Here is a 55,965-nt window from a genome sequence, read left to right on the forward strand (position 1 = left end):
GTTCGGCGTCTCGCAGACCACCATCAAGCGCGCGCTGCGCGGCGCCCGTTCCACGCCGCCACCACCGGTCCACCCGGCCCTGCTCAAGGGGTACGCACGCGCATGAACGAGAGCGACCTGCTGGCCGGTGTGCCGGACTGGGCCAAGTACCTGGGCGGTACCTCCGGCGTGGTGATCGCGGTATCGCTGTGGCTTCGACAATGGCTGTCCTCGGCCAAGGTCGACCGTACCGCCGACGAGGCCACCAGCAACACCCTGCGCACCCTGCAGGAGCAGCTGGCGGCCGAGCGCACGCGTGCCGATGAGCTGATGCACGAACGCGAAGCGATGGCCCAGGAGATCGGCCAGCTGCGCGGTGAAGTCAGCGCCCTGCGTGCCCAGGTCACCCAGCAGAGCGTGCAGATAGCTGCGCTGCTGGACCTGGTGCGCAAGCAGCCGGGAGCCGCCGCATGACCGCCGCTGCAGCCAGCGCCCTCGGCGGCACCAACGTCGCCGCGTTCCTGGACATGCTGGCCGTGTCCGAAGGCACCGATATTCCGCGCCAGCGTTCGCGTGACCGTGGCTACGACGTGATCGTCGGTGGCCAGCTGCTCAGCGACTACCGCGATCATCCGCGCGTGCTGGTATCGCTGCCGCGTTACGGCATCAAGTCCAGTGCGGCCGGCCGCTACCAGTTCCTGCGCAGTACCTGGGACGACCTGCGCGCTCGCCTGGCCCTGCCCGATTTCGGGCCGGTGTCCCAGGACCGTGCTGCGGTGGCCCTGCTCAAGCAATGCGGTGCCTACGAACTGGTCCGCCTCGGCCGCTTCGACGCCGCCGTCAGCGCGGCACGGGGGATCTGGGCCTCGCTGCCGGGCGCCGGATATGGGCAGAAGGAGCATGCGCTGGAGACGCTGCGCGCGGCCTATAGCGCCGCCGGTGGGAGCCTTTCTTGATGCCGATCCTGCTCCGGATGCGCATCGCCCTGCTTGCACTGGTCGCCAGCCATGTGGTCTGCGCCTGGCTGGGCTGGACACTGCGCGACCGCAGTGCCGACCGCGCCGTCGCCATGGCGCAGGCGGCGCAGCAGGCCCTGCGCGCCGGCATCGCCCAGGCCGCCCACCAGCAGGACCAGGCCAACGCACGTGCCGGAGCACAGGCCGAATCACAGCACGTCGCCGCACAGGCCGCGCGCAGCCAGCAGTTCAACGCACTGCAACAGGACATCGAGACCCATGCCAAAACCCCTCGCCGTGATCGCGGCAATGCTGACGCTGAGTTCGTGCGCATCTGGCGCGAAGCCAACGCCGGCGCCTCTCAGCATTGATCTGCACATCGCGCCAGCCCAGCTGCGCGCGCCGCGAGCCCTGCCGGACCTGCAGGCCACGGACGACGATGCGCTGCTGCGCAACCACGTCGCCGTGGCGCGGTACTACCACGAACTGGCTGACCAGCTGCGCGCCCTGCTGTGCAGCCTCGGCAGCCAGCAGGGCTTCACCCTCAATGGCGCGCCACTGGTGAAACCAGCCGGATGTACCGCCGGTGACACCACAGGCGCGCACGGCCCGTACTGAGCCGGCTAAGGCCACGCCTGCAATGCCGCCCCCCCCGGGTGATGGCAACACTACATGCAGACAGCGCGCGTTGCCCCCGATCGCGCGCGTCCTCCCATTCAACGTACGAGCTGACATGGCGAACGACTCCCAACCTTCCACTCTCGACGCGCTGCATGCCGCTATCGAAGCCGCGATCCGCGCGCGCTTTCCGGGCTTCGCAACCGTCGATTTCTATCGCGACGCGAGCGCCGAAGGGCCGGTCACGCCGGCCTGCCTGCTGGCACTGACCCGCTGTGATCGCGGCAAGGACAACGACGACGGCAGCGGTCAGCTGCAGGCCGTGCTGCGTTTCGAAGCGCGCATCGTCGTGGCTTCCGCCAATGCAGGCGCAGCGCTGCAGCTGCGTAACGCCGCTGTTGGCCTGGCGAGCTGGCTGCATCAGCTCGGCCGATTCCCAGGCGCACCCAGTGGGGCGATCGAGGTGATCGCCGCGCTGCCCGAGGATCCCGCAACGGCACAGCCCGGGCTTCGCACCTGGGTGGTCGAGTGGTCGTTGCCGGTCGCCCTGGGCAGCAACAGCTGGGAAGAAACCGGTGGCGTGGTGCCGCAGGCCTTCTACAGCTTCGTGCCGGAGATCGGTAGCGATCACCAGGCCCGCTACCAGTCCATCGAGGGAGCGGCACCATGAGCGCCGAACACGCCAGGCTGATCGCCAACCTGTTGATGATCGGCGTCGTGCGCGAGCTGGATGAGGCCAATGGCCGCGTGCGCATTGATGCCGACGGCATGCTCACCGACTGGATTCCCTGGCTGGAACGGCGTGCCGGGCCCGGCGTGCGCAGCTGGTGTGCACCGGAGCCGGGAGAGCAGGTGGTGCTGGCCTGCCCCTACGGCGATCCAGGCCAGGCGCTGGTGCTGGGCAGCCTGTACCAGGATCGTTTCCCGGCGCCGGCCGATTCGCGCCTGCGGCAGCGCACTGAATTCGCCGACGGCAGCTTTGTCGAGTACGACCAGGAAACCACCACGCTGACCGTCCACGCCGGCAGTGGCAACGTCATTGTCCACTGCAGCAATGCGCAGGTGATGGCCACGCAATCGGTGCTGCTCGATACGCCGTCGATCAAGGCCACCGGCGACCTCGAGGTTGCCGGCACGATCACCGCTGGCAAGGACATCAGCACCCCGGCGGAGATCAGGGCCGGCGCCATCGGCCTCAAGGCCCATACGCACACCGCGCAGGGACCGACTGCACCGACCACGCCCGCGCAGCCCTGAACGGCCACGCGTGCAATGCCCTGAAAACCCGCACTCCACGACGATAGAGGCCATGCGAGGAATCGACGCCAACACCGGCAAACCACTGGATGGGCTGGCCCATCTGCATCAATCCGTGCGTGACGTTCTCACCACGCCCCTGGGCTCCCGCGTACTGCGTCGCGAGTATGGCTCGCGCGTATTCGAACTGATCGATGCGCCGACCAACCGCTCGCTGCGCATGGACCTGATCGCGGCCACCGTCGACGCACTCGCGCGATGGGAACCGCGGCTCCACGTCGAGAACGTCGACGTCTCCCTCCCCGCCCCCGGCGTGATGATCCTGGCAGTGACCGGAATCCATCTGCCCGACGGCGAGGCCATCACCATCGAAGGAATCGAGGTTCGCTAACCGTGGCATCCGGCTCGTTCACCAGTGTCAATCTCTCCCAGCTGCCCGCACCGGCGGTCATCGAAGTGCTCGATTTCGAGACGTTGTTCGATGAATCACTGACCGCGCTGCAGGCGTTGGATCCCACCTTCGATGCGCTGCTGCCGTCGGACCCGGCCTTCAAGATCCTGGAGGTCTGCACCTACCTGCGCCTGCTCGACCGCCAGCGCGTCAACGATGCGGCGCGCGGCGTGATGCTGGCCTACGCGGTCGGCAGTGACCTGGACCAGCTGGCTGCGATCTTCGGCATCGGCCGCCAGATGCTGGACCCTGGCAAGCCGCAGGAGGGCATCCCGCCGCGTTACGAGAACGATGAGGATTTCCGTCGCCGCATCCAGCTGGGTCCGGAAGGCTTCAGTGTGGCCGGACCGGAAGGCGCCTACATCTTCCACGCGTTGAGCGCGGACCCGCGCGTGCTTGATGCCAGCGCGACCAGCTCCTCGCCCGGCGAGGTGGTGGTATCGGTGCTGTCGCGCGAAGCCGATGGCACTGCCACCCAGGGCCTGCTCGACGCGGTCGAAGCCAAGCTGGGCGCAGCCGATGTGCGTCCGCTGACCGACCACGTGCTGGTGCGTACCGCTGCCATCGTCAACTACATGGTCAGTGCCACGCTCTACACCTTCGCAGGTCCGGATTCGCAGGTCGTGCTGGCGGAAGCGCGCACGCGGCTGGACCGCTACATCGCCGAATCGCACCGTCTCGGTCGCGACGTCACCCGCTCGGGCCTGTTCGCCGCATTGCATGCTGAGGGCGTGCAGCGCGTGGAGATTGCCAGCCCGGCAGCCGACGTGGTGGTGGACCGTACCCAGGCCACCTACTGCACCGCCGTGACCCTGACCCATGGCGGCAACGATGAGTGATACCACCACGCGACTGGTCAATGCGCGCCTGCGCGGCGCGGTCGATGGGCACAACCTGCAGTTCCGCCATCCCGGTGGCTCGCTGGCCACCCTGCAATCGGTGTACCGCACCGACTGGCAAGGTCGGATTAAGTTGTCGGATACGCTGCGGCGCAACCTGCAGCGGTTCTCGGGTGCCTTCAGTCACACCTGGTGGAAAGGCTTCCACGTCAAGCCGGCGAACCTGTCGTTCTATCATCCCGCTCCAGATGGCAGCCCCACTGCCTGGTCCTTCCCCGTTTCCGACGCGACCGGGGGTCCGGAACAGAACTTCGCCGGCCTGGTGGACGAGGACAGCAGCGTGTTTCCCAATGGTGCCGTGCGCACCATCAGCGTCTGGCTGCGTGCAACCGAGCCATGCGTCATCGACTTCGGCATGCGCACGACCGGCCCAGGCAGGACACGTCTGCGGGTGGGCACCGAGTGGAAGCGCTACAGCTACACCTATGCCGCAACCGCGGATGACGCACCACGGGGCGTGAGCATCGTGCTGGATCGACGGGCAACCGGGAACACCGACCTGAAGCCGGACAGCCGCATCCATCTGTGGGGCGTGCAAGTGGAGGAAGGTCGTGAGGCAACCAGCTACATCCGCACCATGCCAGTGCCGGTGGGTGTGACTGATTACAGCGTCACCAACAACGTGATCACACTCAGCCAGCTGCCCGTGCCCGGCGCGATCATCGACGGCGATGCACTGGTCAGGGTACCGACCACAGCCAACCTGTTGCCGCCCAACGCCACCCAGGCGGAGCGGGCGCTGGCACGTGCTGCGGTGACTCGTCCCCTGCCGGTGGACATCACCGCACTCTGGGATGCCGATCGCTGCCCCGCCGCGCTGCTGCCGTGGCTGGCCTGGGCGCTGTCCGTCGACGAATGGAAGGCCTACTGGCCGGAGGCAGTGAAGCGTGCACGCGTTCGCGCCGCGATCGCGATCCAGCGCCGCAAAGGCACCTGGGGCAGCGTGCGCGACGTGGTCGCCGCCTTCGGTGGCTCGATCCTGATCCGCGAATGGTGGGAGATGCAGCCGCCCGGCGCGCCACACACCTTCGAAGCGGTGATGACCATCGCCAACCAGGGCGGCGAGACCGCCACCGCCAAGTTCGTAGACGACGTGATCGGCGAGATCACCCGCACCAAGCCGGTGCGTTCGCACTTCACCTTCACCCAGGGCATGCAGGCCAGCACCGGTATCGGTGCGCTTGCCGGCGCCCATGGCACCACCTTCCGCCGCATCCAACTGATCGGAGAGTAAACCCCGCATGCGCTTGAAAATCACCGAAGCCGGCTTCGCCAAGCTGGTCAATCCACCCAATACCGGCACCAGCGCCGTACTGATCACCGAGATCGGCCTGACTTCCACCGCGTTCACGCCGTCGGCCGGGCAGACCACGCTGCCCGGCGAGATCAAGCGCGTCTCGACCTTCGGCGGCAAGGCCGTGGGCGATGACACGTTGCACGTGACCATCCGCGACGACAGCGCAACGGCCTACAGCCTGCGGGGCTTCGGCCTGTACCTGGGCGACGGCACGCTGTTCGCAACCTTCGGCCAGGCCGATCCGATCATGGAGAAGACCGCGGCCTCGATGCTGCTGCTCTCTACCGACATCCGCTTCAGCGAAGTGGATACCGCGCTGATCGAGTTCGGCAATGCCGAATTCATCTACCCGCCCTCCACCACCGAGGTACAGGGCGTGGTCGAGCTGGCCACCTCCACCGAAACCGAGGACGGTGCCGATGCACAACGCGCTGTCACCCCGCGTGGCCTGCGCGCTTTCATCGACAAGCGCTTCGGCGCCAGCGCACCGACCCAGTTCGTGCGCACGCTGTTGTCGATCGCCACCGATGCCGCGTTCCGTTCCGCTCTGGGCCTGAAATCGGCGGCGCTGAAGGACGAGGGAGCCGACAAGGGCCTGGACGCCGACCTGCTTGATGGCCGGCACGGCACCCACTACCTGGACTGGCGCAACATGACCGGCGTGCCATCCAGCGTGCACGTACCCGGCCAGGTGATCCTGTTCGCCGGTGCCACCGCGCCCAGCGGCATGCTGCTGTGCAACGGTACCGCCGTGCTGCGTGCCAGCTATCCGGCACTGTTTGCCGCCATCGGTACCCGCTACGGCGCTGGTGATGGTGCCACCACCTTCAACCTGCCGGCAATGCAGGAAGGTACGGTGGTCACCCACACGCTGAACCCGGACGCGGTCGGCAGCTTCACCCAGGGTGAGGTGATCCGCCACGCCCACAGTGCAAGCACGGCAGCAGCGGGCAACCACAGCCATGCCATTTCGGTAGGTGGAGGTGGTGCGCATTCCCATGGCGCCAGCGCCAGCGCCGTCGGTGACCACGCGCACGGCGCATGGACCGATTCGCAGGGTCACCATGGGCATACCGGTGGCACCTCGTGGGTGGGTGATCACCAGCATCTCACCGCATTCGCCGAATCCGGCACCACCTATCCGTGGGGCGCCGACTACAACAATCACGCCGGTTCGCGCGGCAACCTGGACTACGACAACCCCTGGCCGTACACCAGCCCGGCCGGTGGCCACGCGCACAGTTTCACCACCGACGGTGCAGGCGCGCACGGCCACAACATCGGCATGAACGGCGCCGGCGCCCACTCGCACACCATCTCCATCGCCCAGGTCGGTGACCACGGCCATGCCGCTTCGGCCGCCGACGCCGGTTCACACACCCACACCATCGTGGTGGAGAACGCCGGTGGCGACCGCAACCTGCCGGCCGGCCTGCGGATGATCTATTGCATCGCGTACTGAGGACATGAGCTTGCCTACCGAACCGCGCTTCGCGCACTCCTACGATCCCGACACCCGCGCCTACATGGGCAAGGTCCGCCTGCAGCCATCGCCCGATGGTGCATGGAACCTGCCCGACTTCACCGTGGATGTCGCCCCCCGCCAACCTGCAGGCGAGTACCAGGCATTGCGCCTGGCCGACGACGGCACACGCTGGGAAATGGTGGCCGATTTCCGCAACTGCATGCTGTGGGACACGCGCACGGCGATGGCGGTGCCCAATCGCCTCGTGCTCGGCCAGCCATTGCCCCAGGACGTGACCCTTTCGGAACCGTTCAAGCTGGATGGCACCACTGCGCAGTACAACGCCTGGAACGCCAGCCGCCGCGAATGGGCCCTGCTGCCGGATTACAGCACGCGGCCGCTGTGGAACAAGCGTGATGCGAGTTTCGCCACCGCCGTACCCCGCGGCGTTGCACTGCCTTCCACGGTCACCGACCTTGCACCGCCCCGCGACCGCAGCTACCCGGTCACCTTCGACGAAGCCAGCACGGCGTGGGTGATGGTGGTTGCACCCGAACCCGAAGTGGCCCCGCTGCCGCAACCGTGATGCTGGGCCACGGCTGCAATTAATCCAGCCGCGGCCAGATACGAACATGTACCCATGCGGCGCAGATCGCGACCGCAGCACCCACCCAACCAAGGAAAAAACAACGCATGGCCGAATTTCTGCATGGCGTGCAGGTCGTCAACATCGATGGTGGTTCCCGCTCGATCGCTGTTGCCTCGACCAGCGTCATCGGCATCGTGGGCACCGCGCCCCGCGCCGACAAGAACGCCTTCCCGTACAACGCCCCGGTCCTGGTGACCTCGCGTTCGCAGGCCGCAAAGCTGCTCGCAAACGCGGCTACCGAAGTCGATGAAGGTACCCTTCCGGGCCAGCTCGACGCCATCTTCGACCAGTCCAACGCCGTCGTCGTCGTCATCCGCGTCGAGAAGGGCGCCACCGAGAACGACACCCTGGCCAACGTGCTGGGCGGCGTGAACGCGCAGACCGGTGCCTACACCGGCGTACACGCGCTGCTGGCTGCCAAGTCGGTGGTCGGCATCAAGCCGCGCATCCTGGCGGTACCGGGCTTCACCCATACCCACGAAAAGCGCGACACGGAGCTGCTGGCCAACCCGGTCGTGGCCGAACTGCTGGGCATCGCCGACAAGCTGCGCGCGGTGATCATCAAGGACGGCCCGAACAGCAACGACGACGCGGCCAAGAGCACCACCACCCTGACCGGCTCCAAGCGTGTCTACGTGGTCGACCCGGCACTGCTGGTGCAGTCCGGTGATGCCATCGTCACCCGCTACGCCTCCGGTGCCGTGGCCGGCGCCATCGCCCGCAGCGACAACGAACGTGGCTGGTGGGCATCGCCGTCGAACCTGGAGCTCAACGGTGTGGTCGGTACCGCACGTGCGATCGACTTCGGGCTGTCCGATGCGAGCAGCCGCGCCAACCTGCTGAACCAGTCGAACGTGGCGACCATCATCCGCGAAGGTGGCTTCCGCCTGTGGGGCAACCGCACCGCCAGCATCGACGCCAAGTGGCAGTTCCTGTGCGTGGTGCGCACTGCCGACATCATCGCCGACAGCCTCGAGGCCGCCCATCTGTGGGCCGTCGACCGCGGCATCAGCAAGACCTACGTCGACGACGTGCGCGAAGGCGTCAATGCCTTCCTGCGCGGCCTGAAGACCCAGGGCGCGATCCTCGGCGGCAACTGCTGGATCGACCCGGAACTGAACGCAGCGGACAGCGTGGCCCAGGGCCGCTTCTACTGGGACTTCGATTTCACTCCGACTTACCCGGGTGAGCAGCTGACCTTCCGCATGCACATGAACAACAACTACGTCTCGGAGATCTTCTAAGCATGGCGCGCAAGATCCGCAAGAACTTCAACTTCTACGTCGACGGCAAGGGTTATGCCGGCAGCGTGATGTCCTTCACCGCTCCCAAGCTGACGCTGAAGACCGAGGACTTCCAGGCCGGCGGCATGCTCGCACCGACCGAAATCGTCCTCGGCCACGAAAAGCTGACTGCCGAAGTGACCTTCGCCTCCGATGACGCGGAGATCATGTCCAAGTTCCACGTCATCGAAAGCAAGGAGTACGGCTTCACCGCCCGCGAGGCGCTGGAAGCCGACGACGGTACGGTCTCCCAGGTCGTGCACAACATGCGCGGCAAGGTGAAGTCGCTGGACCGCGGCGAGACCAAGGTCGGCGAGAAGGGCACGGTCAAGGTCGGCCTGGCGCTGAGCTACTACAAGCTGACCCATGGCGCGCAGGTGGTGCAGGAGATCGACGTGACCAACATGATCGCCCGCCAGGGCGGCGTGGACGCACTGGCCGGCATCCGCGGTGCACTGGGCATCTGAGCCCAGCCCGCACTGAAGTACACGGGGGCGCATCGCGCCCCCGCATCCACCGCACTCCATCGATACCCAGGAACACATCCATGTCCAGCAAGACCAAGACCACCGCCGACACCGTCATCGAGCGCGACGGCTATGCCGAAATCACCCTCTCCCGCCCGCGCCAGGTCAATGGCATGGACACCGCAGTGCTGCGCATGCGCGAGCCGACCGTGGAAGACATGGAGCGCTACCAGGACGACAAGGGCACCGATGCCCAGCGCGAAGTGCGGATGATCGCCAACCTGTGCGAGATCGCACCCGACGACGTGCGCAGGATGCCGCTGCGCGACTACGCCCGCCTGCAGGCCGGTGTCGCGCTTTTTACCACCTGACCCTGCCGCAGATCAGGCAGGGAGCGCTCGCCCTGGCCGGGCATACCGGCTGGGGCCTGGGCGAGATCATGACGCTGCGGGTGTCGAAGTTCATCTGGTGGATACAGGGATTGCCGGTACATGGCGAGTAACGTTCAAACGACAACGATCACGATCGGCGGCTCGGTCTCCAAGTCGCTGCAGGACGCGCTGTCCTTCAGCAGGGATGGCCTGAAGCGCCTTGGCGATGAAGCGGACAAGCTCGAGCGCAAGCTCAATGTCATGGGCAGGTCGAGCAGCCAGTTCGCCCGCATGCGCATTGAAGCCGATGCGCTGCGAGCGTCGCAGGAAGCACTGCAGCGCATCGAAGACAAGCGCACGGCGAATCTCGAGAAGCGCGAGAAACTCGGATCGGCGTTCGGCGATGCACGTGGCATGCTCGGCAATGCCATCACCACGCTGGCCAAGCCGGTGGAGAACGCCGCCGGCTTCGTGCGCGAGAACCAGGCCATCGGCAATGCCGCCAACCTGACCCGCGCCCAGGTCAAGGCACTGGGCGAGACCATCCTGGCCGAGTCCGGGCGCACCTATCAGGGCGCCGGCGAGCTGCAGCGCGCGATCGGCCAGCTGGTCGGCGCCGGCATCGACGCGCAGGCCGCACAGGCCAGCCTCGGTGCGATCGGCCGCACCACCACCGCCACCGGCGAAAGCATCGACGATGTCACCCTTGCTGCGTCCGGCCTGCAGCAGGCGTTGAAGATCGATCCCAGCGGGCTGCAATCGGCGTTGGACGTACTGGTCGTGGCGGGCAAGGATGGCGGTGTCGGCCTGAAGGACATGGCGGGCGCCCTGCCGGTGCTGGGCAGCGCGTTCCAGTCACTGCAGATGCATGGCAATGCGGCCGCAGCCACCATGGGCGCGGCGCTGGATGTCGCCCGCCAGGGTGCCGGTGGCGCCGACGAAGCCGCCGGCAACATGCAGCGCTTCATGGCCAGCATCCTCTCGCCGGACCTGCAGGCCAAGGCCAAGAAGGGCTTCAAGCTGGACCTGCGCAGGATCATCAATGAGGCGCAGAGCACCGGCGGCAATCCGTTCGATGCAGCGATGCAGGGCATCATCCAGGCCACCTCGGGTGACCAGGCGAAGATCGGCAAGCTGTTCGGCGATGCGCAGGCGCAGAACTTCGTGCGCCCGATGATCCAGAACTGGGACGAATACACCCGCATCCGCGACAAGGCCCTCTACGCATCGGCAGGCACCACCGATGCCGGTTTCGCGGCAAAGATCCAGAGCGATCCGGAAAAGATCGAAGGCGCGAAGATCGCCGTCGACAATCTGTCCAAGGCCTTCGGCAGCGCGCTGCTGCCGGCGGTGGGCGAAGCAGCGGTGAAGCTGACCGAGCTGTTGAACGGGGTGACCTCGTTCGTGCAGGAAAACCCGAAGCTGATTGCCAACACCACCCAGGTAGTGGTCGGCATGATGGGCATGCGCACCGCCGTGCTCGGCGTGCGCTATGCCTGGACCTTCCTGCAGGGCCCGATCCTGGCAGTGCAGAAGGCGTTCGAACTGTTCCGCGGCGGCAGCCTGCTGGCCCAGCTGGGGCAGTTCGGACCGACCGCCATGCGCCTGGCGTCCGGCTTCCGCGTGGTGGCCACCGCCGTGGGTGCCATCGGCGGTGGGCCGATCACGCTGGCCATCGCCGCCATCACCGCCGGCGCGTTGCTGGTACGCAAGTACTGGGAACCCATCAAGGCCTTCCTCGGTGGCGTCTGGGACGGTCTCAGTGGCGCGGGCACTGCCGCCATGGGCGAACTGATGCGCGCCGTCGAACCGCTGCGCCCGGCATGGGAAGTCATGAGCGGGTTGATCGGGCAGGCCTGGGATTGGCTGTCGAAGATGCTGGAGCCGGCGCAGTACACCGGCAACGAGCTTTCGCGTGTGGCCGAGATCGGCTCGCTGGTGGGTGAGGCCCTGCTGGCCAACTTCCGCATGGTCATCCAGGTCATCGGGGGCGTGGTGCAGACCGTTGTCTGGCTGGGCGAAACGCTGGGCATCGCTGCCGGCTGGATCACCGTCACGCTCGGCGGTGCCTGGGACGCGATCATGGCGTCGGCAGGCGCGGCCATCGACTGGATCATGGGCAAGCTGCAGCCGTTGCTGGATGGCATCAGCTGGGTGGCAGGCAAAGTAGGCGGTGGCCTGGGCTTCCTCAAGGACAAGGCCGTCGAAGGCGCCGGTATCGCCCTTGACCGCGCAAACGTGGGCAAGGCGGCCTATGGCGCGATGGCAGCCAACGGCGGCGGCGGCATTGGTGACATGGCGCGTGTCGCGTACGCGGTCGGCACCAACGACGGCGATGGCCTCAAGCGGCGCATGGCAGACCTCGGCAGCGCGCAGCAGGGGCGACAGGCACCGTCGATGCCCTCGGGCACTCCACGCATGCCCACCACCGTGCAGCAGCAACAGACCAACAACATCACCATCCACCAGCAACCGGGGGAATCCAGCGAGGCACTGGCGCGGCGTACCGCCAATGCATTGCAGCACCAGCAGGCCGTACAGGCCCGCGCCACCCTCGGAGACAGGAACTAAGCATGAAGCGCGAGTTCGCAACCGCAACCCTCGACAAGCTGCTGTCCGGTTTCCAGGGCAACGATTCAGGCAACGCGCCCGTGCTGCTGATGCTGGGCGGCTTCAAGTTCAGCCTCAACACTGCGGTGTTCCAGGAGATCCAGCAATCCAACGAGTTCCGTTGGCAGGCACAGGAACGCGTCGGCCAGCTGGCCGCGTTGCAGTACACCGGTCCGGGCCAGGCCACCATGACACTGCCCGGCGTGCTGAACCACGAGTTCCGTGGCAAGGGCAACCAGATGTCGGAGCTGCGCAGGCTGGCCGCACAGGGCAAGCCACAGCGGCTGCTGACCGGCCGTGGTGGCAACCTCGGCCTGTGGGTGATCGACAAGATCGAAGCCACCAGCAAGCACTTCACGCCCGATGGCGACATCCGCCAGCAGACCTTCACCCTCTCCCTGCGGAAGCACAGCCATGGCACGAACGTATAACACCCGCGACGGCGACGTCGTCGACCGCATCGCCTACGTGCTCTACGGCGAGCAATCACCGGCCATCCTGCGCGCGGTGTTCGATGCCAACCCCGGCCTGGCCGCACGCGGCGCGGTACTGCCTGCAGGCGTGGTGATCACCCTGCCGGATGTACAGCGTCCAGCCAATGAACGCTCGGGAGTATCGCTGTGGGATTGAACGTCGAACCGGCCTTCCGTGTGGTGGCCAACAGCGAAGACATCACCGACAAGATCATGTCGCGTTTCAAGTCGCTGCGCATCACGGACGAAACCGGCAACACCGCCGACACGCTGGAGCTGCAGCTGGCTGACCACGATCCGTCCGATCCGATCCAGCTGCCTCCCGTGGGTGCCGAGCTGGAGGCCTTCATCGGCTATGACGGCGAGGTGCGGCGCATGGGCCTGTACATCTGCGATGAAGTGGAAATCTCCGGCTATCCAGGCAGCATGACCCTGCGCGCACGCGCGGCGCCCTTCGAGGCCAGCAAGGGTGGCAAGAACGATCTGCAGACGCAGAAGACGCGCACCTGGAAAAAGGGCACGACGATCGGCGGCATGGTGCAGCGCATGGCGGGCGAGCACGGACTGAGCGCAGCAGTGAGTGAATCGCTGGCGTCGATCGTGCTGCCGCTCACCGTGCAGTCGCAGGAGTCGGACATGAACCTGCTGCTGCGGCTGGGCAAACAGCATGACGCCATCGCCAAGCCGGGCGGCGGACGCCTGATGTTCGTCACCCGCGGCGAATCCACCACGGCCAGTGGCGAGCGCATTCCCGACGTCACCCTTACCCCCGCCGATGGCAGTGCCTACAAGGTCACCATCGCCTCACGCGAGAAGGCCGGGACCACCATCGCCTATTACCGCGATGTACGCGGCGCAAACCGCCAGGAGGTGAAGGTGGGCAGCGGTGAACCGATCGTGCGCCTGCGCATGGCCTACGCCGACCGCGCGACCGCCGAAGCAGCAGCCCGCGCCAAGCAACGCGAACAGGCGCGGCAGACGCGCAAGCTGAGCTACACCCTGCCCGGCCGCCAGACGTTGATGGCCGAAGCCACGGTGGTGATGCAGGGCTTCCGCGACGGCGTGGATGGGCGGTGGCTGGTCAAGCATGCCGAGCACAGCATCGGCAGCGAGGGTTACGTCACCAGCATCCAATGCGAACAGCCCAACAGTGCCGACGCAGTGAAAGCGGCCAGCAGCGCCGCAGCGACCGAGGACGAGCAGGTGGGCAGCGAGGTGTAGATCCACGCCATGCGTGGATGCTCTCCGCATCAAGTCACATACTGCGCCTGCCCATTGCCGAACGACCAGTTCTCTTTCTTCACTTCCACCAGGTTGATGAACACGTCCTCGCGGCGGATGCCCACCGCCGCGTGCAGGCCATCGGCGATGCCGGCGTACAGCGCCTTCTTCTGCTCCAGCGTACGTCCTTCGTTCCAGGTGATCTGGATGCAGATGAAGTCGTTGGTGCGGTCCACGCCCAGGTAACCCGGGTCGTAGATCAGCGTGCCGGGCTCGTGTTCCTGGAAGATCTGGAAGCGATCGTTTTCCGGCACGCCCACCGCGCGCATGGCCTGGTAGATGGTTTCGCCGACGCGTTGCAGGTAGTCGGCGGATTTACCTTTGCGAAGATCGATGCGGGCGAGCGGCATGGGGGCACTCCAGGGCGGATGGGCACGGCAATGGGCTGAGACTACGCCTGCCCGGGGCGGCGGGACAGCGCAGGGATGGAACCCTCTGCCTTCATCCGCGACACATTCCCGCCGGCGTGCGCCGGGTGACGGAGTTGCCATGGCGGCGCCGCTCTGGAGTCGTCATATGCACGGTCGGAGTGGGCGGCTGCAGGCCGCCGACCGCGCGCGTAACGAAGGCGGCCCGGACGAACAGTTGGGCGCCTTCCATACCGACGGGCTGATCGTGGCCGCAGGACAACTGGTGCGCCAGGCACATCACTGCCTCTCCGCCGGCGATGCCTGACCGGCTCGGGTGTGCGCCCGCTACAATCGCGCTGGAAACGCAGGAGGCCGCAATGGACGCCGAACACCTGGAGTACTTCAAGGCCGCACTGGAAGGTCGCGCAAGCGTGGGCTGGAACGTCTGGTTCGCCGCCAACCAGCAGGCGCTGGCACAACAGCTGAGCCGCCCTGCTCTGCTGCGCTTGAAGTTCGGCAAACTGGATGAAGCCGAACGCCTGCTCGCCGCGGCCGGCATCGTGCCCCGCAGTACGGCGGGCAAACGCTACGAGATGTACTGCGCGCAGTTCTCAGCGGACGTGGTGGACGCGAACGGTCGCCCGCTGCCGGCCATCTGGCGCGCGGCGCACGGCGGTGCCATCGGCCTGCTTGCCGATGGGGAGCGTGAGGCCGGCCAGGCCAAGCTGCTCGCGGAGTTCCGCCGCGTCCGCAAGCGCGGGCTGCAACAGGCCCACGAATGGTTGGCCGATCTGTGCTTTGAAGGCGAGATGGAACTGACCAGCGGCAATGCCGAGGTGGGCCGTAGTCTGCTGGCGGTGGTGGCGCGCGCTGGCAGCGGCCACGACCTGCTGGATGCAACGGCGATGATCGCGCGCGAGCTGCTGGAGGATCCCGGCTGAAACGGCGATCGCTTCGGCGGGCACTACGGAATCACAGGCAACAAAAAAGCCCCCATTGCTGGAGGCTTCTTTCGTTCTGCAACATGGTGGGCGGTACAGGGATCGAACCTGTGACCCTTGCCGTGTGAAGGCAATGCTCTACCGCTGAGCTAACCGCCCGGTGTTGCTGAGCCGCTCATTATAGGGGCTTTTCAGAGGCCGTCAACACATTTTCACATGGATGTTCACAGGCGTTTTCGGTGTGCGCAGCCGGGCGTGGCCCAGCGCCACCTCACATCGTATGCGTCGGCTTGTCCGAGCCGGTCAGGCCGGCCAGCAGGGTCTCGATCTTGTGGCGCACGCCCTCGCCTTCGGCACCCTCGGCCAGCTGCACGCCGATGCCGGCGGTGCGGTTGCCCTGGGCGCCGGCCGGGGTCACCCAGATCACCTTGCCGGCCACCGGCAGGCGTTCGCTGGAATCGGGCAGGGTCAGCAGCAGGAACACCTCGTCGCCCAGGAAGTAACGCTTGGGCGTGGGCACGAAGATGCCGCCGTTCTTCACGAACGGCATGTACGCGCTGTACAGCGCGGCTTTGTCCTTCACGGCCAGGGACAGGATGCCCTGGCGGGCGTTGCTGGCACTCATCGATTTCCCCTTGCGGCAGGCCGCTCGTTCACCTTGTTCCAGGCCAGCAGCAACTCGACCACCGCAAGGTCTGCACGCACCGTGGTGCGCAGCAGGTCGCGGGTGCGGTTGGCCGCATCGAACCAGGCTGCAAGCTTGTGCAATCGCTCCGGCGTGGTCAAGGCATCGGTGCTGGCCTGGGCCAGCGCCAGGTCGGCGGCAAAGCGCAGGCGCAGCGCCGCGCTGTCATCGGCACACCACTTCTGCGCCAGCTCTACCGCGCCGGTCTTGCCGGCGGCCAGCTGTTCCAGCTCGCGGCCCACTTCGCGGCGCAGGCTCAGGCCATCTTCGCGCAGCCAGTTGTCGGCCTGGCCGGGATGGCCGCGCGCGGCGTCCAGCGCTTCTCGCGCCGACGCTTCGCTGTGGCCCTGCTGCTGCAGCCACGCCAGCGCTTCATCGCGCGGCGGCAGCTTGAATTCCAGGCGTTGGCAGCGGCTGCGCACGGTCTGCGGCAGGCGCGCCGGGTCGCTGCTGATCAGCCATAGATAGCGGCCGGACTGTGGCTCTTCCAGCGTCTTCAGCAGTGCGTTGGCGGCGGAACGATTGATGGCATCGGCCGGGTCGACGATCACCACCTGCGCCACCCCGTACTGCGGGGTCAACGCCAGTTTGTTGGTGATCTCGCGCACCTGCTCGATGACGATCTCGGTGCGCAGCTTGTCGCCACTCTTGTTCGGGATGAAGCTGACCAGCTGCAGGTCAGGGTGCGTGCCGGCGGCGATCAGCTGGCGGGTGCGGGTGGCGTGCGCGGCATCGCCGCGCGCCAGCACGTGGTCGGCCAGGGCCAACGCCACCTCGCGCTTGCCCAGCCCGGCCGGGCCACAGATCAGCAGGCCATGGCCGAGCCGATCAGCATCGAGCGCGGCAACCGTCTGTTCGAACGCGCGTTGCTGCCAGGGCGAGAACGTGCTCATGCGCCCTCCCCGTCCTGCAGCCAACGCTCGACACGCGCCACCACATCCGCGGCCACGCGCGCCTGCACCTGACCAGCGTCGATCAGCGCGAAGCGCTGCGGGTCCTGCTGCGCACGGCTGCGGAACACTTCGCGCACGCGCTGGAAGAAGTCGTCCTGTTCGCTTTCGATGCGGTCCGGCCACAGGTCGCGGCCATTGGCACGCGCACGACCCACCGCCACGTCCACATCCAGCAGCAGGGTCAGTCCCGGCAGCAGGCCCACCGCGCGGCGCTCCAGGTCGGCAATCCACTGCGGGTCGAGGCCACGGCCACCGCCCTGGTAGGCATAGCTGGAATCGGTAAAGCGATCACTCAGCACATAGGCGCCGCGCTGCAGTGCAGGCTGGATCACCTGGCGCACATGCTGCGCGCGTGCAGCGAACACCAGCAGCAGCTCGGCTTCGGCGCTGAGCGGCTCGGCAGCGATTTCGGCATCGGGCTTCAGCACCAGGCCACGGATGCGCTCGGCCAACGGCGTACCGCCCGGTTCGCGGGTCAGTACCACTTCGTGGCCGTGGCTGCGCAGGCAGTCACGGATGGCGTTGATGGCGGTTGTCTTGCCCGCGCCCTCGCCACCTTCCAGGCTGACGAAACGGGGATGGCGAAGCAGCGCGGGACTCATTGCGCCGGGGTCTCCTTGGTGCGTTGCTGGCGCAGCTGCTGCAGGTAGCGGGCTACGGCGGCGTTGTGCTGGTCCAGGCTGGGCGAGAACACGTGCGCGCCACTGCCATCGCCTACGGCGACGAAGTACAGCGCGTCACCTGCGGCCGGCTGTGCAGCCGCCATCAGCGCATCGCGGCTGGGCATGGCGATCGGGGTCGGGGTCAGGCCCGCACGGGTATAGGTGTTGTAAGGCGTATCGGTAGTCAGGTCGCGGCGGCGGATGTTGCCGTCGTACGCAGCACCGATGCCGTAGATCACGGTCGGGTCGGTCTGCAGGCGCATGCCGATCTTCAGGCGACGCATGAACACCCCGGCAATCTGCGGGCGCTCGCTGGCCAGCGCGGTTTCCTTCTCGATGATCGACGCCATGATCAGAAGTTCATACGGCGTGTTGATCGGCAGGTCCGGCGCACGGCTTTCCCAGGCTTCGTCCAGCGCCTTCTCCATCGCACCGTGGGCGCGCTTGAGCACGTCCAGGTCACTGTCGCCGCGCTGATAGACATAGGTCTCCGGCAGGAAGCGGCCTTCCGGATGCTGGCCGGCGAAACCGAGGCGGTCCATCAGCGCTGCGTCATCAAGGGTGTCGGTGGTGTGCAGCAGCGGTTCGGCACGCTTCAGTGCCGCACGCAGCTGGCGGATATTCCAGCCTTCAATGATCGTGACGCGATGCTGCAGCACCTTGCCGGCGCGCATGCGCAGCAGCAGCTCACGCGGGGTCAGGTCGCCGCTGAGCGCGTACTCACCCACCTTCAGTTTGCCGGCAGCATCGAGCTGGCGCGCCAGCAGCTGCCACTGCGCGTCCTGGCCCTCGTCCACGCCGGCGTCGCGCAGCTTGCGCAGCACCGTGTTCATGCCGTCGCCGCTGGCGATGACCACGCTCTCGGCGGAGGGGGTGATCCGGGTGTCGGCGAACCGGGTCTGCTGGTAGAAGAACCACGCGCCCGCGCCGGCCACGACGGCGGCCAGCACCACCACCAGCGTTACCACGAACAGACACCCGCGCTTGGCTCCCGCCATGGACTACCTCTGAACTCGATTCCGTCGTGCAGGATACCGTGCCGGTGGTGTGGGGTCATGACCGGGGTGGCAGACACCCGCATCCGTGCCGACCAAGGTCGGCACCCACCAAAACCGGAATCGGTAGCGCCGGGCCATGCCCGGCGGGAGGCCCTGCCCTCAGCCCTGCTGGCCCAGCGCGCGCAGCAGGCCACGGGCCTTGGCGCGGGTCTCGTCCAGTTCCTTGTCCGGATCCGAATCGACCACGATGCCGGCGCCGGTACGGAAGCTGACCTCGTGGCCGTCCACTTCGGCGGTGCGGATCAGGATGTTCAGGTCCAGGTCGCCATCGCGGTTCAGCCAGCCGAACGCGCCGGTGTAGGCGCCGCGCGGCACCTGCTCCAGCTCGCCGATGATCTGCATGCAACGCACCTTCGGGCAGCCGGTGATGGTACCGCCAGGGAAGGTGGCGGCGATCACTTCACCCGGGGTCACGTCCGGACGCAGATGGCCGCTGACGTTGCTGACGATGTGGTGCACGTGCGCGTAACTCTCCACGGTCATCAGTTCATCGACCACCACGGTACCAGGCAGGCAGATGCGCCCAAGGTCGTTGCGCTCGAGGTCGATCAGCATCACGTGCTCGGCACGCTCCTTCGGGTGGCCGACCAGCTCCTGGATGCGCGCGGCATCGTCGTCGCCCTCGAAACGTGGACGCGTCCCGGCAATCGGCCGGGTCTGCGCATGGCCGGCGTGCACCGACACCAGCCGTTCCGGCGAGGAACTGACCACGTGCCGGCCGTGCGCACTGAACAGGCCGGCGAACGGTGCGGGGTTGGCACGGCGCAGCTGCGCGTACAACGCCTGCGGGCTGACCGGTGCGGCGAACTGCGCGCTCCAGCGTCGCGACAGGTTCACCTGGAACACGTCGCCGGCACGCAGGTATTCGATCACCCGGCGCACGCCGTCGGTGAAGCGCTGCGGCGCGTCCTCGCCGACCGACTGCGGCGGCAGCCAGCCCTGCCCTGCATCGGGCAGTGCGGCCGAGGCCAGTTCCACCAGCGCATCCAGCAGCGCGTGCTCACCGGCTTCGGCGATGACGAAGCTGGCGTCGTTGTGGTGATCGTGCAGCACCGCCGCCGGGCAACGCAGCGCCAACGCGGTCGGGCGGCCGTCATCGCGTGCACGCGCCGGCAGCACGGTTTCGATCTGGCTGGCCACTTCGTAGTCCAGCATCAACGCCCAGCCGCCGCGGAACGGCAGGCTGTGGCTGCCATCATGCGGCAGGCGTTCGTGCTGCCAGGCACGGTCCAGTGCCTGCAGGAAGCTGCCGGCCTGCACCACGTCGCGCTGATCACGCACCCGGCCATCGGCATCCAGCCGCAGGCAATCGCCCTGCGCGGCCAGCAGAAGGCTCCAGCGGCCCTGGGCGGTGCCCGAGGCAGTGGATTCCATCAGCAGCGGGAAGCGCACCGGGTCGTGCTGCTGCAGGGCCAGCAGATCGATCGGATGCGGCAGCGGGTGGATCATTGGTGCGTGGGTCATGGCAGCCAGTTCGGGGGTTCAGATGCACGGAAGCCGCCTTGCGGCGGCTCCGTAGAACGTGGAGTCGAGCATGGCTCGACTCTACAACTCGGTCAGACGCGCTTGAAGATCAGCGTGCCGTTGGTGCCGCCGAAGCCGAAGCCATTGGACATCACCACATCGACCTTGGCCTGGCGCGCTTCGTTGGGCACGTAGTCCAGGTCGCAGCCTTCGCCCGGCTGCTGCAGGTTGATGGTCGGCGGAATGACGTTGTCCTGCAGCGCCATCACCGAGAAGATCGCTTCCACGCCGCCGGCAGCGCCCAGCAGGTGGCCGGTCATCGATTTGGTGGAGCTGACCATCATCTTGTAGGCGTGGTCGCCGAAGGCGGTCTTCATCGCCATGGTCTCGCCCAGGTCGCCCAGCGGCGTGGAGGTGCCGTGCGCATTGAGGTAGCCCACCTGCTCCGGGGTCACGCCCGCGTCCTTCATGGCCATGACCATGCAGCGCGCGGCACCTTCGCCGTTCTCGCTTGGCGCGGTCATGTGGTACGCATCGGAGCTGGCGCCGAAGCCGGCCAGTTCGCAATAGATCTTCGCGCCACGCGCCTTGGCGTGCTCATACTCTTCCAGGATCAGGATGCCGGCGCCGTCGCCCAGCACGAAGCCGTCGCGGTCCTTGTCCCACGGGCGCGAGGCCTGTTCCGGGGCGTCATTGCGGGTGCTCATGGCCTTCATCGCGCAGAAGCCGCCCACCGCGGTCGGCGAGGAGCCGCGCTCGGCACCACCGACCACCATCACGTCGGCATCGCCGTACTGGATCATGCGCATCGCGGTACCAATCGAATGGTTCGAGGTCGCGCACGCCGACACCGCCGAGAACGACGGGCCCTTCAGGCCGGTGATGATGCTCAGCTGGCCCGGCAGCATGTTGATGATGGTCTTGGGCACGTAGAAGGGCGAGATCTTCTTGCCCTCGTGGAACTCGATGGTCTGCTCTTCAATGCCGAGCAGGCCGCCGATGCCGGCGCCAACGATGGCACCCATGCGATCGGCATTGGCTTCGGTGATCTCCAGGCCCGAATCATGCAGGGCCATGAACGAGGCACCGAGGCCGTAATGGATGAACGGGTCCATCTTCTTGGCATCCTTGCCGCTGACCCGGAATTTGCCGAACAGTTCGTTGTCGGCGGTGATGTCGAATCCTTTGACCTCACCTGCAATCTTGGTGGTGAACCGATCCAGATAGGCATCAGAAACGTTGGTCAGCGGACCGATGCCCGAACGACCATGGGTGATGCCTTCCCAGCTGCTGGCCAGATCATTGCCCAACGGCGAGACGATACCCAGGCCGGTTACGACGACGCGACGCTTCATTGCTGTTTCTCCTGACCCGGATGGTTTCTACGGGTAACTCGGTTTGCTTCGATGTAATGCCCAAACACACGGGGCCGCAACAGCGGCCCCATGGGGTGCGGTGCGCGGCGAGCCTGAGCCCGCGCGCGCACTGCAGTCTGACATCAGGCCTTGACGTGGGCCTTGACGTAGTCGATGGCGGCCTGGACGGTGCTGATCTTCTCGGCTTCTTCGTCCGGGATCTCGCACTCGAATTCTTCTTCCAGCGCCATCACCAGCTCGACGGTGTCCAGCGAGTCAGCGCCCAGGTCATCGACGAACGATGCGCTGGTGGTGACTTCTTCTTCCTTGACGCCAAGCTGTTCGACGACGATTTTCTTGACGCGTTCTTCGATGGTGCTCATGGGATCTCGCTCCAGATGGAGTTGTGGTTCAAAAGTGGTCGCCATCAAAGGCGATGGCCGTGGGATAGTGTAGTGGAAACCAGCGCGGCCTTGCATCGCAGCAAAAAGCCCAGCAGATCAACCACTTGCGGCGCAATCCCTGCGCCCCTTGCTTACGGCATGTACATGCCACCGTTCACATGGAGGGTTTCGCCGGTGATGTAACCGGCAGCCGGGCCGGCCAGGAAGGCCACCGCATGGGCGATGTCTTCCGGCGAACCCAGGCGTTCGAGGGCGATGTCGTTGATCAGCGCGGTACGCGCTTCCTCCGGCAACGCCTTGGTCATGTCGGTGTCGATGAAGCCGGGAGCGACCACATTGACGGTGACACCGCGTGAACCGATTTCCTTGGCCAGCGACTTGCTGAAGCCGATGATGCCGGCCTTGGCAGCCGCGTAGTTGGCCTGGCCGGCATTGCCGGTCACACCCACCACCGATGCGATGTTGATGATGCGGCCCTTGCGTGCCTTCATCATGCCGCGCATGACCGCCTTGCTGGTGCGGAACACGCTGGTCAGGTTGGTGTCGATGATCGACGCCCAGTCCTCGTCCTTCATGCGCATCAGCAGGTTGTCGCGGGTGATGCCGGCATTGTTGACCAGGATCGAGATCGGGCCGAATTCCTTGGCGATGCCGTCCAGCACGCTGTCCAGTGCGGCAGCGTCGGTCACGTTCAGGGCACGGCCGTGACCACCGTGGGCAGCCAGGCGCTCACCGATCGCGGCAGCGCCGGACTCGGTGGTGGCGGTACCGATGACGGTGGCGCCCTGGGCGGCCAGCAGATCGGCGATGGCGGCACCAATGCCGCGGCTGGCACCGGTGACCAGTGCGATTTCACCCTGCAGGGGCTTGCTCATGATGTTTTCCTCAGGCTGGGACGGCCGCCGCGCCCATGCCGCTTGCAGCGGCGACCGGCACGGTCGGCAGGAACAGGGGCAATCAGGCCGACCACGCCTCGCGGGCGCCTTCGAAGTCGCCCGGAGTGGCCAGCGAGCGGCCGTCAATGGCCTTGTCGATGCGCTTGACCAGGCCGGTCAGCACTTTGCCCGGACCGCACTCGGCAATCTGGGTGATACCGCGGGCGGCAAGTGCCTGCACGCAACCGGTCCACTGCACCGGCTGGTACAGCTGCTGCACCAGCGCGGTACGGATCGCATCCACGCCGTCGTGCACCTTGGCATCGACGTTCTGCACCACCGGCAGCTGCGGCGCCTGCCAGGACAGGCCGGCCATCACTTCGGCCAGGCGGTTGGCAGCTTCACGCATCAACGGGGTATGCGACGGCACGCTGACCGCCAGCTTGACCGCCTTGCGCACGCCCTTCTCGGCCAGCAGCGCCAGCGCACGATCGACCGCATCGGCGTCGCCGCCGATCACGATCTGGCCCGGCGAATTGAAATTGGCCGGCACCACCACCTGGCTGCCCGCGGCTTCGGCACAGACGTCCAGTACCAGCTGGTCCTCGGCGCCGAGCACCGCGGCCATGGCACCGACGCCGGCCGGCGCGGCTTCCTGCATCAGCTGGCCGCGCAGGCGCACCAGGTGCGCACCGTCGTGCAGGCTCAGCGCGCCAGCGGCGACAAGCGCGCTGTACTCACCCAGGCTGTGACCGGCCAGCACCGACGGGCACGGACCGCCCACGGCATTCCAGACGCGCCACACGCCGATGCTTGCGGCCAGCAGGGCCGGCTGGGTGTATTCGGTACGGTTGAGCATTTCCTCCGGGCCGCCCTGGGACAGTGCCCACAGGTCGACGCCGGCACCATCGGATGCCTCGGTGAAGGCTTCACGCACCTGCGGGTGCAGTTCAGCCAGCTCGGCCAGCATGCCCACAGACTGCGAGCCCTGGCCGGGGAAGACAAAAGCGAGGGTGGATACGGTCACGCGGTCATCCGCTTGTTGCAATCGAAGCGGGCCATGATAAGGGGGAACATGCCGTGTCGTCTGTACGTGCGCGTATGCACGCGTATGGTCCATGGTGGTCGCAGGGCGCTGGAGATCCGCGGTCAGATCCCTTTTCCCATGGAAAAGGGATCTGACCCCAGCCGACGATCAGCAGAACAGCTGCAGGACGTCCAGATCGCCGTCGGCGAGGAAATCCACGCACAGGCCCACCAGCATCAGCACGCCAGCGGTACTGGCGCCATGGGCGATGAAGATCGAATGCGCCAGCGCGCGCGCTGAACGGCCCAGCTTCATGCAGACCCTGGCCAGATTGCGAAGGCGGCCACTGACCACATGCACATGCTCGCGCACCGGTGCCTGAACGTCGCCCATCGCCTCGGCCATCATCGCCTGCAGGCGCTCGGGCCGGTCGGCGTAATACTTGGCGACGCCATAGCCGAACATCAGCCAGTCACGGGCCTGCGCTTCGGACAGATCCATCACTTCCAGCGGATCTTCCTCGAAGTCGATGAAGCCCACGTTCTGGCCGTCCCAGGTGAGATTGCGCGGCAGCGGCTGGCCGAAATAGGCCCCGCGCGCATGCGCCTCGGCAATGGCCAGCATCGCCGCCATCACCAACCGGTCGCGACCAGCCTCGTCGGCTTCGCGCAGGCAGGTATTGAACGAACTGCCGTTGTCGCCGATCACCAGCGCGGCATGACCGGTACCCAGCACATCCGGCACGTTTACTCCCTGCGCCTGCAGTTCAGCCAGGCGACGGGCTTCGGTTTCGCGTGCAGCATCACCGCCGCGATGCGGTGGCGGGCGCAGGGCATCGAGATGGAAACGGCGGGCAACAAAATTGAGCAGGCCCAGAGCCAGCGCCCGGCTTCCCTTGCCGTACTGCTTCAGCCAGGCACGCTGCCCTTCGATGACGATGGGCTCAACCATGACAGGTCCTCCTTAAACGCGTTACGGCCCCAGAGGGGCCGTAACGACAGACTTCACGTTGTCGTAACTTGCACTATCAATAGCGCAGCAGGGCCGAACCCCAGGTGAAGCCGCCACCGAAGGCTTCCAGCAGCAGCAGCTGGCCGCGCTCGACCTTGCCCGAACGCACTGCAGCGTCCAGCGCCAGCGGCACTGAGCCAGACGAGGTATTTCCGTGCTGGTCAACCGTGACCACGACCTGCTCCATCGACATGTCCAGGCGCTTGGCCGTGGCTTCGATGATGCGCAGGTTGGCCTGGTGCGGAATCAGCCAATCCAGGTCGGACTTGTCCAGGCCGTTGGCAGCCAGGGTCTCGTCCACGACCGAGTCCAGCGCCTTGACGGCGTACTTGAACACGTCGTTGCCCTTCATATTGATGGTGCCACCACCGTTGGTGCCGTCCTTGAACCCGGTCGAGACACCCACCGGGTTCCACAACAGCTCCTTCTTGCTGCCATCGGAATGCAGGTGGGTGCTGAGGATGCCGGTCTCTTCGTCGGCCTTGAGCACGACGGCGCCGGCACCATCACCGAACAGCACGCAGGTGGTGCGATCGTTCCAGTCGACCATGCGGGTCAGTGTTTCGGCGCCGATCACCAGCACGTACCGGCAGTCGCCGGAACGGATGAATTTGTCGGCCACGCCCAGCGCGAACACGAAACCCGAACAGGCCGCGTTGACGTCGAAGGCGGGGCATCCGGCCACACCGAGCTTTGCCTGGATCAGGCACGCGGTGGACGGGAAAATAAGGTCAGGGGTGGTCGTACCGACCACGATCATGTCGAGCTGCGAAGCGTCGATGCCGGCCGCTTCAAGCGCGCGCAGCGCGGCGTTGTAGCCGAGATCGCTGGTGGTTTCGCCTTCGGCCGCGATGTGCCGTTCACGAATGCCGGTGCGCGACTGGATCCACTCATCCGAGGTTTCGACCATTTTTTCCAGGTCGGCGTTGGTCAGGACTTTTTCCGGCAAATAGCTGCCGGTGCCCGCGATCCTCGAATAGATCCGCTTGCTCATCATGTTTCCTGTTGCGCAGGCCGCCGATCACCGGCAAGCCCGGGAAAGAAGGCAAAGGCCGCTGCCCGGAGGCAGCGGCCTTCCCGGCACATCAATCTTCTTCGACGGCCGAGGTCTTGGTCTGGATGACCTTCTTGCCGCGGTAGAAACCATCGGCAGTGATGTGGTGACGCAGATGCACTTCGCCGGTGGTCGGGTCGGTCGACAGCTGCTTGGCGCTCAGGGCGTCATGCGCACGGCGCATACCGCGGCGGGACGGGGTGACACGGGATTTCTGGACAGCCATGGGATTGCTCCAAACTCGGTTCGTTTTTGCTTCGTCGTATCGTCGCGCAGGACGCCAGCGCCCAGCACACTTTCGCTTTCGCCGCAGCCGCCGACGACAATCCGGCTGCTATTGTTTCTTCAAGGCCGCCAACGCCGCAAACGGGTTGGCCTTCTTTGTTTCTTCTTCGCTCGGTGCCCAGTCCTTGTCGACTGCTTCACCATCGGGCGACAGCGGTACCACCGGCACCGCCAGCACCAACTCGTCTTCGACCAGGTCCAGCGGACGCAGCTGGCCATCTTCCGGCACCAGCAACGCCTCGTATTCCTCCGGCAAGGACGATTCCTCGTCCTCGTCGCGGATCAGGCCAAGCCTCTGGGTCACCTTCACCGGCAACAGGAATCGCTGCATGCTGCGCTGACAGGTCAGCGGCAACGCGGTGTCGATGGTCAGTTCCACATAGGATACCCGCAAGATGTCGTCGCGACCGAATTCAAGCGAGTAGACACACTCACCGTCGGTATCGGCGACCAACCCCTGCAGGCGGGTCAATTCAGCCAGGGAGACCTGGCCGTCGAAGCGCCTTCGCGCTACAACCATCCGCCAGGCATCCAGCGTTTCGGGCACGTTCGCGGACATAAGCCGCTGAATACTAAGGATCGGGGCGGCGGCTGTCAAATGCCCGCCATACAGGACTTGCCGCTGGCGTTGCGGACGGGCCAGACTGCCGCGCCCTGCCCCGGTATTGTCGCATGCCGCTGATCCTGGCCTCCACCTCCCGCTACCGCCGTGAACTGCTGCAACGGCTGGGCCTGCCCTTCGACTGCGCACGCCCGGACGTGGATGAAACCCCGCTGGACGGCGAGGCCCCGCTGGCCCTGGCCATGCGACTGGCGGCCGCCAAGGCCGCCGAGGTGGCCGCCCGTCATCCGGGCGCCTGGGTGATCGGCTCGGATCAGGTGGCGAACCTGAACGACCAGCCGCTGGGCAAGCCTGGCACGGTCGAGGCGGCCTGCGCGCAGCTGAAGGCGATGTCCGGGCACACCGTACACTTTCATACCGCCATCAGTCTCACGTGCAACGGAGAATCCTTCACAGCGACGGACCTGACCGAAGTGCGTTTCCGCGCGCTGGGCGAGGACGAGATCGCCCGCTACGTAGCCGCAGAACAGCCACTGGACTGTGCCGGCAGTTTCAAGTGCGAGGGCCTGGGCATCAGCCTGTTCGAGGCGATCGACAACCGCGACCCGACGGCACTGGTGGGCCTGCCGCTGATCGCGCTGTGCGGGCTGCTGCGCAGAGCGGGATTCGCGGTGCCCTGAACTGTAGAGCCGAGCCATGCTCGACTGCATTTCCCTGGCCACCTGCCCTCTGGAACAGAAGCAGTCGAACATGGCTTGACTCTGCAAAAGCCGGACTCAACGAACCTCGAACGGCTGCTCCTGCCACTCTTCCACACTGCCATCGTTGCCATGCAGGCGCAGGCCCAGCCAATGCCGGCCCGGTGCCAGAGTGGCGGTATCCAGCGACGCATCGAAGCCCACCGCCGGATGCCGCGGGTCGGTGCTGTCCGGCCAGGTGTGGCGTACGTCGAACACACGCCCGTACTGCGCGCTACCGATAGAGCGGCCATCGACCAGCACCTCGACACGCGCCAGGCCGACGCCGTCCTTGAACGCCCAGCCCTTGATGGCAAGCGTGCCCGAAACCTTTTCACCGTTGGATGGCGCATCCAGCCACGCCATCGCCGGGGTCACGCACGGACCCGCCGCGCGCTGTGCCGGCAGGCGGAACAGCAGGAAACGCTGGAAACCATGATCGCTGCTGACCACCCGTGGCGCGGGCAACGGCCCGACCTGCCCGCAGATGGCGTGATAGCGCGCCAGCAGATCGCGGTAACGCTGGTCACTGGGCGACAGCACCAACAGCATCGGCGCCGCACGCTCGCCCTCGTGCAGCAACCCCCACTGCGCCAGCTGCGCGGTGCGGCCGTGCTTGTCGTTGAGCGGATGCGGCAGCACATCGATATCGCCATTGCCGAGCTGGAAGCCCAGTTCGGCCCCGACCTTGAAGTTGCCGGCCAGCACGCGCGTGCCGGCTGGCATCTGCTGCAGCTCATCGCGCACCGCCACCGCCAGCGACTGCCAACCGGCGAAGTTGCGCGGGTAGTACTTGCTGCCCGCCAGTTGCTCACGCAGCGAAGGCGTGGATGCCATCAGGTAATAACCGAATGCCAGCACCATGCCGGCGCCAGCCAGCCACCAGCCGGTACGGCGCAGCCAGCGCGGCCAGCCGTTGAGCACCACCGGCACCGCCACCAGCAGCGCCAGATAGCCCGGCAGTGGCCAGTGGAAGCTGATCCGCTCGACGTCGGTGAAGAATCCCAGCAGGAAGATGCCAAGCGTTGATACGCCACCGACCAGGCCGAAGTAACGCCATTGCACGCGCGCGCCGCCACCGCTGCGGGTGCCCGCCAACGCCACCTTCCACATCGCGATGCACAGGATCGGCGTAACCAGCATCGGCTGGATCAGCAGGAACCACAGCCCGGCCCATTCGAAAGTCCAGGGATGGCGCTCAACCACCTGGAACTTCAGCCCGGCATCGTGATTGTCCGCATTCCACGCCAGCAGCGGCAGCCAGGCCAGCACGCCCACTGCAAGCGCCACCCATACGCGTGGATCAGCCAGCATGCGCCGTCCCTGCGGCAGCGCCAGCAAGGCAACAAAGCCCACGCCGATGACGCCGATGAAGCGATAGTGGCTGAGCGCACCGATCATCAGGCCCAGCGCCAGCTTCATCGCCGAAGACGCATCGACGTTGTGCAGCAGGCGCGCACCGGCGTGCAGGCAGATCACGGCCGCCAGTGCCATCGGCACGTCCGGCACCGCCAGCAGCCCCAGCGTGGCCGACAACGGCATCAACAGTGTCAGGCTGCCGGCCTGCCATCCGGCCACGTTGCCGAACCAACGCGTGGCGATGCGCGCCACCAGCAGCGGCAGCAATGCACCAATGGCCAGGAACGGCAGGCGCAACGCCAGGACGTGGTGGCCACCGATCTCCACGCCCAGTCGTGCCAGCCATGCAGTCAACCCGGGCAGATCGGAATAGGCGGCCGCCAGATGCTGGCCTTCCTGCCAGTAGAACGCCTCATCGACAAACAGTGGCAGGCGCGCGGCCACCACCAGCTTGGCCGCTGTGACCAGCGTCCATAACCAGAGAAATATCGTTCGTGCGCGCTGTTCGCCTTGCATCGCTCTATGGATAATCGAGTGGATTCCAGAACTGAGACGATCATGCCAGCTTCGTCCCCCAACCCCAGCATGCTAACCGATCAATTGAGACAGGCCCTGCGGGAGGCACAGGATCAGGTGAATGCACTGGTGCTGGGCAAGGTGCCGGAAGTCAGGCTGGCTTTCGTCGCGCTGTTGTCCGGTGGGCACCTGCTGATCGAGGATCTGCCTGGCCTGGGCAAGACCACGCTGGCACATGCACTGGCCAGCAGCCTCGGCCTCAGCTTCCAGCGCGTGCAGTTCACCTCCGACCTGTTGCCCGCCGATGTACTGGGCGTCTCGGTGTATGAAGCGGGCAGCCGCCAGTTCCAGTTCCATCCCGGCCCGGTGTTCACCCACGTGCTGCTGGCCGACGAGATCAACCGCGCGCCACCGCGCACGCAGAGCGCACTGCTGGAGGCAATGGCCGAGCAGCAGGTCACTCTGGATGGACAGACCCATCCGCTGCCCGATCCGTTCTTCGTGATCGCCACGCAGAATCCGGTGGACCTGTCCGGCACCTTCCCGCTGCCGGATTCGCAGCTGGATCGCTTCCTGCTGCGGCTGGCGATGGGTTACCCCAGTGCACAGGCCGAACGCGAGCTGCTGCGTGGCACCGACCGCCGCGACCTGATCGCACGCGCCGTACCGAAGCTGGACGATACCCAGGTGCGTGCGCTGCGCGATGCGGTCGGCCAGGTGCATGCCAGCGACGCACTCATCGACTACGTGCAGGCGCTGCTGACCCGCAGCCGCCAGCACGCTGGTGTACGCGTCGGCCTGTCACCGCGTGCAGGCCTGGCCCTGCTACGTGCGGCCAAGGCGCATGCGCTGATGCTTGGCCGCAGCCATGTAGTGCCCGAAGACGTGCAGACCCTGTTCGTGGCAGTGGCCGGCCACCGGCTGGTGGCGGAGGCGGAATCCAGCTCGGGGCCGGCACTGGCGCGTGCGATCCTGCAGACCGTCGCGGTGGATTGAACGTGGCCACACGCTGGGCACGACTGCAGCTGATGGCCCGGCCGCGCAGGCCAGAAGCCTTGCCGAAGCGACTGGATCGCCATCGCATCTATGTGTTGCCCACCCGCTTCGGCCTGTTCGTTGCCACCTTGCTGGCCGCCATGCTCCTCGGCGCGCTGAACTACAACAACAATCCAGCGCTGCTGCTGGCCCTGCTGCTGGCGGCAGCGGCCATCGCCAGTGCCATTGCCGCGCACCTGCAGCTGTCCGGCGTGCAGATCGATGCGATCTCCGCCGAGCCGGTGCCGGCCGGGCAACCGCTGCGCCTGCGCGTGGACCTGTCGCTGCGCGATCCGCGCGCGCGCCATGGCCTGCACCTGCAGCTGGGCGACAGCGAAACCTGGACCTCACTGCCGGCACACGGTCGCGGTGAGGTGGAACTGGAGGTACCGAGCGAACGCCGCGGCTGGCTGGAGCTGCCGCGCATCCGCCTGTCCACCACCCAGCCACTGGGCCTGGTGCGGGCGTGGTCGTGGGTGTGGCCGGAACAACCGCTGCTGGTCTATCCACTGGCCGAGACAACCGCACCTGCACTTCCGGAGAGTGGCAACGATCCCCTGCACACGCGTGCCCATGCCAGTGGTGAGGAACTGCATCAGCTACGGCCCTACCGCGCCGGCGACGCGCCACGCAGCATTTCCTGGAAGCACTCGGCACGCCGCGACAGTCTGCTGGTGCGCGAGTACGAAAAGCCGGCCGGCATCGAAGTGGTGCTGGACTGGCGCATGCTGGCACCGCTGGGCCACGAAGCACGCATCGCGCGGCTGGCGCGCTGGGTCGGCATGGCCGAACGCGAGGGCCGCCGCTACACCCTGCTGCTGCCGGCGCACCCGCCGTTCGGGCCCGGCCAGGGCGCGAACCATCACCACCTGTGCCTGCGCGCGCTGGCGCTGATGCCATATGGCTGATCCCCTCGATCAACTGGATCGCAGCACACGTGCCTGGACGTTGGCCTGTGCGGCGCTGGCCCTGCTGCCACTGCTGCTGCAGTTGCCACCGCTGCTGGCGGTGGTGATCGCGATCGCTGCGATATTGACCGCTGCCCTGTCCTGGCGACGCGTGCTGCCGATGCCGATACGCCTGCTGCTGGTGCTGGGCATGCTCGCCGCCATCGTCTGGCAGATGGGCATGGCGCGCCCGGGGCGCGATACCGGCTGCGCCCTGCTGGCGGCGATGCTGGCGATCAAATCCAGCGAACTGCGCAGCCTGCGTGACGCGCGCAGCCTGCTCGGCTTTGCGCTGTTTGCTCCGTTTGCCGCATTCCTGCTCGACCAGGGACCACTGACCACGACCCTGGCCGCCCTGGCCGGTGTCGGCGCCCTGCTTGCACTGCAACGCCTGGCCCAGGATGAAGGCCATGCCGGCCGCCTGCCGTTGCGTGGGCAGCTGCGCAGTGTCGGTCGTCTGCTGGCGATCGGCCTGCCGCTGGCACTGGCCAGCTTCTGGCTGTTCCCGCGCCTGGCAACGCCGCTGTGGGGTGTTCCCGAACGTGCCGTCGGCACGCCGGGGCTGTCCGACAGCATGGAACCCGGCCAATGGCTGGACCTGATGGCCGACGACACCCCGGCGCTGCGTGTGCAGTTCTTCGGTGCCGTACCCGAGCCGACGCAACGCTACTGGCGTGGCCCGGTGCTGACTGCCTTCGATGGCCGGCGCTGGACGCGCGACCGGGCCAGCGCACGGCGGCCTGCGGCAGTCGTCGTTGCCGGTGTGCAGGGCTGGGACTACCAGATCGACTACGAGCCCACCGACCGCCGTCAGCTGGTGGCGCTGGACCTGCCCAGCCGCGCCCCTGCCGGCAGCACGCTGGACGCGGACATGAGCCTGAGCAGCGAGCGCTCGCTGGCCTCGCTGAGCCGCTGGCGACTGCATTCGGCACCACCACAGCACTTCGACAGCACGCTCTCGCCCTACCTCCGGCGCGCGACGCTGCAGCTGCCCGCCGGCTTCAATCCACGCACGGCAACCCTCGCCCAGCAATGGCGGCAGGACGCCGGTGGCGATGACGAAGCCATCGTCCGCCGCGCGCTGCAATGGATCACCACCGATTTCTCCTACACGCTGGAAACGCCCCCGGCAGGACGCGATCCGGTCGACGAGTTCCTGTTCGGCTACAAAGCCGGGTTCTGTGAACACTTCAGCGCCGCCTTCGTGGTGCTGATGCGCGGCGCCGGCGTTCCGGCACGCGTGGTGACCGGCTTCGCCGGCGGCACCCGCAACCGCCTTGGCGACTACTGGATCGTACGGCGGATGGACGCCCACGCCTGGGCCGAAGTGTGGCTGCCGCAACGTGGCTGGGTGCGCGTCGATCCCACCGCTGCCGTCGCCCCCGAACGTATTCTCGACACCCTCGACGACCGCCTGCAGGCCGGCACGGACAGCCCGCTGCAACAGCGCTGGCTGCAACTGGGGCAGATGGGCGACTGGCTGCGCCGCGGCTGGAACGATCTGGTGCTGTCCTTCGATGCCCGCCGCCAGCAGCAGCTGCTCAAGCCGCTCGGGCTGGATGACCTGGGGCCGGCACAACTGATAGCCGGCTTCGTGACGGCTGCGTTGATGGCGCTGGCGTGGATGGCCTGGCTGCTGGCCCGCGGCGAACGCGAACGTGATCCGCTGTTGCGCGCCTGGCACCGGCTGGGCCGCCGCTACGCCCGCCTCGGCCTGGCCCGCGAACCGCATGAAACCGCACAGGACTGGGCGCGTCGGGTACATGCCCGCCGCCCCGATCCTGCACTGCTGGCGCTCAGCCAGCGTTTCGACGACGCGCGCTACGCTGGAACTTGCACCGACCTCGCTTCATTATTGCGGGACCTGCGCAGGCATCGCCCGACTTCCGGAGCCTCCCCATGAACACCAAGTTCTTCCTCACCGCTGTGGCCACGCTGGCCCTGTCGGCCTGCGCCACGGCCCCCAAGCCGCTGCAGGGACAGTTCAGCCTGGTCTCCCCGCGCGACTCGGTCGCCACCCAGCAGGTCGGCACGCCCGTCCGTTGGGGCGGCCGCATCATCGAAACCAAGCCCGGCCAGGGCGAGACCTGCTTCCAGATGATCTCGCGCCCGCTCAGCGCCAGTGGCCGCCCGAACACCACCTCGTCCGACGCCAGCGACGGCCGCTTCATCGCCTGCCGCGCCGGCTTCTACGACCCGGCCGTGTTCGAAGCCGGCCGTGACGTGACCTTCATCGGCAAGATCGACGGCTACCAGAACACCCGCATCGGCGACTATGACTACCGCCTGCCGAAGCTGTCGGCCGATGTGATCTACCTGTGGCCGGAACAGCGCCAGGTCGATGTGGTGCCCTACCCCTACGGCCCGTGGGGCCCGGGCCCGTATGGCCCGTACTGGGGTGGCTATGGACGCTGGGGCTGGTGGTGATCGTCACCGCACAGGCATGACGGAAAAGGCCGCCCTCGGGCGGCCTTTTTTCATCCACGCATGGCATGGATGCCCTGCGCTCAACGCCCCGGCGTACCGAAATGCCCCAGCTGCCCACCGGCCAGCAGGTGCATGTGGATATGGAACACGGTCTGCCCGGCGTCCTCACGGCAGTTCATCACGATGCGGTAGCCGTCCCGTGCGAAGCCTTCGCGGCGCGCATACTCGGCAGCGGCCAGCGCCAGTTTGCCGATCAGGTGCGCCTGCGACGGCTGCAGGTCGTCCAGGGTCGGGATGATCTCGTTCTTCGGAATGAACAGCACGTGCACCGGCGCCTGCGGTGCGATGTCCTTGAAGCCCAGCACCTCGTCATCCTCGTAGACGATGGTGGCCGGGATCTCGCGACGGATGATCTTGCTGAAGAGGGTTTCGTTGCTCATGGTCAGCCTCGGCGGGAATGTCTCCCGCATTGTAGGCCGGCCGCGCCGGACGATGCCCGGCCAGCGCTCAATCGCGGAACTCGCTGCGCGTCCCGAACGCGTGCGACAGCGTGCCGCGATCGACGTATTCCAGTTCACCACCCAGCGGCAGCCCCTGCGCCAAACGGCTCGGCTGAACCTTTCGTGCGCGCGCCAGCTGCGCCAGGTAATGCGCGGTGGCCTCGCCCTCGACGGTGGCACTGGTGGCGATGATCAGCTCCCGTACCTCGCCTTCGGCCAGCCGCCGCTCCAGCTGCTCCAGGCCCAGCTCGCGCGGGCCGATGCCATCCAGCGGCGAAAGCCGCCCCTGCAGCACGAAGTACACGCCACGGAAACCGGTAGCGTTCTCGATCGCCAGGCGGTCGGCCGGCGATTCCACCACGCACAGCTGGCTGCGCTCGCGGCTGCCGTTGGCGCAGGTCGGGCACAGCTCGGTTTCACTGAAATCGCGGCACTGTGCGCAATGGCCGATGCGCTCCACCGCCAGCGACAGCGCTTCAGCCAGGCGCTGGCCACCTTCGCGCTCGCGCTCGAGCAGGTGGTAGGCCATCCGCTGCGCGGTCTTCTGGCCAACGCCAGGCAGCACCCGCAGTGCGTCGATCAATTGTTCAAGCAGGGGTGCGGACACGGCAGGGTGCTTCGATCGTGCCGGGCATGCCCGACGGGTATGTGTAGAGTCGAGCTTGCTCGACTGCTGCAGACAGTCGAGCAAGCTCGACTCTGCGGGGTGCCCGCAACAACAGGCACCCCGCTGAAGATCAGAACGGCAGCTTCATGCCTGGCGGCAGCTGCATGCCGGCGGTGGCCGACCCCATCTTCGACTTCGACTCGGCATCGATCTTGTTCGAGGCGTCGTTGAAAGCGGCGGCGATCAGGTCTTCCAGCATCTCCGGGTCGCTGGCCAGCGACGGGTCGATACGCACCTTGCGGCATTCCTTGGCGCCGGTCAGGGTCACGCTGACCATGCCGCCACCGGCGCTGCCGGTCACTTCGATCTTGGCGATTTCTTCCTGGGCCTTCTGCAGGTTTTCCTGCATCTTCTGGGCCTGCTGCATCAGTTGGGCGATGTTGCCGCGCATAGTGTCTTACTCGTCAAAAGAACGGATGGAATCGGAAACAACCCGGGCACCGTGCTGTTGGATCAGCACCTGCACTTCCGGATCGTCCATGAAAACAGCCTCTGCCACCTGCTGCCGCTCGCCACGCTGGCGATCGGCACGCTGGTGCAGGGTCTCGGCCGGAACGTGTTCGGTTTCCACGGTCTCGACCACGATCTTCGGCGCCTGGCCGAGGGCCTTCTCCAGCATCTCGCCCAGCGCAGCCAGCGCGCGCTCCGAGCGCAGGTATTCAAATCCGGGCGAAAGGCCCAGTTTCAAGGTCCCGTGCTGGCAGCTGATGAACGCGGCATTGGCGGCCAACTGCCTCGATGGGCCACTGAGGCCACTGTTGGCGACCAGGTCCAGCCAGTCCTCGGCGCTGGCCAGATCGCTGACACCTTCCAGCGGCGGGGCATCACGCGCCGGCCCCGGCGGTTCGGCCGGCGCGATGGCAATGCCTTCGGCGCGGAACGGACGTTCGGGCTGCGCAGGCTCGCTGGGGACCGCGACGGGAGCCGGCGGCTCATGCCAGGGCGCGACCATCGCCGCATCCGGACCAGCCATCTCGGCCGCCAGCGCCTCGTCACGCGCCCCGGTTTCGTCGGTGGCCCACGGCGGCAGGTCATCACCCGCTTCTGCTTCAGCGGACGGCGGCGCCGCTGCTTCGGCCTTTACCGGCGGCGACGACACGGGCTCTTCCACTGGAACCGGCTCGGGTTCCGGCGTCGGATCCGGCTCCGGTTGCGGGGCCGGCTCAGGTTCGGGTTCAGGCTCGCGCGGCGCAGCCTGCGCCGGAGCGGCCAACTGCGCCACCACGGCCGGGCTTGCCGAAGCGGCGGCAGTCGCCGGCGTCGCTTCATGGGTACCCGCACCGGTGCCGCCACCGGCAGCATTGCCGCCCGACGCATTGCCCGCACCGTCCACCGACTTCGGCACCGGCGGGACCGCCGCGGCCGGGCGGAACGCCAGCATGCGCAGTACGGCCATTTCGAAGCCGGCGCGCGGGCTCGGCGCCAGCGGCAGGTCGCGACGACCATTCAAGGCCATCTGGTACCAGAGCTGCACCACTTCCGGGCGTAGCCGTTCGGCAAAGGCTGTCGCGTCCAGGCCTTCGGCGGCAGCCGCAGCGCCTGGCACCAGCTGCTGCACCTGGATGCGGTGCAGGCCTTCGGCCAGCGCTTCCAGCACGCCACTCCAGTCCGGCGAGAATTCGGCCAGCGCGGCAACCACCTGCAACAGGCGCTGGCCATCGCCCTCGGCCAGTGCGTCGAGCATCGCCGCCACCTGGGTGCGATCAACCGTGCCCAGCATGGTGCGCACCACATCCTCGCGCAGCGCGCCGCCGGCGTAGGCGATCGCCTGGTCCAGCAGCGACAGGCCGTCACGCAGGCTGCCGTCGGCGGCCTTGGCCAGCTGCACGATGGCGCTGCCGTCAGCCTCGATCTCTTCGGCGGCAAGGATGCGGGTCATCTGGCCCTGGATCTGATCCTCGTCCAGTCGCTTGAGGTTGAACTGCAGGCAGCGGCTGAGGACGGTGACCGGCAGCTTCTGCGGGTCGGTGGTGGCCAGCAGGAACTTCACATGCTCCGGCGGCTCCTCCAGCGTCTTCAGCAGCGCGTTGAACGCCGCCTTGGACAGCATGTGCACTTCGTCGATCAGGTAGACCTTGTACTTGCCGCGCGAGGGCATGTACTGCGCGTTCTCGATCACCTCGCGCACGTCATCCACGCCGGTGTTGGAGGCGGCGTCGATTTCCAGCAGGTCGATGTAGCGGCCGGCGTCGATGTCCAGGCAGGCCGCGCACTGGCCGCACGGATCGGCGCTGGTGCCCTGCTCGCAGTTCAGCGACTTGGCGAAGATGCGCGCGATGGTGGTCTTGCCCACGCCGCGGGTGCCGGTGAACAGGAACGCGTGGTGGACCCGGCCGCTGTCCAGCGCGTTGCTGAGCGCACGGACCACGTGTTCCTGGCCCACCAGCTCGGCAAAACGCTTCGGACGCCACTTGCGGGCAAGGACGAGATAGGACATCAGGCCACCGTTTTCCATCGGATGTTCCATTGTGCCATGCCTGTCCAGCCCCCTCGCCTCCGGCGCGTCCTTCGCAGGTTCCTGACTGGGGTGCTTGTGAAGTGCCGCGCAGCCCGCTAGAATCTGCGCCCCTGCTGAGGCGTTTGCCGATGGCAGGGATCCGGAGAGGTGTCCGAGTGGTTGAAGGAGCACGCCTGGAAAGTGTGTAAGCGTCTAAACCGCGCTTCGGGGGTTCGAATCCCCCTCTCTCCGCCAGACAAACGCAAAAGGGCCGCCCACAGGGTGGCCCTTTTGCGTTTGTCTGGCGGATGGGATGGGTGGTGAGAAGCCACGCCGGGGTTCGACGGTTCTGCAGGAGCAGAACCGGACCGCCGCAGGCGGGTCCCGAGGCGCAACGCGCATCGGGATCGGGTGCATGGATGCACCCGACAATCCCCCTCTCTCCGCCAGATAACTGAAAAAGGCTGCCCCCAGGGGCGGCCTTTTTCAGTTATCTGGCGCGGGACGCGAAGTGCGCTGCGCGCGCTTCGCCCCAAACGTTGCGGTGCAACGTTCGGGCCCCTCCCTTCGCCCGCCTCTCCCCGCCCCTGTCGGGGCAGCCCCTCAACAGAGGGGCTTGTTCCTCCAGCTGCATCAGTAGATCCAGACCATGCGTGGATGACTCGGCCCGGTCGAATCGACTATCCGCCCATGCCCCAGCCTCCCGCTGCTCCCGTCCCCAGCACCCTCACCCTTCGCTGAACAGGTGGTTCAAGGCCGCATACCCCGGTGCGCCCTCGGGCATCGCCATCGTGCCGCCGAGAAAATCCGTGGTCGCCGCAACCGTCGCCGCCCATGCGTGCATGAACAACGCGGGCCCTGCACTCAGCCGCCGCACGCCGGCCTGCGACAGCGCAGCAAGCGACGCAATTCCAGGCAGCCACATGAGGTTGAGGGGCAGCGGCACGGCGCTGGCAACCGCATCAGCCTCGTCCAGCGCACGCAGCCCCGGCACAAAGCCGCCGTCGGCACCGGCACGTGCATAGGCCTGCAGCCGATCGATGCTCATCCTGACTGCCTCATCACCTCCGGCCAGGCTGCGCAGATACACATCGGTGCGCGCATTGATGAAAAGCGATCGCCCGCAAAGCGCCGAGCGGATGGCAGTGATCTTGTCCACCAGCGCCGCAGGACTGCCGGCGCCGTCTTCGATGTTGATCCCGACCGCACCCGCCTCCACCAGCCGCAGCACCCGCGCAGCGACCGCATCGGGAACATCGCTGTAGCCGTCCTCGATATCGACCGTGACCGGCAACGAGACCACACGAGCGATTTCGGAAACCCGCTGCAGCAGCGCGGTATCAGGCAGCGCACCGCCATCGGCATAACCGCAGGACCACGCCATCGCAGCACTCGATGTTCCCACCGCGCGAGCGCCCTGCTGCTGGACCAGGCGGGCGCCACCGGCATCCCATACGTTGGGCAGCACGTAAAGATCGGCGCCGTGGTGGAGTTGCACGAAACTGGCGTGAGCGTTGGACATGGAAACTCCTGATGACGGGGACCTGCAGTCTGCCTCCGAACCGGTTTCCGGGCTCGCCATGTTCAGACATCAATGGCACGGACCTCGCGCACAATGTGTCCGCCACCACCCTGACGTTCCTTCATGACACCCCGCCCCTACTGCCGCAGTGACGTAACCGCCTGCCTGTCGATTTTCGACAGCAACGTACCCACCTACTTCGCGCCCGAGGAGCGCAGCGACTTTGAACGCTTCCTGCGTGAGCAGGCAATGGACTGTGCATTCCAGGTCATCGAGCGCGATGGCAGCCTCGTGGCCTGTGGCGGCCTGTCGCGACGCGGTGATGGCAGTGCCGGTTTCTGCTGGGGCATGGTGAAGCGCGCGCTGCACCGGCAGGGGCTGGGGCGCGAACTGGCGCTGGCGCGCCTGCGTCAGGCCGAAACTGATCCAGCCATCAATCGCATCACACTCAGTACCAGCCAGCACACCCAGGGCTTCTACGCCGGTCTGGGCTTCCAGGTGACACGTGTGGTGCCCGATGGCCACGGCGCCGGGATCGACGCCGTGGAAATGGAACGGGTGCTGTAGGCTCCCGCAGCCGGCAGATCCACGCAGGCGTGGATCTGCCGCTGGCACCCCCTGCTCAGAATCCGACGCGCAGGTTGATCTGACCACCAACATCGCGGCGACCATCGCCGTGCTGGCCCTGCACGAACATCGACAGCTGGCTGTTGCGGCCCAGGCCGACCGCCACGCCCAGCTGGCTGACCAGCGCATTGCGTGCCATCACCGCGCTGTACACATCGAACGCGTTGCCACCGACCGCGAAGCGGTTGCGGCTGGCCACGTCGGTATCGCCCGATGCATGCTGCCAGCCGAGGCCGACCGTCAGCTGCGCCGGGAAGCGCTCGCCACTGCCCACGTCCCAGCGCCCACGCACGCCCACGGTGCTGACATTGAGCGTGTCCTTGCCGCCCTCCAGCACCAGCGCAGCACTGCCGCCCTGTTCCACCGCACGATCACTGTCGACCCAGTGCTTGGTGAACTGCACATACGGCTGCAGCTGGGTCCTGCCGCGGGTCCAGGTCCAGCTGCCTTCCATCTGGGCGATGGTCACGTCCGAATCCTGGCGGCTGTACAGGGTCTGGCCCAGCAGCGGCACCTCACGCGTGGTGCGCGTGCGGTAGTCACCGCGCGACGCGCTGCCACCGACCGCGAAGCCGTTGCTCCACTGGCCCTGTGCATACAGGCCGAAGGTGTTGCCACGCAGGCGGGCCCGCGAGCTGCGATCGTACAGGCGCGTATCCAGCCGTTCGTTGCCGGCCGCTGCACCCAGCACCACGTGCTCGCCCAGCTGCCAGTCCACGCCTGCCATCAGCGCATTGCGGTTGGAGCGGATGTCATCGCCGTTGCCGTCACCGTCCTGGCGGAACACCTTGCCACTACCAGCCAGCCAGGCCGACGCGCGCTCGCCGCGCACGGTCGGAAGCTCGCTGCCCAGACGCTGGCGGATGCCTTCTTCCAGGTAGTTGTCATACAGCAGCACCGCACGGCTGGCCGCATGCACTTCACCGGACAGCTGGTCGAACGCCGCGCGCGCGGTACCCGCGTCATACATCAGCAGCGTGTTGTACAGCCCCAGTGCCGAGCCACTCTGCGGCAGGCTGTCCAGCGCTGCAGCGGTGTTGTACTGGTTGCGCGTCTTCGCCGCCGTGGTGAAGGCCGCGGTCTGCGCCACATCGATCTGCAGATTGGCCGTGTTCGCCGTGTAGACCGGAGTGATGGTCAGGAAGGCCGACGGCGTGGTCGCCGAGGCGAACTGCCCGCTTACGCCACCGCCCGCATTGATCACGGTGTACTGCTGGCCCTGCTGGTAGCTGGTGCTCGGCGAAATGGTGTTCACCTGCACGGTGCTGCCACCCACGTTGGCACTGCCACCCACCTGCACCGTGTCGCTGCCGGTGGCACCCAGATCGATGCCCAGCGTGCTGCCCGGCGACAAGGTCAGGTTGCCACCCACCGTGATCGTGCCGGTGCCGTTGCCCGCACCGCTGCCATTGCCCGGGCCATTGCCCGGCGACAGCACGCCGCCGCTGGATACCGTCACGCCACCGCCGGTACCACCGATGGTGCCGGTGCCGGACAGCGTGGTGCCGCTGCCGATGGTCCACTGGCCGCCGATGTTGCCGGTGACATTCAGGCCACCGCCGGTGACCTGGCCGGTGCCGCTGAAACCACCGCTGTTGCCGCCGAGGTTCAGGCCGCCCGGACCTGCCTGCACGATGCTGCCGCCACCGCTGATGGTGCCGCCCAGCGTGGTGGTGCCACCGGTGTTGATGACCAGGCCACCGTTGTTGGTGATGTTGCCGGTGATTGAACCGCTGGCCCCACCGTTGCCCACCTGCACGGTGCCGCCCGCACTGATGGTCGTGCCACCGGTATAGGTGTTGTTCCCGGTAAGCGTAAGGGTGCCGTTGCCAGCCTGGGTCAGGCCACCGCTGCCACTGATGGTGCCACCCACGGTGGTGTTGCCACCCACGTTGAACACCAGGCTGCCGTTGTTGCTGATGTTGCCGGCGACCGATCCGCTCGCGCCGCCGTTGCCAACCTGCAGCGTGCCGCCGGTGTTGATGGTGGTGCCGCCGGTATAGGTGTTGTTACCGCCCAGGATCAGCGTGCCGCTGCCGGCCTGGGTCAGGCCGCCGCTGCCACTGATGGCGCCGCCGACGGTGGTGTTGCCACCCACGTTGAACACCAGGCTGCCGTTGTTGGCCACACTGCCGCCGATCGCACCGGTGGCGCCGCCATTGCCGACCTGCAGGGTACCGCCGGCGTTGATGGTGGTCGGGCCGGTATAGGTGTTGTTGCCGGTCACGGTCAGCGTGCCGCTGCCGGCCTGGGTCAGGCCGCCGCTGCCGCTGATGGTGCCGCCCAGCGTGGTGTTGCCGGCCACGTTCGACAGCAGCGTGCCGTTGTTGGTGATGTCACCCACGATCGAACCGGTCGCACCACCATTGCCCAGCTGCAGCGTGCCGCCGGCATTGATGGTGGTACCGCCGGTGAAGGTGTTGTTGCCGGTCAGCAGCAGCGTACCGCTACCAGCCTGGGTCAGGCCGCCACTGCCGCTGATGGTGCCGCCCAGCGCGGTGTTGCCAGCCACGTTGGAAATCAACGCACCATTGTTGGTGATGTCACCAGCGATGGCGCCGGTCGCACCACCGTTGCCGACCTGCAGCGTGCCGCCGGCATTGATGGTGGTGCCGCCGGAGTAGGTGTTGTTGCCGACCAGGGTCAGCACACCGCTACCCGCCTGGGTCAGGCCACCGCTGCCACTGATCGCGCCGCCGACCGTGGTGTTGCCCGCCACGTCGAAGACCAGGCTGCCGTTGTTGGCGACGTTGCCGGTGATGGCGCCAGCCGCGCCGCCATTGCCGACCTGCAGCGTGCCACCGGCGTTGATGGTGGTGCCGCCGGTATAGGTGTTGTTGCCGGTCAGGGTCAGCGTGCCGGCGCCGGCCTGGGTCAGGCCGCCGCTGCCGCTGATGGTGCCATCCAGCGTGGTGTTGCCGGCCACATTGGATACCAGCGCACCGTTGTTGGTGATGTCACCAACAATCGCACCCGTCGCACCGCCGTTGCCGATCTGCAGCGTACCGCCGGCATTGATGGTGGTGCCGCCGGTATAGGTGTTGTTGCCGGTCAGCACCAGCGTGCCGCTGCCGGCCTGGGTCAGGCCACCGCTGCCACTGACCACGCCGCCCACGGTTGCGGTGCTGCCCAGGTTGTAGACCAGGCTGCCGTTGTTGGTGATGTCGCCCAGCACCGAGCCGGTGCTGCCACCGTTGCCAATCTGCAGCGTGCTGCCACCATTGATGGTGGTGCCGCCCGTATACACATTGTCGCCGCTCAGGGTCAGCGTGCCGGTGCCGCTCTGCACCAGGCCGCCGGTGCCACTGAGCACACCGCCGAAGGTGGTGCTGCCGTTGTTGCCGCCGGTGGTCAGGGTCGCACCGCCCAGCACCACGCTGGATCCGGTCACGCCGGCCAGGCCTCCGATGCTCTGATTGCCACCGGCACTGATGTCCAGCGTACCGGCACCGGCCAGGTTCACCGTGCTCGCACCCGACAGGCTGCCACCGGCCGCCACCGCCAGCGTGCCGCTGTTGATGGTGGTGGTACCGGTATAGGTGCTGGCACCGCCCAGCGTGACCGTTGCTGCGCCATCCTTGAGCAGGCCGCCAGCGCCGCTGATCGGGCCGTTCAAGGTCAGTGCGTTGCTGCCGGCCAGAGTCAACGTGCCGCTGGCCAGCTGCACGGTATTGGCCAGCGTCAGCGCGCTGGTGCCGTCCAGACTGGCGTCGCCACCCACGGTCAGCGTGCCGGTTCCCAGTGCAGCGTTGTCGCCCAAGGCAAGGCCACCGGCGTTGAGTGCCACGCCGCCACTGAACGTGTTCGCGCCGGTCAGGGCCTGCACACCCGCCCCGTTCTTCACCAATCCGCCGGTGCCGGTAATGTCACCAGCGAAGGTGGTGTTGCCCACGCCATTGAGGGTCAGTGTGCTGCCACCCAGCGCGACCGTACTGCCGGCAACACCGGCCAATGATCCGATGCTCTGCGCACCACCGGCAGAAATGTCGAACGCTGTACCGGCATTGGCCAATGTCACCGCGCCATTCGATGCCAGGCTGCCACCGGCGCCAATCGCCAGCGTGCCCGCATTGATGGTGGTGCCTCCGGTGAAGGTATTGGCACCGGTCAGGGTCTGGGTGCCGCTGCCCTCCTTGATCAGCCCACCGGTCCCCCCCACCGAACCACCGAACGTGCCATTGACGGGACCACCAATGGTCAAGGTGTTGCCGCCCAGGTTCACCGTACCGTTGCCGACCAGGGTGCCGAACTGCTGCGTGCCGCTGCCCGCCGACAGGTCGAAGGTCGCCCCCGAAGCCAGGTTGACGATGCCACTGCCATACAGGCTCGCGCCAGCGCCCAATGCCAGCGTACCGGCATTGATGAAGGTGCCACCGGTATAGGTATTGGTACCGTTCAAGGTCAGCGTCGCCGCGCCGTCCTTGCTCAGCGAACCAGTGCCGCTCAGGCTGCCGTTGAGGGTGAGGTTGTTGCTGCCGAGTACAGTCAACCCGTTGTTGAGGATGAAGTTGTTGGCCAGCGTCACCGCGGTGTTCGAATCGAGCGTGGCATTACCCCCCACCGTTACCGCGCCGGTGCCCAGTGCAGCATTGTTGCCGACCACCAGGCCACCGGCATTGAGCGTTACGCCACCACTGAAGGTGCTCGCACCATTGAGCGTCTGCACGCCAGCGCCGTTCTTGATCAGACCACCGTTGCCGCTGATCGCGCCATTGAAGGTGCTGTCCACCGTGCCGCCCAGGCTCAATGAGCTGCCACCGAGGGCCACGGTGCTGCCGGCCACACCTGCAAGCGAGCCGATGCTCTGGTTGCCGGCCGAAATGTCGAGGGTGCCGGAACCGGCCAGGTTCACCGCACCGGTCGACGCCAGGCTGCCACCAGCACCGATGGCCAGCGTGCCGCTGTTGATGGTGGTGCCTCCGGTGTAGGTATTCGCACCGGTCAGGGTCACGGTAGCCGCACCGTTCTTGATCAGGCCACCGGTACCCGAAATCACACCGCCCAGTGTCAGCGCCTGGCTGCCGAGCAGGTCGAGGTTGACGCCCGCTGCAAGCCCGATGTTGTTGGCCAGGCTGACGCCTGTCGTTGCATCCAGCGTCGCGTTGCCGCCCACCGTCAGCGCACCAGTGCCGAGCGCGGCGTTGTTGCCGACCATCAGGCCACCGCCGTTGAGTGCAACGCCACCACTGAACAGATTGGCGCCACCCAGCGTGAGGATGCCGGCGCCATTCTTGACCAGGCCGCCGGTGCCGGAAATCGCACCGTCGAACACGCTGTTGCCGATGCCGCCGAGGATCAGCGACTGCGCGCCCAGGCTGACCGTGGAGCCGCTCACGCCGGCCAGCGAACCAATCGTCTGGCTGGCGCCGGACGCCGAGATGTCGAAGCCGGTTCCCGCCGCAGTGAGCGTCACCGCCCCGTCCGCAGCCAGGCTGCCACCCGGACCAATCGCCAGCGTGCCGGCGTTGATGAAGGTGCCGCCGGTATAGGTATTGGTGCCGGTCAGCGTTTCAATGCCCGAACCGACCTTGGTCAGGCCACCCGTGCCTGCGATCGAGCCACTGAACGTGCCATTGGTGGCACCGCCGACTTCGATCGAGTTGGCACCAAGGTTCACCGTACCGTTGCCGACCAGCGTACCGAACACCTGCGTGCCGCTGCCGGCAGACAGATCCAGCGTGGCACCGGTGGCGAGGTTGACGGTACCACTCGCCGCCAGGCTGGCACCGGCACCCAGCGCCAGCGTGCCGGCATTGATGTTGGTGCCACCGGTGTAGGTGTTGATGCCGTTCAAGGTCAGCGTCGCGACGCCATTCTTGGTCAGGCTGCCAGCCCCGGAAAGGACACCGTTGAGTGTCAGCGCATTGCTGCCGAGCACGGTCAGCCCGGCATTGAGCGCGATGTTGTTGGCCAGCGTTGCCAGGCCGGTGGTGTCCAGCGTGGCGGCACCGCCGACGGTCAATGCACCGGTACCCAGCGCCGCATCATTGCCGAGCACCAGCCCGCCTGCGTTGAGCGTCACGCCGCCGCCAAACGTGTTGGCACCGGACAACGTCTGCACACCCGCGCCCACTTTGACCAGACCGCCGCCGCCACTGATCACGCCATCGAACGCGGCGTTCGTCGCTGTGCCGAAGGTCAGCGAGTTTGCGCCCAGCCCCAGCGTGCTTCCACCCGCACCGTTGAGCGCACCGATGGTCTGGCTGCCACCGGCACCGGAGATATCGAAGCCAGCGCCTGCGCCCAGCGTGACATCACCCGCTGCGGCAAGGCTGCCACCCGCCCCCAGCGCCAGTGTGCCGGCGTTGATGGTGGCACCTCCTGTGTAGGTATTGATACCGGACAGCGTCAACGTGGTGGCACCGTTCTTGATCAGACTGCCATTGCCGTCGATCACACCCGACAGCGTCAACGCATTGCTGCCCGGCAATGTCAGTGCAACGCCCGAGCCCAGCGTGACTGCATTGCCCAGTGTCACCGCGGCGCCTGCATCCAGCGTGGTACTGGCATTCACCGCCAGCGCGCCGGAACCGAGTGCGCCGTTCGCACCGACCACCAGGCCACCACCGTTCAAGGTCAGGCCACCACCGAAGGTATTGGTGTTGTTGAGCGTCAGCAGGCCCGGACCGTTCTTGACCAGGCTGCCGCCACCGGCCAGCACGCCCGCCAGGCTGAGGTCATTGCTGCCTCCCAGCGTCAGCTGCGAACCCGCGCCGAAGTTCACCGCATTGGCCAGATCCAGCGCAGCCGTCGTGTCCAGGCTGACGTTGCCGCCAATGCCCAGCGCCCCCGTACCCAACGCCCCGGCATTGCCGAGGATCAGGCCGCCGGCATCGAGCGCGACGCCGCCACTGAAGGTATTGGCTCCGGACAGCGTCTGCACGCCCGCGCCAGCCTTGATCAATCCACCACTGCCATCGATGAGACCGGCAAAGCTGCCGTTGCCGGCGCCGCCGAAGGTCAGCGTCTGCGTGCCCAGCGCCACATGGCTGCCGGCGATGCCGTTCAATGCACCGATGGTCTGCCCTGCACCCGCCGCGGAGATGTCCAGCGTCGCGCCGGCACCGGCAAGGTCCACCGCACCGGCGGCGGCAAGACTGCCTCCCGCGCCGAGCGCCAGCGTACCGGCGTTGACCGTAGCGCCACCGAGGAAGGTATTGGCACCGGACAGGGTCAGCGTCGAGGCGCCGTTCTTGATCAGGCCACCGGTTCCCCCCAACACGCCGCTCAGGGTGAGATTGTTGCTGCCCGGCAGGGTCAGCGTGTTGGCGCCCAGGTTCACTGCATTGACCAGCGAAACCGGCGCACTCGCATCCAGCGAAACATTGCCGCCGATGTTCAGCGCACCGGTACCCAGTGCACCGCTGGCGCCAACCGACAGGCCGCCCGCGTTCAGCGCCAGGCCACCACTGAAGGTGTTGCTGTTGTTCAACGACAGCACGCCAGTGCCGGTCTTGATCAGGCCACCGGTGCCGGTGATCAGTCCGCCCAGAGCAACATTCTCATTGCTGGTCAGGCTCAGTTGCGCACCGGCGTCGAGATCGATGGCATTGCCCAGGTTCAATGCCACCGTGCTGCCCAGGGTCGCGTTCGCGCCCACGGCAAGCAACCCGGTTCCCAGTGCGCCAGCGTTGCCCAGCATCAGGCCACCGCCGTTGAGCGTCAGCCCACCGGCGAAGTTGTTGGCGCCGTTGAGCGTGAGCGTGCTGGCGCCGTTCTTGACCAGGCCACCGGCTCCGGAAACCACCCCGCCGAGCGTGATCGCCTGCGAACCCGGCAGCGACAGCACAGCCCCGCTGCCCAGGGTCACATTGTTGGCCAGGCTCAGCGCCGCGCTGCCGTCAAGCGACGCACTGCCACTCACGTTCAGGGCACCAGTGCCAAGCGCGCCGCCATTGCCAAGCAACAAGCCGCCCGCGTTGAGATTCAGTCCCCCGCTGAAAGTGTTGGTGCCATTCAAGGTCAGCAGCGAGGCACCGTTCTTGGTCAGGCTGCCGGTGCCGGTGATGTTGCCGCCCAACGTGAGGTTCTGGCTGCCCGGCAGGGTCAGCGCCGCACTCAGGTTGATGGCATTGCCGAGGTTCAGTGCGGCCGAGCCATCGAGCGTACCGTTTCCACTGACCGTCAACGCACCGCTGCCGATCGCACTGTTGTTGCCCAGCAGCAGGCCGCCCGCCGCCAGATTCACGCCCCCACTGAAGGTGTTGGCGCCGCTCAGCGTCTGGATGCCCGTGCCCTGCTTGACCAGGCCGCCGGTACCGCCGATCACGCCCGCGAACGTCTGGTTGGTGGCATCACCGAAGGTGAGCGTGCTGCTGCCCAGCGTCACCGTGCTGCCGGCGATACCGGACAGCGCGCCGATGGTCTGGTTGCCGCCGAGCGAGATGTCCAGGTCCGCGCCAACGCCGGTCAGGTTGACCGCACCACCGGCCGCCAGGCTTCCGCCGCTGCCCACCGCGACCTTGCCGGCATTGATCGCCAGACCGCCGGTGAAGGTATTCGCGCCGCCCAGCGTCAGCGTGGCAGCACCGTTCTTGACCAGGCTGCCGGTACCACCGATGGAGCCGCCCAGCGTCAGTGCATTGCTGCCCAGTACATTGAGCAGGCCACCTGCACCGAGGTTGATGCCATTGCCCACGCTCAGCGCCGCGCTGGCATCGAGCGTTGTCACACCGCCAACATTCAACGTGCCGGTTCCGAGCGCGCCGGCATTGCCCAGGACCAGGCCACCGGCATTGAGCCCCAGCCCACCACCAAAGGTATTTGCACCGTTGAGTGTCAGCGTGGTCGCCCCATTCTTGACCAGGCTGCCGGTGCCCCCGATCACGCCGTTGAACGTCAGCGCCTGGTTGCCGGGCAGATTGAGGATGCTGCCCGCACCCAGGTTGACCGCGTTGGCCAGTGCAAGCGCTCCCGTGGTTCCATCGAGCGTCACGTTGCCGCCGACGCTGAGTGCACCGCTGCCCAGCGCAGCAGCATTGCCCAGCAGCAGGCCGCCGCCGTTTAGCGCGACGCCACCGGTGAAGGTATTGGCACCAGACAGGGTCTGGGTACCCGTACCGACCTTGACCAGCGCGCCACCGACACCGCCGATGACGCCGGAGAAGCTGGTGCTGGTGTTCAGGCCACCAAGGGTGAGGCTGTGCGCGCCGAGGTTGAGCGCACCGGATCCGGCGAGTGAGCCGATGGTCTGGCTGGCCGCAACCGAGAGATCGAGGTTGGTCCCTGCGCTCAGCGAGATCGCACTTGTCGGCGACAGGCTGCCACCGGCGCCCAATGCCAGCGCACCACCGGTGACCGAGAAGGAGCCCGTGAGCAGGTTGGCACCATTCAAGGTGAGCGTACCCGGCCCCGCCTTGACCAGGTTGCCGGCGCCGGAGATCGAACCGTTGAGGCCGAGACTGTTGTTGCCGAGCAGGTTGAGCGTGCCGCCCCCGCTGACGATCAGGTTGTTGCTCAGGTTGAACGCGGCGGTGGTGTCCAGCGACGCCAGACCACCCACGGTGAGGGTGCCTGAGCCGAGAGCACCCGCATTGCCCAGCAGCAGGCCACCGGCATTGAGGTTGACGCCGCCGGAGAACAGGTTCGCGCCGCCGAGGGTGACGATGCCGGTGTTGTTGACCGCCAGGCCGCCAGCGCCTGAAAGCACGCCCCCCAGGCCGAACGCATTGGTTCCGCCGAGGGAAAGGTTGCCGCCAAGGTTGAAGGCGTTGGTCAGGTTCAGGCCCGCCGTGGAGGCGGCAATGGCACCGCCGTTGGCCGTGAACAGCCCGGTGCCGAAGGAGGCAGCATTGTTGAAATTGACCAGACCGTCATTGAGCGTCGTGGGCCCGGTTCCGGTCCAGGCTCCCTGCAGGTTCCATGTACCGCTGTTGACGGTCAGCCGCTGGAAGTTGAGGTACTGGTTCCAGCCCAGCGTGGTCTGCGCCCCGCCGGTGCCGGAGCCTGGGCCGGTCGGGCTGTTCTGCAGCACCAGCGTGTTGTTGGCTGCACCAGTACCGACACCTGCGTTGACCGTACCGGCCGCTGCCAGCGAGACCGAGATACCGCCCAGCACATCGATGCCCGCCGACGCCCCGGTCCCAGTTGCCACATTGGACCCGGACACGGCGGTAAAGATATTCCCCAACGTGGAATCGCCGAGGTAGACGCTGCCGGTGATCGTGCCGCTGTTGGTCACCGAATTGCCTGCCGCCGATCCGGCGAGACCGACCCGCCCGGTAATCCCTCCGGTATTGCTCAGAACCGTTCGCGCGCCGCCGTAGCTGACGATGGCCGGCGCATCGGCCGTACCGATTCCGCCCAGCAGGAAATTCATGTTGACGGTGCCGGCGTTGTTGATCGTGGTGACGCCACTTGCGCCATTCTGCACGGACAGCGCACGCCCACTCGCACCCAACAGGGCGGCGACATCGATGAAGCCCTGCAGGGTGCCGGTCGAAGTGTTGTCGACGGTGATCGTCTGGCCACTCGCATTGCCCAGCACCGCGCCGGAGGCGGCAAAAATACCTACGCTGGTACCGATCGTGCCGTTGTTGGTGAGCTGGATGCCGTTACCGCTCAACGTCATCGAGTTGCCCAGGCCGGCAGTGCTTCCTACATTCGCGCCGGCCGCCACGGTTACATTGACACCATTGGTGGCATCCGCGAAGTTGTTGGTGGTACCCGTGCAGTTGATATTCGGTCCCGGTGTCGAGCAAGCCGCGAACGCCGAACCACTGGCCAGCGTGGCAGCCAATGCCACCGCCAACTGGTGCGCCCGCAATCGCGGCACCCGCCCTGCGCAGACCGCGCTTCCGCCGGGATTCTGGGCGACCTCCGAAGCAACCTGCATTACGCCGAGGGCACGATTGAAAACCAGACGGTAAATGCGGTTCATCGGTAAATCTCCATGAAAAGACCGGATGGCACTGCAGGCAGGTTCTTTTGAAGACAATGCGGCCCACCCCGGTTCCCGACATGGAAACAAGGCCTGGCTTCATTAACTTCTGAAAATCTTCACATCTTCACGCGACCGCACCTGGAACAGGCAGGCCAACGTGTCCGTCAAGGCGAAAACTCCCCGATTTCGGATGACGAATGGCGGCACTGTGCGGCCGATGGCGCCAGCGGCATGTGAATCACGCTCGTTATTTTCATGACGCACGTCAAATAAAACGGGCGGACAAAATGGTTTTGCCGAAAATGCATATACCTGCAGCAGGCGGAGATTCCTTCCTCCGCCCAACTAAATGCATTCAGCTGCTCGAGAGTTTCATCAGCACCAGGCCGGAAACGATCAGCAGCGCCGCACCGATCCGCATCGGGCTGACCTGCTCGCCAAGGAACACGATGCCGACCACGAAGGCGCCAACCGCCCCGATGCCCGTCCAGATCGTATAAGCGGTACCCAGCGGCAGGCTGCGCATGGCCACCGCAAGCAGCCAGAAGCTGGCGATCATGCCGATGATGGTGACGACGGTAGGGGTGAGCCTGGTGAAGCCTTCAGACTGCTTCATGGACACGGCCCAGACGATTTCCAGCAGGCCGGCGAACAACAGATAGATCCAGGCCATGACAGCCCTCCTCTTGGTAGGGCCAGGCCGTCCTGGTCATTGATTCCCGATGTGGGGGAGGTCGTTCCTCCTGGCCGGCATTCTAGCAACGCCGGTTGGCCCGGGCCGTTGCCTGCGGTCAGGGGTTACAGCTGATTCAGCGCATGAAGCTGGCGCCGGCGTGCATGCCTGGGCTAGAATACGCGCCTGCCATCGGCCAGCCGATGCGCAGTCCGGCTGTGGTCTCCGGCGCGACGCGCGCTGCTTCCCCTGATCCGCGAACTGGCCGCCTTCTGGGCGGCCAACGTCTCTATGGTGGCCCCGTCGGCCCCTCGCGACGCTAGGTCGAAAATCCCGCCAGGGCCGGAAGGCAGCAACGGTATCGATCGACGCGGGCGCCGAGGTCAGCCGGCGGGGCCACCGCCTTTTCGGGCGCTGCCCCACTTCTGGTGGCTGCCAACCTTGGTTGGCGCTCTTCGCCGGGCATGGCCCGGCGCTAACGTGCTTCAGGCGTGCCCTGGTGGAACACCACCCGCCATCCCTGCGCGTGCCGTCGCCACAGCGAACTGCGCAACACCCAGCCCTGGGCCTGGCCATCAACGTGGTAGCGGCTGCGGTAGCGCACCTGTGCCAGGCCGTCGGACAGCAGCCACACGGCATAGTCGCCCGATTCAATCTCAACCTCCGCCCGCTCCTGCGGAATCTCCTGCAGCGCAGCGGCACGCCCATAACAGCGGCCGGAACTGCCGATCTCGCTGAAATCCTCGTCCAGCAGCGCCTCCAGGCGCTCGCGGTCACCGCGCACCTGTGGCCCGTGCAGGGCGCGCTCCAGCGCCTCCAGTGCGGCAGCCAGCGCCGCATCGGCGGGCCGGCCGGCAGCGCTCACGGCGGGTCCTGGGCCAGGACGTGCGGGGCGGTCGGATTGGCCAGCGGCACGCACTGCCCTGGCTGGGCCACACGGTGTCCACGCGCGGCCAGCGCCTGGCCGTCGGCTTTGCTGGCGTAGTGATAGAGCATCATCCGCGCCTGCAGTTCAGCGCTGTACTCGCGCTCCAGATCATCCACGCCGGTATGCGACGGGTTGCCGTGCAGGCCACAGTCGTGGGCGATCAGCTCATTGTCATCGGCGAAGCGGGCGAGCATTTCCGGAATCGGCCGGGTATCGCCGCTCCAGGTCAGCGCACCCTGCAGGCGCAGGCCATAGGCAGTCTCCGGCCAGTGGTGGCGCACCGGAAACACTTCCAGCCGCACGCCCTCGTGCCAGAACGCATCGCCCACCACGATCAGCTGGAACGCGTCCCAGAAGTTGGCGCCGCCCTCGGCCAGCACGTTCGGGTAATCGCCGATGCGCTTGTGCAGGAGCGGCACCACCGTCGCCGGCACGTACAGGCGCACCTTGCCGCGCCGCTGCCCACTGAAGAAGGTGTCGACGAACAACCGTTCGAAGCCGGCCACGTGATCCAGGTGCACATGGGTGACGAACAGCGCCTGCGGCATGTGCCCGTAGTGGCCCTTGAACGCGGTCAGGCCCTCACCACCACAATCGATGGTCAGCCACGGCCTCCCCTCGCGCTCGATCACCGACATCGGCGAGCCCAGCTCGACCGCCGACGCATTGCCGACGCCGAGGAAACGCAACGACCAGTCCATCAGGTGCCCCGGTTCCAGGCCATGTCATAGGCGCGGCGCAGCCGCATGTAGTCCTTCTGCACGTCTTCCATGCTGCGCTCGCCGCGCAGCTTGACCAGCGAGCGCAGCAGGCGCTTCAGATTGCGCTCGCGCCAGGCGGTGGCCGGGATGCGGATCACCCCGCGGTCGAAGTCGATCAACCAGCCATGACCATTGCCATCGAACAGGATGTTGTGCGCATTGAGGTCGGCATGATCCAGCCCGGCCCGGTGAAAGCGGGCGATCAATCGCCCGGTTTCTTCCCAAGGCGCTCCACGGCCGGCAACCAGCGCGCGATCGGCCAGCGAGCGCACGCCCTCGATCCGCTCCATCAGGATCGCCGCCCGGTAGCGCAGGCCCTCGCGCATGTAGAACGCCGCCAGGGGCCGGGGTACCGGCAGCTTCTTCTCGCGCAATGCGCGCATCAGCCGGAATTCGGCGAAGCTGCGGGTCCGATCGGCGCCGCGCCAGAGGTACTGGTCATGGCTGATTTTCGCCGCCAGGCCGCCGCGCAGGTAGTGGCGCAGGACGCTGGTACCGAACGGCGCATCGATGAACCAGGCGCTTCCACGGCCACCCTCGCCGACCGGCCGGGCCTTGCTGCCCCAGTGCTGGGGCGAGAACAGGTCGGCCTCGGCTTGCCGCAGCCGCTCGCGGTCGAACAGAATGGCCCCGATGCCGCGACCCTCGCGGCATGGCGTCAGCGCTTCATTGGCGTCGAATGCGACCATTTCTTTGAGTCTAACAACACATGGCATCAGCGTCCTCCTCATTGTGCCTCCTGCGCCTGTCCGCACTCGGCGATGTCACCCACGTGGTGCCCTTGGTGCGCACGCTGCAGGCTGCGCGGCCGGACACGCCGATCCACTGGATCATCGACAAGGCCGGTCACAAGCTCCTCGAGGGCCTGCCCGGCGTGACCTTCCATGCCTATGACAAGAAGAGCGGCATGGCCGGCGTCAAGGAGCTGCGCAAGCAGCTGCCGCCGGGTCGCTTCGAGGCACTGCTGCAGATGCAGGTCGCGTTCCGCGCCAACCTGCTGTCGGCGTTCATTCCGGCCGAACGCCGCATCGGCTATGACCGCAGCCGCTCCAAGGACCTGCATGGTCTCTTCATCAACGAACGCATTCCCGACCGCCCCGGCATCCACGTGCTCGACGCCATTGGCAGCTTCTGCGAGCCGATGGGCCTGCGCCAGACGGAGGTCAGCTGGGACCTGGCCGTGCCGCCGGCGGCCTCTGAGTGGGCCGCCGCGCAGTGGAAGGACGATGGCCGTCCGGTGCTGATGATCTCGCCGTGCTCCAGCCACGTGCGCCGCAACTGGTACGCCGACCGCTATGCCGCCGTTGCCAGCCACGCCGCACAGCGTGGCTGGAAGGTCGTGTTGTGTGGCGGCCGCAGCGAACTGGAGCGCAGCATGGCCGACGCCATCCTGGCGCAGTTGGATACACCGGCGCTGGACCTGGTCGGCAAGGACACGCTCAAGCAGCTGCCTGCCCTGCTTGCCCGCGCCAACCTGGTGATGACCCCGGATTCGGGCCCGATGCACATCGCCAATGCCATGGGTGCCAAGGTGCTGGGCCTGCACGCGGCCAGCAACCCGCACCGCAGCGGCCCCTACTCGGACCGCCGCTACTGCGTGGACCGCTACGACGACGCCGCGCGCAAGTATCTGGGCAAGCAGGCTGCCGACCTGAAGTGGGGCACCAAGATCGAGTTCGATGACGTGATGGAACTGATCAGCGTCGAAGACGGTATCGCTGCGTTCGAACGCTACGTCGCCGACCACCTGGGGTGAGCGGCAGTCGCCATCCACGCATGGCGTGGATCTCCCCTTTGGCCGGGATTACGCGCGCTGCGCGTAATCCTGGTACGACTTCTCTTCCACGTACGCCGAACCGAGCGCCAGGTTGATCGCCTTCTTGATGCGCGCGCGCTCATCGTTGCGCAGGTAGACGCTGCGCGCCAGGTCGATGAAGCCCTGGTCGAACGCCTGCGCCTTCTCCTTCAGGCGGATGTCGTCCTCGATATCCCACAGCTGCTCGTTGACCGCCTTCAGCTCGGCACGCAGCTTGGCGATGTCCTTCACCGCCGCCGGGTGCGCCATCCAGGTCTGCTCCAGCGCCGACAGCTCCTTGCGCACGTTGGCCAGCTTGCCTTCGTCGCTGATGCGCTCGGACTTGATCTGCAGGATCGAGATCTTGTCCAGCAACTCGCCGAAAGAAACGGGGACGAGGATTTCAGCGGTCATGGGGAAAGCTCCAGCAGGTGAGGCAGGCAGTTTAACTCGCAGCTCGCGATGGAATGGGTAGATCCACGCCATGCGTGGATGGTTCAGCTCGGCAGGAAGAGCATCCACGCATGGCGTGGATGTACAGATGCATCTGGAGCAACAAGCCCCTCTGTTGAGAGGCTGCCCCGACAGGGGCGGGGAGAGGCAGGCAAAGGGAGGGGCCCATAGGTTACGCAGCAACGTGTGGGGCGACGCGCAAAGCGCGTCGCGTCCCGCGCCAGATAAAAGAAAAAGGGCCGCCTTTCGGCAGCCCTTTTTCTTTTATCTGGCGGAGAGGGGGGGATTCGAACCCCCGAGGCGCTATAAACGCCTGCCTGATTTCGAGTCAGGTACATTCAACCACTCTGCCACCTCTCCGGGTGGTCCCCGGCGGACCGGGGACGCGCATCATACGAGGAAGTGAGGCCGACGACAAGTCATTACGAACAACCCGATGAAAATTTCCCGGGTGCATGCCTTGCCGGATCCCGGCCACCACCCGATGATGCCCGTCTCCCCCGCAATACCGCGCCCGTTGCCCACCATGATCGAATTCGGACATCTCACCCATCCCGGCATGCGCCGCGAGCTCAACGAGGACACCTACTACGGTGACAGCGAGCTCGGCCTTTGGCTGGTGGCTGATGGCATGGGCGGGCACGCCTGCGGCGAGGTCGCCAGCGCGCTGGCACGCGAGGCCATCGTGCGCGAGATCCGTCGCGGGGCACCGCTGGCGCAGGCCATCCGTACTGCCGATGAAGAGATCATCCGCGCCTCGCGCCGCCGCAACGACACCCTGCCGATGGGCACCACCGTGGTTGCCGCACGCGTGCACGGCAACCGCTATGAAGTGGCGTGGGTCGGCGACAGCCGTGCCTACCTGTGGCGCGACGGCCAGCTGGCCCAGCTCAGCCAGGACCACAGCGTAGTGCAGGAACTGGTCACCCAGGGCAATCTCACCGCCGAACAGGCGCG

Annotated in this window: 55 protein-coding genes, 3 tRNA genes and 1 other RNA gene (2 of these 59 running past the window's edge); 31 read left to right on the forward strand and 28 right to left on the reverse strand. The window is 66.7% G+C overall.

Translation table 11 applies throughout. From position 1 onward, the window contains the following. From V9K93_RS04085 to V9K93_RS04175, 19 genes are all read left to right on the forward strand, one after another. On the forward strand, positions 1 to 106 hold the end of the coding sequence (locus V9K93_RS04085) for a Mor transcription activator family protein (RefSeq protein ID WP_136638918.1). It extends 323 nt beyond the left edge of the window; only the last 106 of its 429 coding nucleotides appear in the window; its start codon lies off the left edge, out of view; it ends in the stop codon at positions 104 to 106. Then, positions 103 to 453 carry a hypothetical protein gene (locus V9K93_RS04090; RefSeq protein ID WP_046982774.1) on the forward strand — a complete coding sequence of 117 codons (351 nt, stop codon included), beginning with the start codon at positions 103 to 105 and terminating at the stop codon, positions 451 to 453. Before V9K93_RS04085 ends, V9K93_RS04090 begins: the two co-directional genes overlap by 4 nt. Continuing rightward, complete coding sequence (locus V9K93_RS04095) at positions 450 to 935, forward strand: glycoside hydrolase family 24 protein (protein WP_046982775.1); 486 nt, start codon at positions 450 to 452, stop codon at positions 933 to 935. Before V9K93_RS04090 ends, V9K93_RS04095 begins: the two co-directional genes overlap by 4 nt. Further along, on the forward strand, positions 935 to 1,306 hold the full coding sequence (locus V9K93_RS04100; RefSeq protein ID WP_337302113.1) for a hypothetical protein: 372 nt from the start codon (positions 935 to 937) through the stop codon (positions 1,304 to 1,306). Before V9K93_RS04095 ends, V9K93_RS04100 begins: the two co-directional genes overlap by 1 nt. Then, positions 1,245 to 1,553 carry a hypothetical protein gene (locus V9K93_RS04105; RefSeq protein WP_337302114.1) on the forward strand — a complete coding sequence of 103 codons (309 nt, stop codon included), beginning with the start codon at positions 1,245 to 1,247 and terminating at the stop codon, positions 1,551 to 1,553. The genes V9K93_RS04100 and V9K93_RS04105 overlap by 62 nt, the downstream gene beginning before the upstream one ends. A gap of 115 nt (positions 1,554 to 1,668) precedes the next feature. Further along, the gene (locus V9K93_RS04110; RefSeq protein ID WP_253078978.1) at positions 1,669 to 2,223 is read left to right on the forward strand and encodes a hypothetical protein; all 555 of its coding nucleotides are present in this window, start codon (positions 1,669 to 1,671) and stop codon (positions 2,221 to 2,223) included. Continuing rightward, a complete protein-coding gene (locus V9K93_RS04115) occupies positions 2,220 to 2,810 on the forward strand; it encodes a phage baseplate assembly protein V (RefSeq protein WP_337302115.1) in 591 nt (196 codons plus the stop codon). Before V9K93_RS04110 ends, V9K93_RS04115 begins: the two co-directional genes overlap by 4 nt. Positions 2,811 to 2,862: 52 nt before the next feature. Then, on the forward strand, positions 2,863 to 3,201 hold the full coding sequence (locus tag V9K93_RS04120; protein ID WP_046982780.1) for a GPW/gp25 family protein: 339 nt from the start codon (positions 2,863 to 2,865) through the stop codon (positions 3,199 to 3,201). A 2-nt stretch (positions 3,202 to 3,203) separates the two neighbouring features. Continuing rightward, a complete protein-coding gene (locus V9K93_RS04125; protein WP_046982781.1) occupies positions 3,204 to 4,100 on the forward strand; it encodes a baseplate assembly protein in 897 nt (298 codons plus the stop codon). Beyond that, on the forward strand, positions 4,093 to 5,394 hold the full coding sequence (locus V9K93_RS04130) for a phage tail protein I (RefSeq protein WP_337302116.1): 1,302 nt from the start codon (positions 4,093 to 4,095) through the stop codon (positions 5,392 to 5,394). The genes V9K93_RS04125 and V9K93_RS04130 overlap by 8 nt, the downstream gene beginning before the upstream one ends. Positions 5,395 to 5,401: 7 nt before the next feature. Further along, a complete protein-coding gene (locus V9K93_RS04135) occupies positions 5,402 to 6,919 on the forward strand; it encodes a phage tail protein (protein ID WP_337302117.1) in 1,518 nt (505 codons plus the stop codon). Positions 6,920 to 6,923: 4 nt separating this feature from the next. Further along, positions 6,924 to 7,508, forward strand: coding sequence for a hypothetical protein (locus V9K93_RS04140; protein WP_308517374.1), 585 nt, complete (start codon positions 6,924 to 6,926; stop codon positions 7,506 to 7,508). Positions 7,509 to 7,615: 107 nt separating this feature from the next. Continuing rightward, the gene (locus V9K93_RS04145) at positions 7,616 to 8,815 is read left to right on the forward strand and encodes a phage tail sheath C-terminal domain-containing protein (RefSeq protein WP_337302118.1); all 1,200 of its coding nucleotides are present in this window, start codon (positions 7,616 to 7,618) and stop codon (positions 8,813 to 8,815) included. 2 nt (positions 8,816 to 8,817) lie between these two features. Continuing rightward, positions 8,818 to 9,321: a phage major tail tube protein gene (locus V9K93_RS04150; protein WP_046982786.1), complete on the forward strand. Its 504-nt coding sequence runs from the start codon at positions 8,818 to 8,820 to the stop codon at positions 9,319 to 9,321. Positions 9,322 to 9,401: 80 nt separating this feature from the next. Then, the gene (locus tag V9K93_RS04155; RefSeq protein ID WP_106467222.1) at positions 9,402 to 9,692 is read left to right on the forward strand and encodes a phage tail assembly protein; all 291 of its coding nucleotides are present in this window, start codon (positions 9,402 to 9,404) and stop codon (positions 9,690 to 9,692) included. Between the two features lie 120 nt (positions 9,693 to 9,812). Continuing rightward, complete coding sequence (locus tag V9K93_RS04160; RefSeq protein ID WP_046982788.1) at positions 9,813 to 12,263, forward strand: phage tail tape measure protein; 2,451 nt, start codon at positions 9,813 to 9,815, stop codon at positions 12,261 to 12,263. A gap of 2 nt (positions 12,264 to 12,265) precedes the next feature. Next, positions 12,266 to 12,733: a phage tail protein gene (locus V9K93_RS04165; protein ID WP_337302119.1), complete on the forward strand. Its 468-nt coding sequence runs from the start codon at positions 12,266 to 12,268 to the stop codon at positions 12,731 to 12,733. Beyond that, positions 12,717 to 12,932 (forward strand): tail protein X, encoded by a 216-nt coding sequence (locus V9K93_RS04170; protein WP_337302120.1) that lies wholly within the window; start codon positions 12,717 to 12,719, stop codon positions 12,930 to 12,932. The genes V9K93_RS04165 and V9K93_RS04170 overlap by 17 nt, the downstream gene beginning before the upstream one ends. Beyond that, on the forward strand, positions 12,923 to 13,996 hold the full coding sequence (locus tag V9K93_RS04175; protein WP_136638928.1) for a phage late control D family protein: 1,074 nt from the start codon (positions 12,923 to 12,925) through the stop codon (positions 13,994 to 13,996). The genes V9K93_RS04170 and V9K93_RS04175 overlap by 10 nt, the downstream gene beginning before the upstream one ends. A gap of 29 nt (positions 13,997 to 14,025) precedes the next feature. Here V9K93_RS04175 and V9K93_RS04180 read toward each other — a convergent pair whose 3' ends face one another. Next, positions 14,026 to 14,406 (reverse strand): tautomerase family protein, encoded by a 381-nt coding sequence (locus V9K93_RS04180; RefSeq protein ID WP_253078983.1) that lies wholly within the window; start codon positions 14,404 to 14,406, stop codon positions 14,026 to 14,028. Positions 14,407 to 14,572: 166 nt separating this feature from the next. On the opposite strand from V9K93_RS04180, the gene V9K93_RS04185 reads away from it, so the two are divergent. Further along, on the forward strand, positions 14,573 to 14,731 hold the full coding sequence (locus V9K93_RS04185; RefSeq protein WP_169050344.1) for a hypothetical protein: 159 nt from the start codon (positions 14,573 to 14,575) through the stop codon (positions 14,729 to 14,731). Positions 14,732 to 14,783: 52 nt separating this feature from the next. Further along, positions 14,784 to 15,347: a hypothetical protein gene (locus V9K93_RS04190; protein WP_046982793.1), complete on the forward strand. Its 564-nt coding sequence runs from the start codon at positions 14,784 to 14,786 to the stop codon at positions 15,345 to 15,347. An 84-nt stretch (positions 15,348 to 15,431) separates the two neighbouring features. Here the strand turns inward: V9K93_RS04190 and V9K93_RS04195 are convergent. The 14 genes from V9K93_RS04195 to V9K93_RS04260 all read right to left on the reverse strand — a co-directional run bounded on the left by V9K93_RS04195 (position 15,432) and on the right by V9K93_RS04260 (position 26,739). Beyond that, positions 15,432 to 15,506 (reverse strand) — tRNA-Val (locus V9K93_RS04195). Positions 15,507 to 15,618: 112 nt separating this feature from the next. After that, a complete protein-coding gene (locus V9K93_RS04200; RefSeq protein WP_046982794.1) occupies positions 15,619 to 15,972 on the reverse strand; it encodes a PilZ domain-containing protein in 354 nt (117 codons plus the stop codon). Then, positions 15,969 to 16,925, reverse strand: a complete 957-nt coding sequence (locus V9K93_RS04205) for a DNA polymerase III subunit delta' (protein WP_046982795.1) — start codon at positions 16,923 to 16,925, stop codon at positions 15,969 to 15,971. Before V9K93_RS04205 ends, V9K93_RS04200 begins: the two co-directional genes overlap by 4 nt. After that, complete coding sequence (gene tmk, locus V9K93_RS04210) at positions 16,922 to 17,587, reverse strand: dTMP kinase (protein ID WP_005408317.1); 666 nt, start codon at positions 17,585 to 17,587, stop codon at positions 16,922 to 16,924. The genes V9K93_RS04205 and tmk overlap by 4 nt, the downstream gene beginning before the upstream one ends. After that, positions 17,584 to 18,645: an endolytic transglycosylase MltG gene (gene mltG, locus V9K93_RS04215; RefSeq protein ID WP_337302121.1), complete on the reverse strand. Its 1,062-nt coding sequence runs from the start codon at positions 18,643 to 18,645 to the stop codon at positions 17,584 to 17,586. Before mltG ends, tmk begins: the two co-directional genes overlap by 4 nt. A gap of 159 nt (positions 18,646 to 18,804) precedes the next feature. Continuing rightward, the gene (locus V9K93_RS04220; protein WP_337302122.1) at positions 18,805 to 20,169 is read right to left on the reverse strand and encodes an aminodeoxychorismate synthase component I; all 1,365 of its coding nucleotides are present in this window, start codon (positions 20,167 to 20,169) and stop codon (positions 18,805 to 18,807) included. Between the two features lie 92 nt (positions 20,170 to 20,261). Beyond that, the gene (fabF, locus tag V9K93_RS04225; protein WP_004146925.1) at positions 20,262 to 21,524 is read right to left on the reverse strand and encodes a beta-ketoacyl-ACP synthase II; all 1,263 of its coding nucleotides are present in this window, start codon (positions 21,522 to 21,524) and stop codon (positions 20,262 to 20,264) included. A 143-nt stretch (positions 21,525 to 21,667) separates the two neighbouring features. After that, complete coding sequence (acpP, locus tag V9K93_RS04230; RefSeq protein WP_012510218.1) at positions 21,668 to 21,907, reverse strand: acyl carrier protein; 240 nt, start codon at positions 21,905 to 21,907, stop codon at positions 21,668 to 21,670. Between the two features lie 152 nt (positions 21,908 to 22,059). Further along, positions 22,060 to 22,803 carry a 3-oxoacyl-ACP reductase FabG gene (gene fabG, locus V9K93_RS04235; RefSeq protein WP_004146899.1) on the reverse strand — a complete coding sequence of 248 codons (744 nt, stop codon included), beginning with the start codon at positions 22,801 to 22,803 and terminating at the stop codon, positions 22,060 to 22,062. 82 nt (positions 22,804 to 22,885) lie between these two features. Then, a complete protein-coding gene (fabD, locus tag V9K93_RS04240) occupies positions 22,886 to 23,830 on the reverse strand; it encodes an ACP S-malonyltransferase (protein ID WP_337302123.1) in 945 nt (314 codons plus the stop codon). Between the two features lie 168 nt (positions 23,831 to 23,998). Further along, positions 23,999 to 24,781: a BUD32 family EKC/KEOPS complex subunit gene (locus tag V9K93_RS04245; protein WP_046982799.1), complete on the reverse strand. Its 783-nt coding sequence runs from the start codon at positions 24,779 to 24,781 to the stop codon at positions 23,999 to 24,001. Between the two features lie 76 nt (positions 24,782 to 24,857). Next, positions 24,858 to 25,835: a beta-ketoacyl-ACP synthase III gene (locus V9K93_RS04250; RefSeq protein ID WP_046982800.1), complete on the reverse strand. Its 978-nt coding sequence runs from the start codon at positions 25,833 to 25,835 to the stop codon at positions 24,858 to 24,860. A gap of 91 nt (positions 25,836 to 25,926) precedes the next feature. After that, positions 25,927 to 26,121, reverse strand: coding sequence for a 50S ribosomal protein L32 (gene rpmF, locus V9K93_RS04255; protein WP_004154640.1), 195 nt, complete (start codon positions 26,119 to 26,121; stop codon positions 25,927 to 25,929). A 108-nt stretch (positions 26,122 to 26,229) separates the two neighbouring features. Beyond that, on the reverse strand, positions 26,230 to 26,739 hold the full coding sequence (locus tag V9K93_RS04260; protein WP_004146886.1) for a YceD family protein: 510 nt from the start codon (positions 26,737 to 26,739) through the stop codon (positions 26,230 to 26,232). A gap of 113 nt (positions 26,740 to 26,852) precedes the next feature. On the opposite strand from V9K93_RS04260, the gene V9K93_RS04265 reads away from it, so the two are divergent. After that, positions 26,853 to 27,422: a Maf family protein gene (locus tag V9K93_RS04265; RefSeq protein WP_337302124.1), complete on the forward strand. Its 570-nt coding sequence runs from the start codon at positions 26,853 to 26,855 to the stop codon at positions 27,420 to 27,422. A gap of 96 nt (positions 27,423 to 27,518) precedes the next feature. Here the strand turns inward: V9K93_RS04265 and V9K93_RS04270 are convergent, their stop codons facing one another. Then, a complete protein-coding gene (locus tag V9K93_RS04270; RefSeq protein ID WP_337302125.1) occupies positions 27,519 to 29,354 on the reverse strand; it encodes a glycosyltransferase family 39 protein in 1,836 nt (611 codons plus the stop codon). Between the two features lie 42 nt (positions 29,355 to 29,396). Between V9K93_RS04270 and V9K93_RS04275 the strand changes: the two genes are divergently transcribed. From V9K93_RS04275 to V9K93_RS04290, 4 genes are read left to right on the forward strand one after another with little or no spacing between them, the layout of a single operon-like run. Continuing rightward, positions 29,397 to 30,350 (forward strand): AAA family ATPase, encoded by a 954-nt coding sequence (locus V9K93_RS04275; RefSeq protein ID WP_046982804.1) that lies wholly within the window; start codon positions 29,397 to 29,399, stop codon positions 30,348 to 30,350. Between the two features lie 32 nt (positions 30,351 to 30,382). After that, positions 30,383 to 31,297, forward strand: coding sequence for a DUF58 domain-containing protein (locus V9K93_RS04280; protein ID WP_046982845.1), 915 nt, complete (start codon positions 30,383 to 30,385; stop codon positions 31,295 to 31,297). Further along, a complete protein-coding gene (locus tag V9K93_RS04285; protein ID WP_046982805.1) occupies positions 31,290 to 33,239 on the forward strand; it encodes a transglutaminase TgpA family protein in 1,950 nt (649 codons plus the stop codon). The genes V9K93_RS04280 and V9K93_RS04285 overlap by 8 nt, the downstream gene beginning before the upstream one ends. After that, positions 33,236 to 33,763, forward strand: coding sequence for a Slp family lipoprotein (locus V9K93_RS04290; RefSeq protein WP_337302126.1), 528 nt, complete (start codon positions 33,236 to 33,238; stop codon positions 33,761 to 33,763). Before V9K93_RS04285 ends, V9K93_RS04290 begins: the two co-directional genes overlap by 4 nt. Before the next feature lie 80 nt (positions 33,764 to 33,843). Here V9K93_RS04290 and V9K93_RS04295 read toward each other — a convergent pair whose 3' ends face one another. From V9K93_RS04295 to dnaX, 4 genes are all read right to left on the reverse strand, one after another. Beyond that, positions 33,844 to 34,203, reverse strand: coding sequence for a histidine triad nucleotide-binding protein (locus tag V9K93_RS04295; protein ID WP_046982806.1), 360 nt, complete (start codon positions 34,201 to 34,203; stop codon positions 33,844 to 33,846). A 67-nt stretch (positions 34,204 to 34,270) separates the two neighbouring features. After that, entirely contained in the window at positions 34,271 to 34,870 is a 600-nt protein-coding gene (recR, locus tag V9K93_RS04300; protein ID WP_046982807.1) for a recombination mediator RecR, read from the reverse strand. A gap of 130 nt (positions 34,871 to 35,000) precedes the next feature. After that, the gene (locus tag V9K93_RS04305) at positions 35,001 to 35,321 is read right to left on the reverse strand and encodes a YbaB/EbfC family nucleoid-associated protein (RefSeq protein ID WP_004154630.1); all 321 of its coding nucleotides are present in this window, start codon (positions 35,319 to 35,321) and stop codon (positions 35,001 to 35,003) included. 6 nt (positions 35,322 to 35,327) lie between these two features. Continuing rightward, positions 35,328 to 37,385, reverse strand: a complete 2,058-nt coding sequence (dnaX, locus tag V9K93_RS04310) for a DNA polymerase III subunit gamma/tau (protein WP_046982808.1) — start codon at positions 37,383 to 37,385, stop codon at positions 35,328 to 35,330. A gap of 144 nt (positions 37,386 to 37,529) precedes the next feature. On the opposite strand from dnaX, the gene V9K93_RS04315 reads away from it, so the two are divergent. Next, positions 37,530 to 37,622: transfer RNA gene (locus V9K93_RS04315), tRNA-Ser, on the forward strand. Between the two features lie 472 nt (positions 37,623 to 38,094). On the opposite strand, the gene V9K93_RS04320 is transcribed toward V9K93_RS04315, so the two are convergent. Beyond that, on the reverse strand, positions 38,095 to 38,949 hold the full coding sequence (locus tag V9K93_RS04320; RefSeq protein ID WP_337302127.1) for an isocitrate lyase/PEP mutase family protein: 855 nt from the start codon (positions 38,947 to 38,949) through the stop codon (positions 38,095 to 38,097). A gap of 63 nt (positions 38,950 to 39,012) precedes the next feature. Here V9K93_RS04320 and V9K93_RS04325 point away from each other — a divergent pair, with 63 nt between their 5' ends. After that, complete coding sequence (locus tag V9K93_RS04325; RefSeq protein WP_046982827.1) at positions 39,013 to 39,456, forward strand: GNAT family N-acetyltransferase; 444 nt, start codon at positions 39,013 to 39,015, stop codon at positions 39,454 to 39,456. 55 nt (positions 39,457 to 39,511) lie between these two features. Here V9K93_RS04325 and V9K93_RS04330 read toward each other — a convergent pair whose 3' ends face one another. After that, positions 39,512 to 50,395: an autotransporter-associated beta strand repeat-containing protein gene (locus V9K93_RS04330; protein WP_337302128.1), complete on the reverse strand. Its 10,884-nt coding sequence runs from the start codon at positions 50,393 to 50,395 to the stop codon at positions 39,512 to 39,514. A gap of 358 nt (positions 50,396 to 50,753) precedes the next feature. Beyond that, a complete protein-coding gene (locus tag V9K93_RS04335) occupies positions 50,754 to 51,071 on the reverse strand; it encodes a DMT family transporter (protein ID WP_046982829.1) in 318 nt (105 codons plus the stop codon). A 300-nt stretch (positions 51,072 to 51,371) separates the two neighbouring features. Here V9K93_RS04335 and ffs point away from each other — a divergent pair. Further along, positions 51,372 to 51,468, forward strand: an RNA gene (gene ffs / locus V9K93_RS04340) — signal recognition particle sRNA small type. A 78-nt stretch (positions 51,469 to 51,546) separates the two neighbouring features. Here ffs and V9K93_RS04345 read toward each other — a convergent pair. The 3 genes from V9K93_RS04345 to V9K93_RS04355 are packed head-to-tail and all read right to left on the reverse strand — an operon-like array spanning position 51,547 to position 53,449. Then, on the reverse strand, positions 51,547 to 51,936 hold the full coding sequence (locus V9K93_RS04345; protein ID WP_046982830.1) for a nuclear transport factor 2 family protein: 390 nt from the start codon (positions 51,934 to 51,936) through the stop codon (positions 51,547 to 51,549). Further along, positions 51,933 to 52,700: an MBL fold metallo-hydrolase gene (locus V9K93_RS04350; RefSeq protein ID WP_136639930.1), complete on the reverse strand. Its 768-nt coding sequence runs from the start codon at positions 52,698 to 52,700 to the stop codon at positions 51,933 to 51,935. The genes V9K93_RS04345 and V9K93_RS04350 overlap by 4 nt, the downstream gene beginning before the upstream one ends. After that, positions 52,700 to 53,449: a 3-deoxy-D-manno-octulosonic acid kinase gene (locus V9K93_RS04355; RefSeq protein WP_046982832.1), complete on the reverse strand. Its 750-nt coding sequence runs from the start codon at positions 53,447 to 53,449 to the stop codon at positions 52,700 to 52,702. Before V9K93_RS04355 ends, V9K93_RS04350 begins: the two co-directional genes overlap by 1 nt. A gap of 20 nt (positions 53,450 to 53,469) precedes the next feature. On the opposite strand from V9K93_RS04355, the gene V9K93_RS04360 reads away from it, so the two are divergent. After that, positions 53,470 to 54,516 (forward strand): glycosyltransferase family 9 protein, encoded by a 1,047-nt coding sequence (locus V9K93_RS04360; RefSeq protein WP_046982833.1) that lies wholly within the window; start codon positions 53,470 to 53,472, stop codon positions 54,514 to 54,516. Positions 54,517 to 54,564: 48 nt separating this feature from the next. Here the strand turns inward: V9K93_RS04360 and V9K93_RS04365 are convergent, their stop codons facing one another. Both V9K93_RS04365 and V9K93_RS04370 read right to left on the reverse strand, forming a co-directional pair. Further along, positions 54,565 to 54,969 (reverse strand): DUF6165 family protein, encoded by a 405-nt coding sequence (locus V9K93_RS04365; RefSeq protein ID WP_046982834.1) that lies wholly within the window; start codon positions 54,967 to 54,969, stop codon positions 54,565 to 54,567. A gap of 308 nt (positions 54,970 to 55,277) precedes the next feature. Next, a tRNA-Ser gene (locus V9K93_RS04370) sits at positions 55,278 to 55,368 on the reverse strand. A 166-nt stretch (positions 55,369 to 55,534) separates the two neighbouring features. Here V9K93_RS04370 and V9K93_RS04375 point away from each other — a divergent pair. After that, on the forward strand, positions 55,535 to 55,965 hold the 5' portion of the coding sequence (locus tag V9K93_RS04375) for a PP2C family protein-serine/threonine phosphatase (RefSeq protein WP_046982835.1). 274 nt of this gene lie beyond the right edge of the window; 431 of the gene's 705 nt are visible here — the first part of the coding sequence; the start codon lies at positions 55,535 to 55,537; its stop codon lies off the right edge, out of view.

Source organism: Stenotrophomonas sp. CCNWLW162, assembly GCF_037203745.1.
In the GTDB taxonomy this organism is placed as follows: domain Bacteria; phylum Pseudomonadota; class Gammaproteobacteria; order Xanthomonadales; family Xanthomonadaceae; genus Stenotrophomonas; species Stenotrophomonas maltophilia_AQ.

Coding starts and splice junctions, on each gene's coding strand:
- V9K93_RS04205 (WP_046982795.1), bottom strand. CDS start 16,925: ATGAGCACGTTCTCGCCCTGGCAGCAACGCGCGTTCGAACAGACGGTT.
- fabF (WP_004146925.1), bottom strand. CDS start 21,524: ATGAAGCGTCGCGTCGTCGTAACCGGCCTGGGTATCGTCTCGCCGTTG.
- V9K93_RS04245 (WP_046982799.1), bottom strand. CDS start 24,781: ATGGTTGAGCCCATCGTCATCGAAGGGCAGCGTGCCTGGCTGAAGCAG.
- V9K93_RS04115 (WP_337302115.1), top strand. CDS start 2,220: ATGAGCGCCGAACACGCCAGGCTGATCGCCAACCTGTTGATGATCGGC.
- V9K93_RS04270 (WP_337302125.1), bottom strand. CDS start 29,354: ATGCAAGGCGAACAGCGCGCACGAACGATATTTCTCTGGTTATGGACG.
- V9K93_RS04220 (WP_337302122.1), bottom strand. CDS start 20,169: ATGACCCACGCACCAATGATCCACCCGCTGCCGCATCCGATCGATCTG.
- V9K93_RS04095 (WP_046982775.1), top strand. CDS start 450: ATGACCGCCGCTGCAGCCAGCGCCCTCGGCGGCACCAACGTCGCCGCG.
- rpmF (WP_004154640.1), bottom strand. CDS start 26,121: ATGGCTGTCCAGAAATCCCGTGTCACCCCGTCCCGCCGCGGTATGCGC.
- V9K93_RS04150 (WP_046982786.1), top strand. CDS start 8,818: ATGGCGCGCAAGATCCGCAAGAACTTCAACTTCTACGTCGACGGCAAG.
- V9K93_RS04365 (WP_046982834.1), bottom strand. CDS start 54,969: ATGACCGCTGAAATCCTCGTCCCCGTTTCTTTCGGCGAGTTGCTGGAC.
- V9K93_RS04265 (WP_337302124.1), top strand. CDS start 26,853: ATGCCGCTGATCCTGGCCTCCACCTCCCGCTACCGCCGTGAACTGCTG.
- V9K93_RS04110 (WP_253078978.1), top strand. CDS start 1,669: ATGGCGAACGACTCCCAACCTTCCACTCTCGACGCGCTGCATGCCGCT.
- V9K93_RS04160 (WP_046982788.1), top strand. CDS start 9,813: ATGGCGAGTAACGTTCAAACGACAACGATCACGATCGGCGGCTCGGTC.
- V9K93_RS04285 (WP_046982805.1), top strand. CDS start 31,290: ATGGCTGATCCCCTCGATCAACTGGATCGCAGCACACGTGCCTGGACG.
- fabG (WP_004146899.1), bottom strand. CDS start 22,803: ATGAGCAAGCCCCTGCAGGGTGAAATCGCACTGGTCACCGGTGCCAGC.
- V9K93_RS04145 (WP_337302118.1), top strand. CDS start 7,616: ATGGCCGAATTTCTGCATGGCGTGCAGGTCGTCAACATCGATGGTGGT.
- acpP (WP_012510218.1), bottom strand. CDS start 21,907: ATGAGCACCATCGAAGAACGCGTCAAGAAAATCGTCGTCGAACAGCTT.
- V9K93_RS04350 (WP_136639930.1), bottom strand. CDS start 52,700: ATGGACTGGTCGTTGCGTTTCCTCGGCGTCGGCAATGCGTCGGCGGTC.
- V9K93_RS04275 (WP_046982804.1), top strand. CDS start 29,397: ATGCCAGCTTCGTCCCCCAACCCCAGCATGCTAACCGATCAATTGAGA.
- V9K93_RS04140 (WP_308517374.1), top strand. CDS start 6,924: ATGAGCTTGCCTACCGAACCGCGCTTCGCGCACTCCTACGATCCCGAC.
- V9K93_RS04330 (WP_337302128.1), bottom strand. CDS start 50,395: ATGAACCGCATTTACCGTCTGGTTTTCAATCGTGCCCTCGGCGTAATG.
- V9K93_RS04200 (WP_046982794.1), bottom strand. CDS start 15,972: ATGAGTGCCAGCAACGCCCGCCAGGGCATCCTGTCCCTGGCCGTGAAG.
- V9K93_RS04090 (WP_046982774.1), top strand. CDS start 103: ATGAACGAGAGCGACCTGCTGGCCGGTGTGCCGGACTGGGCCAAGTAC.
- V9K93_RS04100 (WP_337302113.1), top strand. CDS start 935: ATGCCGATCCTGCTCCGGATGCGCATCGCCCTGCTTGCACTGGTCGCC.
- V9K93_RS04295 (WP_046982806.1), bottom strand. CDS start 34,203: ATGAGCAACGAAACCCTCTTCAGCAAGATCATCCGTCGCGAGATCCCG.
- V9K93_RS04185 (WP_169050344.1), top strand. CDS start 14,573: ATGCACGGTCGGAGTGGGCGGCTGCAGGCCGCCGACCGCGCGCGTAAC.
- V9K93_RS04260 (WP_004146886.1), bottom strand. CDS start 26,739: ATGTCCGCGAACGTGCCCGAAACGCTGGATGCCTGGCGGATGGTTGTA.
- V9K93_RS04305 (WP_004154630.1), bottom strand. CDS start 35,321: ATGCGCGGCAACATCGCCCAACTGATGCAGCAGGCCCAGAAGATGCAG.
- V9K93_RS04155 (WP_106467222.1), top strand. CDS start 9,402: ATGTCCAGCAAGACCAAGACCACCGCCGACACCGTCATCGAGCGCGAC.
- V9K93_RS04130 (WP_337302116.1), top strand. CDS start 4,093: ATGAGTGATACCACCACGCGACTGGTCAATGCGCGCCTGCGCGGCGCG.
- V9K93_RS04250 (WP_046982800.1), bottom strand. CDS start 25,835: ATGAGCAAGCGGATCTATTCGAGGATCGCGGGCACCGGCAGCTATTTG.
- tmk (WP_005408317.1), bottom strand. CDS start 17,587: ATGAGTCCCGCGCTGCTTCGCCATCCCCGTTTCGTCAGCCTGGAAGGT.
- mltG (WP_337302121.1), bottom strand. CDS start 18,645: ATGGCGGGAGCCAAGCGCGGGTGTCTGTTCGTGGTAACGCTGGTGGTG.
- V9K93_RS04105 (WP_337302114.1), top strand. CDS start 1,245: ATGCTGACGCTGAGTTCGTGCGCATCTGGCGCGAAGCCAACGCCGGCG.
- V9K93_RS04180 (WP_253078983.1), bottom strand. CDS start 14,406: ATGCCGCTCGCCCGCATCGATCTTCGCAAAGGTAAATCCGCCGACTAC.
- dnaX (WP_046982808.1), bottom strand. CDS start 37,385: ATGGAAAACGGTGGCCTGATGTCCTATCTCGTCCTTGCCCGCAAGTGG.
- V9K93_RS04170 (WP_337302120.1), top strand. CDS start 12,717: ATGGCACGAACGTATAACACCCGCGACGGCGACGTCGTCGACCGCATC.
- V9K93_RS04135 (WP_337302117.1), top strand. CDS start 5,402: ATGCGCTTGAAAATCACCGAAGCCGGCTTCGCCAAGCTGGTCAATCCA.
- V9K93_RS04120 (WP_046982780.1), top strand. CDS start 2,863: ATGCGAGGAATCGACGCCAACACCGGCAAACCACTGGATGGGCTGGCC.
- V9K93_RS04280 (WP_046982845.1), top strand. CDS start 30,383: ATGGCCCGGCCGCGCAGGCCAGAAGCCTTGCCGAAGCGACTGGATCGC.
- V9K93_RS04165 (WP_337302119.1), top strand. CDS start 12,266: ATGAAGCGCGAGTTCGCAACCGCAACCCTCGACAAGCTGCTGTCCGGT.
- V9K93_RS04360 (WP_046982833.1), top strand. CDS start 53,470: ATGGCATCAGCGTCCTCCTCATTGTGCCTCCTGCGCCTGTCCGCACTC.
- V9K93_RS04320 (WP_337302127.1), bottom strand. CDS start 38,949: ATGGCGAGCCCGGAAACCGGTTCGGAGGCAGACTGCAGGTCCCCGTCA.
- V9K93_RS04355 (WP_046982832.1), bottom strand. CDS start 53,449: ATGGTCGCATTCGACGCCAATGAAGCGCTGACGCCATGCCGCGAGGGT.
- V9K93_RS04325 (WP_046982827.1), top strand. CDS start 39,013: ATGACACCCCGCCCCTACTGCCGCAGTGACGTAACCGCCTGCCTGTCG.
- V9K93_RS04335 (WP_046982829.1), bottom strand. CDS start 51,071: ATGGCCTGGATCTATCTGTTGTTCGCCGGCCTGCTGGAAATCGTCTGG.
- V9K93_RS04290 (WP_337302126.1), top strand. CDS start 33,236: ATGAACACCAAGTTCTTCCTCACCGCTGTGGCCACGCTGGCCCTGTCG.
- V9K93_RS04190 (WP_046982793.1), top strand. CDS start 14,784: ATGGACGCCGAACACCTGGAGTACTTCAAGGCCGCACTGGAAGGTCGC.